Below are 57,671 nucleotides of genomic sequence, written 5' to 3'. Positions count from 1 at the left end.
GCTTCACATTGCTGGAGGTGTTCTGGGCATTGTGAACATTGTGGTAGTACTCGTAGCCATTTTTGCCCACGCATTTGGCGGCATACATGGCTTTGTCCGCACACCGGAGAAGTTCGGGTAACTCCAAGGCATCCTGACGATAAATCGACACGCCCACGCTTAGGGTGACGTAATTCACTTGATTGTTCACCTGATAACCGTCATTAAACAGAGACATAATCCGGTGAAGAATACTGTCTAGCGCTCTTGAGTCGGGCACGTCATAGAGGAGGATGACAAACTCATCGCCAGCGTAGCGTGCGATAGAAAATTCGTCCTTCTGATCTTTACGATTCTTAGTGCGAAGATTGTTTGCCAGCCTCTGCCCAAAACTTTGCAAAACCTTATCGCCAATGGCATGCCCGTAGTTGTCGTTAATCTCTTTAAAGTTGTCGATGTCGACAAACACCAGTGCAGTGAGCTTGTTACTGTTTCTGAGTTCTTTCAACTTGGGTTCAGCCCATTTTTCAAAGCTCCAGCGGTTAGCAAGACCGGTCAATGCATCGCGATAAGCCAGATCCTCAATGCCTTCCTGATAAAGCGACAGCACGTAATGATTGGTTCTGCAGTACTGGTAAGCGAAGTAATGACAAATAGCTAAAAAAGCCATCATGCTGGTAAGAAAACGCCCAACTGAGAACTCGGAGTAATCCGCAGACAGATACGGGAAGTTGGGAGAGGTAAACGCCACAATGCAGAATATATAGAAGCTTACGGTGGCAATCAGAGCGCTGCGTACCGAATTAACGAAAATGATGGTGGCAAGAATCGGGTAGATCCAGTAAACCGAAGATTTAGACAGCCCGCCCGTTAATATCAAAACAATGGCATGCGTAATAAGCACAATGGTGAGCACATGAGCTGCGTGGGTGTAGTGACCGCGGCTCAGGAACAGAGCCAGATTCGAGAAGATGACTAATGCGCTAATGTAATTCACAGAGCCTTGAAAGTGGTCTCCGTGACTGATGCTGAGAAATCCAAATACAGAAAGCAGGATAAAAACAATAACCGACAGTACCACAATGGTTCGTTTGCGTCGGAGCAAACGGACATCAGCCATTTCTTCCAGCTTTCGACCTGCCATGTTGTACATGAGTCGAGCCTAGCCTTTTTCTAGTTATGTGGCTAAAAGCATAGTACATACATTCATATTTGCTTATTCAATGTGTGGTTTTTTTGCATAAAAAAATGCCTCTTATCAGTAAGAGGCATTTCAGAATTCTAACTGCTTGAAAATTAAAGGTTATGCAACCAGCTCTTCATCCAGATCGAACGACGCGTCAATCAGTTTCTGCGTGTATTCGTTCTTCGGATTGTTGAAGATCTCTTCTGCCGTACCTTCTTCCATCACTACGCCTTTCTGCATCACCATTACACGGTCAGACAGGGCTTTCACCACACTCAAGTCGTGGCTGATGAATAGGAAGCCAATGTTGTGCTTCTTCTGAAGATCTTTCAGAAGGTCGATAACCGTTAGCTGAACAGAACGGTCCAGAGCCGATGTTGGTTCATCCAGAAGAATGAATGAAGGCTCAAGAATCAATGCACGTGCAATCGCGATACGCTGACGCTGACCACCAGAGAACTCGTGTGGGTAACGGTTGATTGAGTGTGGATCCAGACGCACTTCTTCCAGCGCTTTACGAGCACGCTCCATACGCTCAGCGCGAGAAAGCTGAGGCTGGTGAACGGTCAGTGCTTCGGTGATGATATCGCCAACGGTCATACGTGGAGACAGAGAACCGTATGGGTCCTGGAACACCATTTGAACGTCTTTCTTCAGTTCAAATTTCTCTTTCTCAGTCAACGTGCTCAGGTCACGACCACGGTAGGCAATCTTACCTTCAGATGGAAGAAGACCAATCAGAGCACGACCTAATGTCGATTTACCTGAACCAGACTCACCTACGATACCCAGCGTTTCACCTTGTTTCAGTTCAAGGGAAATGCCTTTTACTGCTTCAAAGTACTGGTTTCGGCTCTGGATGAAGTGAGACTTGATCAGGAACTTCACGCGAATATCATCCGCTTTCAGCAGGTTAACTGCGTCATCAGCAACAGGGTCTTTGCTGCCGTGCGGAATCGAGTTGATCAGCATTTTTGTGTAGTCTTCCGTCGGGTTCTTGAACAGCTCTGCTGTTTGACCTTCCTCAACTACGTCACCTTTACACATTACGATTACACGGTCGGCAAAGTGTTTTACCACACCCAAATCGTGGGTGATGAACAGGATAGCCATGCCCATCTTTTCCTGAATTTCTTTAATCAGGTTCAGTACTTCAGCCTGAACGGTTACGTCCAGTGCTGTTGTTGGTTCATCTGCAATCAGAATGTCTGGTTCGTTCATCAGCGCCATTGCAATCATGATACGTTGCAGCTGACCGCCCGAGAATTCATGCGGGTACTTGGTGTACGCCGTTTCTGGGTTTGGCAGATGAACTAGGTTGAACAGTTCCAGTACCCTTTCTTTTGCCTGAGAACGCGTCACTTTGCGGTGACACATCAAGGCTTCCGCTACCTGAATACCAACGCGCATGTACGGGTTCAGAGAAGTCATCGGCTCTTGGAAAATCATGCCGATACGGTCGCCACGAATGGCTTGCATCTCTTTTTCAGACAATTCCAGAATGGATTTGCCTTCAAACTGAATATTGGCGCTAGGTGGAATGATGGAGTTATCTGGCAGCAAACGCATCACGGCGTTAGTCGAAACCGATTTGCCTGAACCTGACTCACCAACAATGGCGAGTGTTTCACCTTTTTTCAGGTCAAAGTTTACGTTTTTTACTGCATGAACCGGACCGTCATTAGTGGTAAAGGTTACCGACAGGTCGCGAACTGTAAGAATTGGGGACTGTGACATTGAACTTCCTTATTATTAATTCAGAGTGTAAACGGCGCTGGTTCGCTCTGAATACAGCTTTAATTGGTTGAAGTGATGGTGTGCTTTCTGCAGCGCATCCAATTCCAGTTGCCACTCTGAGTTGCGCTGAGCGGCGCAGAAAGCGGCAATATGTCGGAAAATGGTTTCGCTGTGCTGGATTAGGTTTGGCTCAACGGCGCGAACGATGTCTTGCTGTTCCAACGCAAGAAACTGCATGTGCGCGTAGGCTTGATTCAGTAAATCAAACGCTTCCTGTTGTTGACCCATACGGTTGAGGATTTCAGATTGACTGATCGCCGCGTCTTTGAAGCCCGCTAGCAGGCATGACATTTGGCATGGTTTGATGTCATCACTCTCGACCGCTTCAGAGATATGAGAGGGAAGATGGTCCAGTACATCTTCAAAGAGGTATCGTGCTTCAGGCCAGTGTCCTTGCTCTAGCAATTCTTCTGCTTTCATGAAGCGCGCCCAACACTGCTCTAAATCCATATCTCGATCCTGTTTGCACAAAGTGGGGGATAATTTAAATGAAAACCATTATCAAATGCAAATAATTCTACTTCTTGCGTGATTATTAGCCTTTTGTTCCAGCCCAGGTTGCTGGTATTAGAGATAAGGTGGTTTTTTCACGAATTTCCCACTTCTAAAACCATATTTTCTACATAGCTCACCTGATATTGAATGCAGGTCTCTTTTCTTAAAAATAAGAATGTTATTGATAGTTTAAATAATTGTTTAATTTGTGTGATCGTAATAACGTGGTATCTCTGGAAAAGCCGATAGTATGGGGCTTAACAGCAGTGTTTATGGAGGCTGGATACTCATGACTTATCACGCACAAGGATCTCAGTTAGAGAAATTAAACCAGTTTCAGGATGAGCTACTGGGTTTGTTTTCTGGTATGTTTAGTTTCGCCAAAATGGCAAGTTATTTGGTGGACGATCAAGCTAAACCTATGTGCTACAAGTCTGTCAAGATTCAACCTACCATGCATCGGGAGTATCTCGAACATTTCTACAAAACCGATCCACTTCATCCTACTAACTTTCGTTTCTCAGAAGCAAAGGTCGTGAAGATGAGCGATTTGGTTCCCGCGCATAACCGGGAGTCACACACCTACTTCAAAGATTTTATCCGCCCCTGGAAAATCAACGACATCATTGAGCTGTTCTTCCATGTAGACGGTAAGCTGGTGGCTGGTGCCGCCATGTTTGTTGGCAATAACCAGAACACCATGGGGGCAGACGATGTAATGAAGCTGCATCATATGCATCGCTACATCGAGTTTTCTCTCAATCAGAGTATGTCCACGCCGGAATCCATGAGTTACCAAGCCTTCTGCGACCAGTATTCTCTAACGGAAAAAGAGCGCTTGGTGGCACAATTCGCTTTGCAGGGCATGCCGAATAAAGCCATTGCCAACGAGCTTTGTTGTAGCCTGCCAACGGTAAAAACCCACTTACAACACATTTTCGCCAAGATGGAAATCAACAGTAAAGTTGAGCTGACCAGCTTGGTATACCGTAACAATTGCGAAGTTTAGTACCTCCCCGTTTCTGACGAAAATCCCGCAACCATTGGGTTGCGGGATTTTTTTGTTTAGGAAGCCTTTTTCTTCAGCGACAGAGCGTAAACGACGATCGACAATACGGTCAGTCCCAGTAACGTAGCGCTGATAGGGCGAGTGACCAGAATACTTAAATCGCCATCTGCTACCCCTAACGCCTGACGCATCCGCACCAGAAAGACAGGGCCCAACACCAATCCCAGTACAACAGGTACGGCGGGGATGTTTTTCTTACGTAAAACGTAACCCAATCCTGCAAACCCGAGCGCGATCATGGCATCAGAAAATTGGTAGTTTTGGCTGTAACTGCCAATAAAACCCAGCACCAAGATAAAAGCACCAATAAAGCGACCGCGAATTCGGGTTAAGTTGACGATCCATTTTGTGGCAAAGGTGAGGTAAACAAATACCACGATATTGATCAGCAATAGAGACAAGTACAGACCAGAGATAAACTCTGGGCGTTCCACAAACAGCGTAGGACCGGGAATGTAGTTGTGCACCATAAATACCGCCAGCAACATCGCCATCAGGGCATCGGCTGGAATGCCAAACGCGAGTAGGGGAATCATTACCGACGCAGTCACCGCATTGTTGGACGTTTCCGAGGCAATCAGCCCTTCTTCTGCGCCGTCTCCGAATTTTTCAGGTGTTTTTGAAAACTTTTGCGCAAGGGTATAAGAGAAAAACTGAGAACCAAATTCCCCAACACCAGGTAACAAGCCCATGACGACCCCAAGAATGGCGGAGCGCGCAACGGTTACCTTGTGTTTAGCCAGCGTAATCAGCCCCGAAAAGTAGCCTTCGCCCTCAAGTTTGGTGGCTTTAGAATCTCCGCCTTTTTGGGAGAGCAGCACAAACGCTTGCGACATAGCAAACAAGCCGATCACCGCTGGTACAAGAGGAATACCACCGAGCAACCATTCCTGACCAAAGGTATAGGTGAGAGTGTTGTAGGAGCGATCCACACCAATAGAGCCAAAGAAGATCCCAAGCCCCAGCATCATGGCGGCATCCAATACTTGGTTACGGTGCGCCAGCACCACAAACACCATGCCCAGTAATGCCAGCATGGCAAACTCAGCCGAACCAAAATTGGCGGCGATCTGAGACAGGACAGGCGCTAAAAACACCAGAGACATGATGCTGACCAAACCGCCCACAAAAGATGCGGAATAAGCGATAGACAAAGCTTTCTTGCCTTCGCCCCGCTTGGTCATGGGGTAGCCATCGTATGTGGTGAGCACCGCCACTGGAGTACCCGGGGTATTCATCAAAATAGCCGGAATAGCACCGCCATACCATGCGCCGCCGTATACCCCGACCAGAAGGCTGACGCCCGCTAAAGGCTCCATAGAAAAACTGATGGGCAGTAAAATCGCCATAACGCCAGCGGGCTCTAACCCCGGAATCGATCCAATGGTTACGCCGATCAGCGCACCCAGCAATATGGCAGTAATGACGCTAACCGTGCCGACTTCCGCAAGCCCTAACATTAATGCTTCCATGTCGTCTCCTTACAGATACTGGTTAGCAAACAGTGACCATTCTTCTGCCAGTAACCCGTACAGCCAGACATCCGGTAACCAAAGGTTGAGCATGACTCTGAAAATCAGCACCACAGCAGCCACGCTAACTAAACTGGTGAGTATCCAGAACCCATTCAAAAGTCGGCTCACCCACAAAAGAGTCAGTACAAACAGCCAGGTAGCAGGGGCAAAGCCCATGATCGACAAAGAATGGATATAGAGCGCGAATAATGCGCTGGCGATGATGGCAACTCGATAGCTGGCGACAGCGTCAGCACCGGAATCAAGGGCTTTGAGTGGATGAAGGTGAAATTGCCGAAGGTGCTGAAAGACTTTCAATACAGCAAACAGAACAAACACACCCAAACCCAACGCAGGTCCCATCATAGGTTGGGTATACCAGCCTCGCTTGGTTTTCACCCAAGCGGCTTCGTTTGGAAGCTGCCAAAGCAATAGCACGCCAGCGATGGCGAACAAAACAAAAATACCACCGGTCGCCCGAGTCCATGTAGGGCTGGACTCAGGCGAGGTGGAAGGTTGTTCTATAGATTGGGGTTCAGAGATCATACGGCACTCCTTACAAAGGGGGCAGTACCCCCTCTGGTCTTACTGGTTCATGAAGTTGAGCAGCGATTTCGCTTGTTCAAAATCTTTTGCCAGCAAGGCTTCGGCATCTTTGCCACCCAACCAGTACACGCCGGCACCGGTGTTCATGCTGATCTCTTTAACACGGTCTGCCTGCAACGCTTTTTCAGCGATACCTGCGATCTTGTCTTTGATGTTTTGAGGGGTGCCTTTCTTCACAAACAAGCCGTTCCACGTAGTCTGGGTGATGCCCGTTTGTTCCGCTAACGTCGCCACATCCGGTGTTATGGACAAGCGGTCGCGGCTGATAGACGTCAGAAGCTTTACATCACCCGAGTTCAGACACGCCAAAATCAGCTGTGTGGTGGTGTTGATGACGTCGGCATCGCCATTTGCCAAGGTTGAACAATCCAACACATCGAACGGAGCATCAGAGGAGAACTTAATCCCAATCTGATCAGCCGCTTTAAAGGTAATTGCCGTTGGCAGAGCTTGATAACCGAAGTGACCTAACGTGACTTTGTTACTTTTAGAGTATGCGGCCAGTTCTTCGAGGTTGTTGTAGGGTGCATCGGACTTAACCGCAATAGCGAATGGGTAATCGAGGAAAATCCCTACAGGTTCAAAGCTGTTTTGGTCAAAAGGTGCCGTGCCAAACAGTACCTGTGTTGTCAGTATGTCTGCCACAAAAGAGCCGATCACTAAGCCGTCTGGGCGAGAGCGAGATACGTCGGTTGCCCCGACTACACCCCCACCTCCGGGTTTGTTGACGACAGATGCGGGTTTGCCCGTTTCTTTCGACATCTCTTCTGCGATAACGCGAGTCAGGATATCTTCCAGATCCCCAGGTGGCCAGGGCACCACGAATTTCACCGGACGGTTAGGGTAATTGGCGGATGTGGCTGCAAAGGTGGTCATCAGACCGGCAGCGATAAGAGCAGCCTTCATGGCTTTAGTTACACGTTTCATAAACTTCCCTTTATTGTGTTTGACTGAGAGGGACGATAAGGACAGGGATGTCACTCTGACTGATGACTTTGAGGGCAGTTGAGCCCAGAAACAGACGCGAAATGGCGTTTGCTTCCCTGTCTCCCATCACAATAAGTTGCGCATTGTGTTGCTTTGCTGCAGAGAGGATCACCTCGTGAGGTTCACCTATTTGCGATTCAATGTCTGGTGGCTGTTTTAAGGCGCTGAGGCTATCCAGTTCGCTGTCCAGAAAGTTTTGGATGCGTGCCTGAATATGGTTGTGCGCTTCCGCCAGAATTTGTTCGGTATGCTTTTGGTTCGCTTTCTTTGGCAGATAACTCACCATGACTTGCTGAGTGAGTTCACCAATGGGAGGAATGGCATGCAGAAACACGATTTTGGCATCGTGCTTGATGGCTTGCTGAACCGCGTTACGAAACGCAGGGCGACTGCCTTTTTGCATGTCCGACGCATAAATAATGGTGTTCACTTCCGTAAGCATGTCCATTGCCTCCACATTCTTTGTGTATTGAACCATTCAAATTCATCCCAAGGACCTCAGGTATCAACCATTGGGATGAGGCTGTGCTAACCCTTTCTAGCGGTTGATATTAATCAGCTGAGGTTGGGTATTTTCTAACAGCCCTTCCTCGCCAAACTCCACGCCAAAACCCGACATCTTGTTGCCGCCAAATGGCGCGTGAGGCAGAACTTCGGCGTGACCGTTTACCCACACAGTGCCGCATTCCAGTTGCGCAGCGACCATTTGAGCCTGATCGACATCACTGCCCCAAACTGAGCCGCCCAGTCCCAAGTCGCTGTCGTTGGCCAACTGGATGGCTTGTTCAACGGTTTGATAAGGAATGACGGGAAGAACCGGACCGAATTGCTCTTCATCCACAATGCGAACTCCGTTGGAGACATTGGTGACGATCGTGGGTGGGAAAAGATAGCCAGATTCATCCAGTGGTTTGCCTCCGGAAAGCACTTTTGCACCTTGTGCGACGGCATCTTCAATCAGCTCTTGCACTTTCTGGAATTGGTTACGGTTCTGGACAGGTCCAAAGGTGACGCCTTCATCCAGCCCGTTACCGACGGTTTGTGCAGAAGCAATGTCTGCCAGCGCCTGGCATACTTGGTCGTATTGGCTTTCGTGGACATACAGGCGCTTCAGAGCAGCGCAGGTCTGCCCCATATTGATGAAAGAGGTCTGGAACAGTGGCTGAGCAATGTCGTTGATGCTGCTGCCCGGAAGGACAATAGCTGCGTCATTGCCACCCAGCTCCAAGGTTAAGCGTTTCAGGTTGGTCGACGCGGCACTCATGATGCGCTGCCCCGTCGCTGTGGAGCCTGTGAACACAATCTTGTTAATGTCTTTATGTTCGCTGATCGCCTGACCCAGCTCGCCACCACCAGACAGCACATTGATAACGCCGTCGGGCAACACGTCCGCCATTATCTCAATCATTTTTAAGGTGCTGAATGGTGTTAATTCAGATGGTTTGATGATGACGCAGTTGCCTGTACGCAACGCTGGCATAACATGCCAGACGGCAATCATCATTGGCCAGTTCCAAGGTGTTATGGAAGCGACAACGCCGATGGGCTTGTGGTGAAGTTCAATGCGTTTGTTGGCGTCATCCTGAATGACTTTAACAGGCACGTCGGCATCGGCGGCGTAGCGAGTCCACGCTACGGCTCCACCCACTTCCATCATCGCCAGATCAAGCGGCTTTCCCTGCTCTTCCACAATCAGTGTTGCCAGTTCTTCTGTAGCGCCTTCGATTTTGTCGGCAATCTCGGTCAGCATGGCTTTGCGAGTGATATGGCTGACATTTTTCCAGCTTTTGAACGCGACTTGTGCCGATTCCACTGCGAGGTTAAGCAGTTTGACTGATGCTTCTGGGGCGTTACGCAGCACCTCTCCGGTGGCAGGATTTATTACGGGTCGGGGCGGCAGGTCGCCGTCGCGTTTTTGCCCGTTTATGATCAATCCAAAGCGGTTATCCATAACAAATTCTCCTGATGATAATGCGAAGGGGCGGGTCAACTGACCGCTTGCCTTTGCTGACTTTCTCGATAGTTGCTGGCTGTGACCCCCGACATGCGGCGGAAAAAGCGAGCGAAGTAGGCGGGGTCTTGAAACCCGAGTTCGTAACCAATCTGCGTAATGGGTTTTTGAGTTAGCCCAATCAGACGTTTGGACTCTTGCAGCACGCGCTCATTAACTAGGCGCTTAGCGGATTTACTGCTCACACGCTGGCATATGCTGTTGAGCCGAGATTCGGTCACGCACAGCTCGGTGGCATAGCGGGATAAGGTCCAGTGTTTAACAAAATTGGCTTCGATAAGCTGGTGGAACTGATGAAATATCTGGGCATCTATATCGCGTATAGAAGAATGCGAATCCGACTCGCCAGACATTCGAATGATCTCAATCAGAATCAAGCGCACCAAGGCATACATGGCTTTGGCTTTTTCTGTGCGTTCCTGTTCGTGTTCGTCTTCAAGCAGAGTGAGGTACGCCAGAGTACGCTTTAATGCGTTACTGTGTTTTTTAAATGGAATGCATATGCCTTTGGTGGCGAACAGCCCTTTATCGTTTAGCGCCATGCACTGGCTGAGTATTTGCCAGACGAATTGCTGACGAATGGTCAGCACATACCCTTCTGTTTCGGTGGAAATAGTGAAGCCGTGAGGCACGGTTGGCGGAGTGAAAAACAGAACCGGGCCTTCACACTGGTAGGTGCGGTTGTCCAGTTGCAACCGAATCTCTCCCGACATCACCACATGAATTTGGTAAAAACGGTCGTGATAATGCACAGGCATGTCGTGACCGAAAAATTGTGCGAGGTTTTGAATCTGTTCGAAGTGAACTTCGCTGTCGATGTAACGACGATCGTAAGCCTGACCAATATCGATATTGGGAATGTGCTTGCTGGCAGCGTTTTTCATGTTCATGCTCCTCCCTAAAAATGCTTCTTCGCTTACGGTTAAGGGGTCATCAGCGAAGAAGCGTCAAACCGTGATTACTGTGCGACCGCCAGATAATGCTTCACGAATTTAGGAGACACGATGTTCCAGCGAACTTTGGTGCCTTGTTCTACAAACCAAGAGTCGCCCTTCACGTAGGTGTGAGAGATTCCTGTTTCTTCATTAGTCAGCTCTACTTCTCCTTCCAGCACGGTTGCGTGCTCAGTAAACGGGTATTGCATGCGGAACTCGCCTTTTGAACAGCCGAACAAGCCGCAGCTCACGGCGTCTTCAGGAGCGCCTGAAATCATCGCCACTTCGGCTTGAGGATCGCCAGAGATAACTTCAGAGCCTAAGTTTTCAATGCTGCCTACAGACATCATTTCCGGAAGAGGTTGGTTTAGTAGGATCGGTTTCATGAGATTTCCTTTTGTTGATTTCTTTACTTCGAATAGTGATTGTCTTGCGGGGATAGCTATCGTCTGCCCAACCAGTATCCCGAGATTTGGTGGAACAGCTTGCCACTGGTTACCAGCAACGGGCGTGCGACGTCTTTGCCAATCACGCGAGTCAGAGGAACAGAGCTGACAAGGTTGTAGCGATCGGTTTTCTCACTCATACCTTCCGCTAATACCTTGCAGACGATGTGGCTCGGGGTGACGCCAAAACCGGAATAGCCCTGCACATAAAACACATTGTCGTGATCAGGAAGTGTGCCTACCTGAGGAAACAGGTTGGCGCTGCAGCACAAAGGACCGCCCCAAGCCATGTCGATTTTTACGTCTTTGAGGTATGGGAAAATGGTGAGCATGTGTTTACGGTTCCATGCTTTTAGATCTTGTGGCATGTATTCCACCCAACGAGTGGCACTGCCAAACAGCAAGCGGTTTTCTTTGGTGACACGGTAGTAGTCGATCACCGGACGAATGTCGCTATAAGCACCGCGAATCGGGCTGATGCGTTCGATCATCTCATCAGAAAGTGGCTCAGTTGCCATTTGAAACGCATAAGTATTGATGGTGTGCTTGTGAAGGTGCGACTCCATCCCCTGTAAGAAGCCATTACACGCCCAAAGCAACTTATTTGCCGTTACGGTTCCTCGGGCTGTGCGCACTTTGATACGTTCACCATATTGAACGTCAAGGGCTTGAGTGTTCTCGTAGATGGATACGCCCAGCTCTGACGCAGCTTTGGCTTCACCGAGCAGCAAGTTCAGAGAGTGAATATGACCCGCATCCATGTGTTTGAGCGCGCAGGAATAGGCAGGAGAGCCAATGACTTCTTGCACTTCCGATCCGGTGTGCAGGGTGATCTCTTCATCCGGTGTGGCTTTTTTAAACTCTTCTTGCCAGGCTCGAAGGGTTTTTTCCTGGCGACGGTTAAAACCCAGGTAAGCGTAACCCTGACAGAAATCGGCGTCGATGTTGTACTTCTCAACACGTTCGCGAATGATGCTTGCGCCGATATTGCCAAGCTTGAAGAGCTCTTCCAGCCCGTCTTTACCCACGTGTTTTTTCACCGTGTCGATGTCGTGCCCAAGCCCAGCCATGATTTGGCCACCATTACGACCAGTACCGCCGTAACCCAGGTGCTTGGCTTCCAGTACCGCAATGTCTGTGATGCCTTTTTCTGCGAGTTCAAGCGCGGTGTTAATGCCTGTGAAACCACCGCCAATGATCACCACATCGACATCAATATCCTGTTCCAAAGAAGGGAACGATAAATCGTATTTCTTCGTTGCTGCGTAGTAGGTAAGAGAATTTAAGTGTTCCATAATCTTATTCTTCTGATTTCCATTTGAGGTATGGCTCCCATTTAGCCAAGTTTTGTTTTGGGGCTATATCAACCATCGGGATGAGGTTGGTTAACTCATTAACTTAAAAGGAAAATTTTATAATCCGCCCATTAACATGTACTTGGTTTCCAGATAATCCTCGATGCCCTGACGAGCGCCTTCGCGCCCTAATCCCGACGATTTGATGCCGCCAAATGGTGCGACTTCAGTCGAAATCAGACCTTCATTGATGCCAACCATACCTGCTTCGAGTGCTTCTCCGACTCGCCATGCTCGGGCAAGGGATTGGGTATAGAAATACGCTGCCAAGCCAGAATCGGAATCGTTGGCGCGTTCAATTACTTCCTGCTCTGAATCGAAGGGGAAAATCGCCGCGAGTGGACCAAAGGTTTCTTCATTCGCCGCGTGCATGTCGTCGTTCATGTCGGTGACGATTAACGGATTAAGGAAAAGGTCTTTGGGGGGATTAGGATCACCAGAAATCAGCGTTGCGCCTTGCTCTAGGGCATTTTGGACGTGTTCGCATACTTTGGTGACAGCCGCTTGGTTGATCATCGCCCCTATCTGAACATCGGCACGAAATCCGTCCCCGACTTGTAAGGCTTCCACCGCCGTTTTGAACTTAGCAATGAAGGCCTCGTGAACCTTGCGGTGCACAAAAATGCGATTGGCACACACGCAGGTTTGCCCAGCATTACGGTATTTGGCGACCATTAAGCCCTGAACCGCTGAGTCCAGATCGGCGTCATCGAACACAATGAACGGCGCGTTCCCGCCCAGTTCCAAAGACAACTTTTTCACCGTATCCGATGATTGATTCATCAGAATCTTGCCCACGTGAGTCGAGCCCGTGAAACTGATTTTTCGGACGATAGGGCTTTGCGTGAGTGCTCCTCCGATTTGAACGGCGTCTCCGGTGATGATGTTTAATACGCCAGCAGGTATGCCTGCCCGAATCGCAAGCTCACCCAGTGCGAGCGCAGTAAAAGGGGTTTCGGGAGCGGGTTTTAATACGACCGCACAGCCCGCTGCCAGAGCAGGACCGCATTTTCGCGTGATCATGGCGGCTGGGAAATTCCAAGGGGTGATCGCGCCTACGACACCAATGGGTTCTTTGGTGACCACAATCCGCGCATCGGCTTTGTGGCTTGGAATGGTTTCTCCGTAAGTGCGCTTTGCTTCTTCCGAAAACCATTCGATAAAGCTGGCGGCATAGGCTATTTCACCTTTTGCTTCGGCAAACGGCTTGCCCTGTTCCGTCGTCAGGATGGAGGCGAGATCGTCCTGATGTTCGAGCATCAATTCATACCAGCGACGCAGGATTTGCGAACGCGTTTTGGCGGTTTGAGCTTTCCAGCCTTTTTGTGCCCGCTCTGCTGCGTTTATGCTTGCCTGTGTTTCTTCGCTGCCTAAACGGGGAACAAACCCCACTACGCTGTTATCAGCGGGGTTGTAAATTTGATCAAACTGGGCACCGTCGCCCACCCATTCACCGTTGATCAGGCATCGTTGTCGAAACAAAGTTGGATCGTTTAATTTCATCGTGCGCTCCTTTGCAAAAAAGCGCCCTCAGGAAGGGGGAAGGGCGCAATGATTAAGGTTGGTAGTTAGACCGTAAACAGAACGTTGGCTTGACCCGTTCCAGAGCTGGGGAAATATTCGCCAATTAAGGTGCCTTTCCCTTGGTAGCTGTCCCAGCCAAGTGCGCCGAACAGCATGGCGGTATCGTGCATGCCACCTTCGCCAGAACACAGCTCGGCATAGTCAGGTAACATTTCCAGGAAGGTTTTTATTTCCCCTTTCTCCCAAAGCTCCAACACACGCAAATCCATTTGGCGGTTAAACTCACGAGAAATAGTGAAGGTGCCGTTGTTGGCTTCGTAGTCGTCGTTATCCCAGATTCGGTGAGACAGAGACCCTGAAGCCAGAAGCATGACTCGGCTGTCGCTCTCCTCAATGGCTTCTCGGATCGCTTCACCGACCTGGCGAGACGATTCGATGCTGTGTACTGCACACCATCCACCAATGGACACGACTTTGAAGTGGGCGTCGTCGTTCATGTAACGCATTGGCACTAAGGTGCCGTATTCCAGGTCGAGTGTTTCAACCTGGTGAGAAAGGGTATGCACGCCTTTGGCCATCGCTTTCTCTGCAATGGCATCGCCCAAATCCGGGTTGCCGTCGTAGTGGTAAGCGAGGTTTTGAATAAAGTGCGGAAACTCGTGGCTGGTGTAGATGCCGTCGAAGCTTTTATTGGCGTTGACGTGATAACCCGCGTTCACCAGCCAGTGCGTGTCGAGCACCACAATGGTATCAACGTTGTTCTTTTTCGCCAGTGCCGCGAGATGCTTGTGACCGTCGATGGCCTGCTGGCGACAACCGAACAGTCGACCGGGTTGTTCCGACATTAGCATGGTTGGAACGTGTGTGATTTTGGCTGCAATGACCAGTTCACCCATAATCATTCTCCTTGTGTTTCACGTTGGATTCTTTCCATTCATTGGATCATTTGATTCGCGCTGAACGGATCAGCACGATGCTCACTTCGCCAGCTTTTGATGAATGTTGTTCTTCTTGTAATTCAGGGTTGGGTGGAGCTCCGTAATCTCCAGCCCAAAACTCAGGTAGTGGCGTTCAAAAACAGAGGCGAGATAATCCGTCATAAAGGCGTGTATGGTGTCACCCACGTCTTTGAGTGTGTCTTCGGTTCGCCCACTGCCTACCTTGATGGAAAGCTGCAAAAAGCGGTTTTCCGGATCGCCCTCAGCGACCCGAAACTGTTCACAGCGATGCGCTCGAATTCGGATTCCACCGAGAGGAAAAACGCCGGTTGTTTGAGCGACGTTTGCCAATTTTTCGAATAAATCTGGGAAGTTGATATCCGAATCGAGATTGGCGGAGTACTCCATCACGAAATGAGGCATTTAGCTCTCCTTACCCAGTTTCGGTACGGTGTGCAGGTCGTGAGCAATACAGATGTTTTTGGTTTCCATGTAGAAATCGAAACTCCAGTCACCTCCGTCTCGTCCTACCCCTGACATCTTCATGCCACCAAACGGGGAGGGAAGGTTGCGGTTGTTTTCGGAGTTGACCCAGACCATGCCTGCTTCGATTTTGTGGGCACAGCGCAAAGAGCGGCCGGTGTCGCCTGTCCAGATATACGCAGCCAACCCATAAGGGGTATCGTTGGCGATCTGGATTGCCTGTTCTTCGTTATCGAAGGTGATGACAGAAAGCACAGGGCCAAAGATCTCCTCACACGCGACTTTCATTTTGTTGTCGACATCAATGATGAGCGCGGGTGCAAAGTAATAACCATCTTCAGGGGCATCTGATGAAATACTGCCACGTAAGACGTTGGCACCTTCTTGCTCGGCAGAGTCCAGGTAGCTCAGCACTTTATCGAGGTGAGTTGGGTGAATCAGTGGACCGACTTCGGTGTTCACATCCAGCGGGTGACCGACTTTCAGAAGACTGACCCGCTCTTTCAACTTGGCAATGAAGGTGTCTTTGATGGACGAGTGAAGCAGCAGTCGGCTAGAACTGGTACAGCGTTGACCGTTAAGGCTGTAAATCATAAAGACCACGGCATCCAATGCGCGTTCTATGTCGGCATCGTCAAATACTAAGACGGGGTTTTTGCCGCCTAATTCGAAATGGACACGTTTTAACGTTGGAGCGCCTTGCGCCTGAATCATAGAACCTGTGGTGGTTTCGCCCACAAACGCGACGGCTTTGATCGCGGGGTGTTCAGTCAGCGCTTTGCCTGCGACTTCACCAAACCCGTTCACCATGTTCCACACACCATTTGGCAATCCGGCTGCTTGCGCACATTCCGCGAGAATAGCCGCGCTGAGAGGGCTGAATTCCGCAGGCTTGTGAACAACGGTACAACCGGCGGCAAGTGCTGGCGCAATTTTCCACGTGGAGAGCATGAACGGTGTATTCCAGGGTGTGATGACACCCACAGGGCCTATTGGCGTTCTCACCGTGAAGTTGGTGTGGGATTCCTGAAACAGTGAGTCGCCGTTCTTTGCTTCTGGTGCTTTATCTGCAAAAAAACGGAAGTTTGCTGCGCCGCGAACGGCTGCCTGTTTCATGAAGCGAAATGCTTGTCCGCAGTCTACCGATTCTACCAGCGCGATTTCTTCTGCGCGGCGTTCAATTTCATCTGCCAGCTTATGCAAGATTTGACGTCGTTTGGCTCCGGAGAAGTTTGCCCATTCCTCGAAAGCGTTCTGAGCAGCAAGGCAGGCTTGATTCACATCTTCTGCACTGCCTTTGACGACGGTTCCCAAGCGTTTGTTGTTAATCGGGCTTTGGTTTTCAAAGGTGTCTTCGCCGCTACCCAGCGTCCACTCGCCATTGATGAAGTGACCTAGGGTGTCGGTTTTGAATCTCGCCAGATATTCTCGGGCTTTGGTGATTTGAGAGTCTAAAGTTGTCATTTTGCTTAATCCTTGCGTTCAAAATATTCCGTTTCACTGACCATGTAGGTGGTGAGCGTCCCCAGCCCTTCAATGGAGCAGTCCACAACATCACCGGGTTGGGTGTCTTTCAGACCTTTTGGCGTCCCCGTTGCAATCATGTCACCCGGCTGTAATGTCAGGGTTTGGCTGAGGTAGGCAATCAACTCTGGCACGCTGAAAATCATGTCATTGGTGTTGCCCGTCTGGACGACTTCACCATTCACTCGCGTTTCCAGTGCGAGGTTATCGATATCGGGTAATTGGTCTTTACTGATTAGCCATGGACCAATCGGGCAGAGTGAATCGCGGCTTTTTACTTTCAGGTTCGGGCGATAATAATTTTCCAGGTAATCGCGTATCGCGAAGTCGTTGCAGATGGTGTATCCGGCGACATAATCCATCGCGTCTTCTTTGGCGATGTTCTTGCCTTTTTTCCCGATGACTGCGACCAGCTCACACTCGTGATGCATAAAGTCCACATTGTCAGGCCGGTAGGTGTTGCAACGGTGCCCGGTCAAGGTATTCGCCCCTTTGATGAATACCAATGGGACTTCAGGTGCTGAAAAAGCCAGTTCTGATGCGTGATCTGCGTAGTTGAGCCCGAGAGCGAAAATAGTGCCCGGGTTTTCAATCGGGCAAAGCCATGTGATGTCGTTTTGGGGAACAACATGACCATCGGGACCAATCAAATGACCTTCGGCATCAATGGTGACGTTGAGCGTTTTGCCGTTTTTCAAAATGCGTGCGGTTTTCATGCGTGTGACTCCCCTAAACGGCTGGTTAGATGGTGATGCCCATTGATGCTGGATTCGATTTTGTCTCCGGCGCGAACCGGAATACGTTCGCCGTGGAAACAAGGGGCGATGATGTCCCCGGGCTCTAGCGTCATGATGCGAGAAATACGTTCGATCAATTCGGGAATGCTCATCTCAAATTGATCTGTAGAGATATCGCCTCGCCATTTGCCATTGATTTTGGTCGAGACCACGGCTTTCGTTGGCGAGTCGAGCAAGCTGACAGGCTGCCAGTTGCCATTCATGGCTGCTGATTTGTCGATGCCTTTACCCAAAATATCTGGTCGGTAGTAGCTTTCTTCTGGAGACGAAATGTCATGCACCACACTGATGCCACTGATGTATTGCAATGCGTCCTCTCGGCTGACACGTTGGCAACTCTTTCCAACCAGTAACGCAAGGCTTGCGCCGACCACAAGCGGTGCGTTGGGAGCATCCATTGGGATCAGTGAGTTGTCTTTGTTCCAGGTGTTTCGAGGCTTAAAATATAAAACGGGTTCAGTCGGCAGCGCTTTGTATGGGGGCTGTTGAAACTTATCGCTCCAGATTTCGCGGTGACGTACGTCATTGAGTGCGACACAAACGAGTTTTGAGCTGCTGTCAGGTAGAATCGTCATGAGAATCCTTATTTAGTATCCGCTGCTTGTTGGCGCGGTATCTTGTTGTCCTTTAAAGCGAGAAACGAGGGCTTTCGCACCGTTGGAAAGCAGCAATGTGTCGACTCCAATGCCTATAAAGCTGGCGCCACAATCTGCGTAGTGCTGCGCTTTTTCCGGGTTCAGGCATAAGATCCCTGCGGCTTTTCCTGCTTCTCGGATGGTGCGAATCGCCTTTTCAATCGCTGCCTCTACATCAGGGTGGTCTGGATTGCCCACATGCCCCATGGAGGCTGACAAATCCGTCGGACCGATAAACACGCCATCCACACCGTCGACCGAAACAATGGCTTCGAGATTGTCGAGAGCCGTTTGCGTTTCTGCCTGAACCAGCAAGCACACGTTGTCGTTGGCCTGATGAACATAGTTCGGAATTTGATTCCAACGTGCAGCGCGAGCCAGTGAACTACCCATGCCGCGGCGACCTGCTGGTGGGTAGCGACAGTCCAACACTAGCGATTGCGCTTGTTCAGCTGTATCAACCATTGGTATTAGAAGCGTTTGTGCGCCGATATCGAGTAACCGTTTGATGACCGTGGTGTTGCCCTCAGCAGGGCGAACAATCGGGGCAGCGGAGTAGGGGGCAATCGCACGTAGGCTGGCAAGAAGATCGCCTAGCTCAAAAGGGGCGTGCTCTCCGTCCAGAAGCAGCCAGTCGAAGCCTGCACCGGCACAAATTTCTGCGCAGGTAGGATCTGGCAACCCTTGCCACAAACCCCATTGCAATTCGTGATGAATCAATTTGTTCTTAAATGTGTTCTTCATGACGGTTCCTTACACGAAAGACACAGAAATTCCGCCTAACGGACCGTAATCGGCATGCACCGTGTCGCCTGCTTTCACGGCAACAGGGCGGGTGAAAGAGCCAGACAAAATCACTTGCCCCGCTTCTAAGCCAATCCCATGCGGCGCAAAGCGTTTGCACACCCAGCATATGCCGTTGGCAGGGTGCCCAAGCACGCCAGACGCCAATCCGGTTTCTTCGATTTGGCCATTGAGGTACAGAGCGGCACCTGCCCAGCGAATGTCCATTTCGTCGGGGCGAATCGGGCGTCCGCCAATGATGATTCCACCATTGGCTGCGTTGTCTGCGATGGTGTCGTACACCTTGCGGGTGTACCCAGTTTCTGGGTCGGTTCGGTGGCATCGTGCGGCAATCAGCTCAATGGCCGGTACCACGTAATCGGTAGCATTGAGAACATCAAAGATGGTGACGTTTTCGCCTTTGAGCGGGGCTTTCAACACAAAGGCAAGTTCGACTTCAATGCGGGGGTCGAGGAAATCTCCCGCCGGAATTTGTGCGCCATCTGGAAAGAACATGTCATCCAGAAGCACGCCGAAATCCGGCTGGTCAATGTTGACAGCCATCTGCATTGCACGAGAGGTTAGCCCTATCTTGTAGCCTTTCACCTGAGCGCCGTTTTCGATCTTTTGATCCACCCAGTTTTTCTGTATGGCATAGGCGTCATCCATGGTCATTTCTGGGTGAGACAAGGTTAATGCTGGGATTTGTTGTCGACTGAGTTCCGCTTGATACAGTTTTTGAGCTGCGCTCTGTATTTCTTCCTTAGTGAGCATACGACTTCCTTATTTTAATTATTCAATTGGGTGATTCTAATTTTGGCTAAGTTGTATTTATCTATATCAAATAGATTCATTAAGTAAAAACTCTTGGATAATTCGCTTGGTATTATTGATTGTTAATATTTATATCTATTTCAGATATTTAAATTTATTTTGAGTTTTAATGAGGTTGAAAAGTGCAATCCATTAATAGGAAAAGCCATATCTAAATATCCCCCTTTATCTAATATGGAATTGTGATCCTACACTCGAAGGGAATATGAAAATGGAACAGGATAAACAAAAAATATTTAGAGATGCCATGTCAAATCTTGCAGCTGCGGTAAACATCGTGACCACTGGAGGAAAGGCAGGCTTGGGCGGTATTACTGCAACGGCAGTATGTTCAGTGAGTGATAGTCCAGCAACCATGCTGGTGTGCGTAAACCAACAAAGTGGCAGTCACGATAAGTTCCGAGAAAATGAGAACGTTTGTATTAACATTTGCAGTCAGGAACAAGAGCCTATGTCATATCATTTTGCGGGAATGACAAAGCTGACCATGGATGAACGTTTCCAGTTACCAGATTGGACGCTCTCTGAAATTGGTGTGCCAAAACTGGATGGTGCGATTGCAAACCTCGAAGGAAGAATAAAGTCTGTTAATGAAGTGGGTACGCATTCTGTATTTTATGTAGAAATTGAAGACATCAATATTAATTCAAGTAAAGACGCCCTTATTTATTTTAATCGTGAATTTAGAACGGTTAAAAATGCACAAGCAACGGCGGCTTAATTAAAAAGTACCAACGTTTATTTTAAAAATACAATAATGTGAGACGAATTATGAATACTCAAAATCCTTTACTTGAAGAACTAAATAAGATTCTCCCAACCATTGCCGAAAATGCTGCCATGGCAGAGCGAGACAGAACCCCTCCGGAAGTGAACATTCGGCTTCTAAAAAGCATCAATTTCCACCGTGCCTTGCAGCCAAAAGCTTACGGTGGTTTAGAAGTCTCACTTCCGGAGTTTACCAATTGTGTAGCAGCGTTAGCTGGCGCGTGTGGCGGAACTGCATGGGCAGCGAGTTTGCTTGCCACACACAGTCACCAGATGGCGATGTTCTCTCAGCAAGCGCAAGAAGAGTTCTGGGGAGAAAACCCTGACGCCACGGCAAGTAGCAGCATTGCACCGTTTGGCAAAATTGTGGAAGTAGAAGGTGGGGTACTGTTTAACGGGCATATGCGTTGGAGCAGTGGTTGTGACCATGCCGAATGGGCGATTTTAGGTTTCTGGCGCGAAGGCATTCAGGGGGAACGCATCTACTCATTTGGCGTTGTGCCAAGAAGTGAATATGCCATTCAAGATGATTGGTTTGCGGCAGGCATGAAATCCAGCGGAACCAAAACCTTAATTTTAGAAGACGTGTTTATTCCTGAACATCGTATCGAAGCCGCAAAAGATATGATGGAAGGCAAATCCGCTGGGTTCGACTTGTATCCTGACAGCAAGATTTTCTATGCCCCTTACCGTCCATATTTTGCCTGTGGTTTCTCAGCGGTGAGTTTAGGTATTGCCGAGCGCATGCTGACCGTATTCAAAGAAAAGACCCAGAACCGTGTTCGTGCATACACAGGAGCGAATGTGGGTGCCGCAACCCCTGCATTAATGAGGCTGGCGGAATCGACTCATCAGGTGAACGCCGCGCGCGCATTTTTGGAAAAGACGTGGGAGGAACATAAAGAGTACGGCGAACAGAAACGTTACCCAGACCGCGAGAAGCTTGCACATTGGCGCACCAATCAGGCGTATGCCGTTAAAATGTGTATAGAAGCGGTTGATCGCTTATTTGAAGCCATGGGCGGGAATTCTTGGTTTGAAGACAACGAAGCACAGCGGCTGTTCCGCGATTCTCACATGACAGGTGCTCACGCATACACCGATTATGACGTGTGTAAGCAGATCTTTGGGCGTGAATTGATGGGGTTAGACCCTGATCCAACTATGGTTTAATGGTTCTTTTTATTGCTTAGAGCAAAATTATCCAATTAATTTTGATGCGCGGTTCGCTTTTTTTTCAAGAGCGAACCGCGTTTTCGTTGTCGCTAACCCAATGAATAGAAAAGAACATTTTTTAAGTTCGAAGTAGAGCACTTATGCATCAAATGTAACAGATGAGAATAATTCTCAATATTTTGTTGACAATGAAAATGAGAATGACTATTGTTTACCTGTCGGCGGGGAGAAGAAAACAGTTTGTTCCTAACAAGCCAATTCTTAATTCCGTTTGACACGACATTGCTCACATTGCTTCCAGTGTAATTTATAGCTTTTGGCAAGGTTGAAAATTTTCAGTCTGCCTCATTTTTGCTAAGCGACTCATGTTTATGAGTCGCTTTTTTCTTTTCTGCGTTCCAGATCCTAATCTAGAAAATTTAGTGCTTGGTATCGAGCCGCATATTCTATGCGTTACACCCCTTATTCTTCCTGAACTCTTACTGTGAATTTTATTTAATTGATTGATTTGTTAGGTTTTTCGTGAATTGTTGTCGCTATTTTAGTGTGTTATACAACAGCTTTTCACCATTAGCTATCTAGGAAACACAATGAAAACTTCGATTACGTTATTGGCTGTGCTCGGTATGGCCTCTTTTAGTGTCAATGCGGGTGAGCAAACAGGGAAAGTGGCCACACTATATGCTAGAGCTGCGGACAACCTACACCTTGTCACGTTGACAGGAGGATCGGCTAAAACAAATTCCCCAGCTTGCGCTACCCGAGATTATTGGTTGATTCGCGATGAGCAATCAACGGCTGGAAAGTCGCAATTCAGCCAGCTTCTGGCGGCTAAAATGTCAGGAAAAACGGTACGGATCTCAGGACTAAATACATGTAGACGATGGGGTGATGGAGAAGATATCAATACCATTGTGATACTGGATTAATTCAATCAGAAAAATGGCGTCGGTGCCCAACTCCTTTGGAAGTTACCTCTTACTTACGGCGCCATGTTTCATCACCTCACCTATAAAAACGTTCACCTTTCACCTAGCTATTCACGCACCTAGCGATCTGAAGAAACTTATACCTTTATCCGTAACCGATCTGACTTTATCTGCCATATAACCTAGATTGGTTATAAAATGTGCAATTAAACCTAAAATTCCCTCTAATGATAGTTGAGCCACATCTCAGACCCATTCTCTATGCTAACTTGTTGAATATGGGCGGCTTAATTTTGTCGCCTTTGTGTCGCCACATAGCCTAATCAGGCTCTGTCAATGGATAGAGAAAACAAGAACTAAAATCTAGTGTAAGGAGGCGTTATGGGGATCAAAGAACTGGTATCAGACGACTTATACGTTCAAGCTTTAACGGAAGATTTTGAATATTCGTCAACCAAGACTATAGAGCCGATCGACGAGATTGTAGGACAAGAGCGCGCGCAAAAAGCCGTAGAGTTCGCTATGTCCATTAAAGAGAAAGGCTACAACATTTACGCGATTGGCCGTAACGGCTTAGGTAAGCGCACCATGGTGTTGCGTTATCTGAATCGTCACCCTGTTGATAACGAGTCAACATTCGACTGGTGTTATGTCGCCAATTTTGAAGATATCCGCACCCCTAAAGTGCTTAAGTTGCCTGCTGGAGTCGGTAGCCGCCTGAGCAAAGACATTGAAAAGCTGATGACTAAACTGGTCAAAGCCATGCCGTTGGCTTTTGACAATGAAATCTACTATTCACGCGCTGATAAGCTGAAAAACCAGCTTGCTGCCAAACAGCAAACCGAGCTGGAAGGCATTAGCAAAGAAGCGAAAGAGCGTGGTATCAGCTTAACTATCACCAATCAGGGTGATTACCAGTTTGTGGCCATGAATGGAGAAGACCTGCATACCGAAGAGTCTTTTGATGAACTCACATTAAAAGAGCAGGACTATTTCGATAAAACCATCGATTCGCTGGAAATCTCCTTACGTTCCATGGTTCGTCAGTTGACGGAGTGGGAAGAAGCGTACACCGAGAAAATCCACAAGCTGAACAGTGAAGTAACGCTGGATGTAATCAGCCATTTCATCAAGCAACTGAAAAAAGACTATTCCGATTTCTCGGAGGTGAAAAAGTACCTGAGCGAGTTGCAAAAGGACATCATCGAGAACGTTGATATCTTCCTTGAAGAAGCGAATGAACACGGTGAAGTCTCTACCGCGGCACTGGATAAAAAGCTACCGCGTCGCTACAAAATCAACGTGCTTGTCAGCCAGAAAGATGAAAACTTCCCAATCATCGTGGAAGACAACCCGAACTATCACAGTTTGTTCGGTTATACAGAAACCGCGACCTTTAAAGGAACGGTGTTCACCGACTTCTCCCTAATTCGTCCTGGTAGTCTGCATAAAGCCAATGGTGGCGTGCTGCTTATGGATGCGGTGAAGGTTCTGGAACAACCTTATGTTTGGGATGGTCTGAAACGAGCCCTACGCGCGCGCCAACTCAGCCTGACCTCACTGGAGAAAGAGTTAACGCTAACTGGTGCGGTTTCACTCGATCCAGAACCGATTCCGCTGGATGTGAAAATTATCCTGTTTGGTGATTACCGAACCTATCAATTGTTGCAGCACTATGATGCGGAGTTTGGTGAACTGTTCCGTGTGACCGCTGATTTTGAAGATGAGATGACGCGAACACCGGAAGCGGAGCTTCATTACGCGCGCTTTATTTCCAGTATCGTGCACGATAATGGCATGCTGCACTGCGACAAAAAAGCCATCGCCAGAATCATCGAGCACAGCTCCCGCCGAGCAGGTGATTGCACTAAGCTTTCACTGCACTCAGCGCATATCGCCAACCTGTTGCGTGAATCAAACTACGTAGCTCGTGCGGCGAAATCGAACTTGATTCGTTCCAGCCACGTTGAACAGGCGCTGGCTAGCCAGGAGATGCGAGTAGGCAGGTTGAAAGACAGTGTAATGGAAAGCTTTACCAACGGAACAACCTTAATCAAGACGGAAGGGGAAGCCGTGGGGCAAGTGAATGCGTTGTCGGTACTGAGCACCAGCGATCATATGTTTGGCGCACCAAACCGAATCTCAGCCACTACAGCCTATGGTGACGGTGAGGTGATCGATATCGAGCGTAACGTTGATCTCGGCGGTAACATTCACTCTAAAGGTGTTATGATTCTGTCGGCTTACTTAGCCTCCGTATTTGGCAAAACCGCTAGAGTGCCGTTAACCACTCACATCACGTTTGAACAGTCGTACGGTGGGGTGGATGGCGATAGTGCCAGCATGGCAGAACTATGTGCCATTGTTTCGGCGTTCTCTAAATTGCCAAACCGCCAGGACATCGCGATTACGGGTTCAATGAACCAATTCGGTGAGTCTCAGCCAATTGGTGGGGTTAACGAGAAAATCGAAGGTTTCTTCGACGTATGTGTGATTAAAGGACGTAACTCATCGCAAGGTGTCATTATCCCTCAAGCCAATGTTCATAACCTGATGCTGCGTGCAGATATTGTTGAGGCGGTAGAAAAAGGCGAGTTCCACATCTGGGCGATTGAACATGTAACCGAAGCCATCGAAATCTTTACCGGGAAGAAACCTGGCGATTTGGGTGATGAAGGTGCTTACCCAATCGATTCGGTGTTTGGCATTGCTCAAGCGAAGCTGAATGCGCTGCGTAAGTAATAACTGATGATCAGATTAAAGGGGCGAAAGCCCCTTTTCTTTTAGCTCGTATTTACCATGTAAATTCTAAAATTGGTCAACTAAGAATTTGTCGTGACTCCCCTCTAGCATTCAACTAGCACAAGTAGTCACTACTCAGGTTCTCTATTACTGTATTAAATATTCACTTTTCCAAACTTTCTTTGAGTGTTCAGAACAATGTCGGGAAAAGACGATAACGCTCAATGAAAAGGTGACTTTATCTATCCGAAATGCGCGAATCTCCAGTACTCACCAATTATAAAAATCCCCAAACTGGTTTCGCATTTCGTTTTTGCAAGGATCTAACATGTACAAACTTGAAATATTTTGTCAGCCAGACCAAAAAGACAAGGTGCTCAGTACACTGCACGAAGCTGGCGTCGATAAAATTGGCAACTACGATCACTGCTGGGCGATTGGCTCTGTAACGGGATCGCATCGAGCGTTGCTCGGTTCCAGCCCCGTATTTGGTGCTATTGGTGGGGTAGAAAATTACCCACTGCTAAAAGTTGAAATAAACGTGGAACGTCAATTCGTACAGGGTATCGTTGCGCAGTTAAAAGAGTGTTTGGGTTGGGAAGAACCATTGGTTAACGTATTGAAATTGCACAACAACGAATTCGATTTTAGTTAGCGCTTTAACTCTGAATCATGGAAGGTTTTATCAGGAGGAATCATTGAAAGTCGCGATATTGGTCGATTATCAGAATGCCGTCACTCAGCTCAGTTGTTTTGATTTACTGAAAGATCATGAAGTCACCGTTTTCAATGACACCATAAAAGATCCAGAACGTCTCGCAGAGAGGTTACAGCCTTTTGATGCATTGGTTTTGATTCGTGAAAGAACAGAAATTACAGATGCACTGCTTGCTCGTCTACCGAACCTTAAGTTGATTAGCCAAACGGGAAAAATCAGTAACCATATCGATCCAGCTCTGTGCCATCAATATGGCGTCGAAATTGCGGAAGGAAAAGGTTCGCCTGTCGCGCCATCGGAATTGTGCTGGGCTCTGATTATGGCAGCGTCGCGCCATATCCCTTCGTATTCGTCTCAATTAGCCCGAGGGCAATGGCAGCAATCGTCTATGGGGTTGGGGCGAACATTACACGGTCAGACTCTAGGTATTTGGGGATACGGAAAAATAGGTCAGCGCATTGCGCAGTTTGCCAAGTTATTTGGTATGCAAGTAATGGTGTGGGGCAGTGACAATTCACGCCAAAAAGCGCAGGAAGATGGTTTTCTTTCAGCAAATTCTAAGCAAGAGTTTTTCCAGTCGGTAGACATTCTTACTCTTCATTTGCGTTTGAATGAAGTGACCAGAGGCATTGTGCGACAAGAAGACCTGGCGGAGATGAAAACTGACTCTTTGTTCGTGAATATTAGTCGCGCAGAGCTGGTTGAGCAAAATGCACTTTATGAAGAACTGGTCCGTGTACCCACCAAACAAGCCGCCTTGGATGTGTTTGAAAATGAACCTGCAACGCCCGAGAATGAACCTCTTCTAACCTTACCAAATGTTGTTGCTACTCCCCATTTAGGCTATGTGGAACAAAACAGCTACGAGCTCTACTTCCAGATTGCGTTCGAAAACGTCGTTGCGTTTGCTAGCGGTCAACCCAAGAATTTGGTGTCTAAAGATAGTGAGTTAACAGAATAAGAAAGTTATGAATACCTTATTTCCTCCTAAATTAAATAAAGGAGAGAAGATAGCATTCTTTTCTCCTTCGTCGCCTGCTACTGTTTTCGCACCTAAAAGATTTGAACGCGCTAAGAAATTCCTTGAGAACAAAGGTTTTGAATTGATAAGTGGTTCATTGACTGGTCAGTCAGATAAGTATCGTTCAGGGTCCATTCAAGCACGAGCGGAGGAGTTAAATTCGTTAATCCGCGACCCGAGCGTGCGTTGCATAATGTCTACCATTGGCGGTAACAATAGCAATGCACTTCTCCCATATATTGATTACGACGCGCTGAAAAAAGACCCAAAAATCATCATTGGTTATTCGGATGTTACGGCACTTCTACTAGGTATTTATGCAAAAACTGGGTTAGTCACCTTTTATGGTCCTGCTTTAGTGGCGTCTTTTGGTGAGCTTTCTCCGTTGGTTGATGAAACATGTGCATCTTTTGAGCAATTTCTGGTACGAAGACCTTCTGTTCCGTGCTCCTATCTAATGCCAGAAAACTGGACTGATGCTCGTATTGACTGGGAAACTCAAAATGCGCCAAAACCCGTTTCAAAGAATCAGTGGGATTTCCTGGGAGAGGGGAAAGTATCTGGTCGATTGATCGGAGGAAACCTCAATACCATGACTGGGATTTGGGGTAGCCCGTTTATGCCAGAAGTCCGTTCGGGAGACATACTTTTAATCGAAGACAGTTTGAAAGGGATTGAAACCGTGGAGCGATCATTTGCTCACTTAAAAATATGCGGTGTGTTCGATAAAGTATCAGCAATTGTATTGGGCAAACATGAGCTGTTTGACGATAAAGGTACAGGTAGAACACCACTGGACGTCCTAGTTGAGGTATTAAACGGTCAACGAGTGCCTATCTTGTACGGTTTTGACAGTTGTCATACACACCCTATGTTAGTGACACCTCTGGGTGTGGAAATGTCGATAAATTTTGATGAGAGAACAATCAGTATTGAGTCACCATGGATCTTAGACCAATGAACTTATCAACATTGCCTATTCAAGCTCAGTTAATTGAAGATGCGGTTTGCGCGTTCGAGCCCAATCAAGATGCTTTAGCTGCAATTCTTGTTGGCTCATTGGCAAAAGGAACTGGTGACAGAGTTTCGGATGCCGACATTTTGGTGTTTACTCGTCATGGGTTCCATCGGACATGTCAGGCTGCTTTCGATGCGTTTGAGACGGGAAAAGATATCTTCTATCGATTGGAAGGTAACCACAGCGATAAGGCTTGCTTTCGAAAGTACCTGTTTGGTGACATGACCAGTGCCGAGATTCATGTACTGGATGAATCGGAAGCGTTTCCAGTTTGTAACCCTTACCAGATTCTATTTGATAAAGCGGATATTGTTCCGCCAAGAGTTGTTGAAACCCCTCCACCAGAGCATAAAGACTTTCCGGTTTATACCAATGGCGATGAGGGGCTGATTTGGGAGCTGTTTGATTGCATCAAATGGCTAAGCCGCGGAGACAGTCAGCTGGCGAAAGGATACCTCAAGCGATTAGCCGAAAAACTATGACCGATTGAACTGGCTGCGAAAGTCGGAAGGGGTCATGTTTTTGCTGCTTTTGAATTGTCGATTGAAGTTGGACATATTATTGAAGCCAGAGCGCTCTGCAACCAAAGAGACAGGGATTTCAGTGTTGACCAGCAATTCACAAGCTTTACCAATGCGAAATTTCTTCAGGTGTTCTGAGAAACTCTCTTTAAAGTGCTTTTCAAACAGGCGATAGGCAGAACTTTCACTCATATGAAGGCTCTGGCAAAAATCGTGGATCTTTATCGGCTTATCATAGTGACTTTCAATGTACCGTCTGGCAGCCTCAACCCGATTGAAGCTCTCGTCCGGCTCTTTCATTCTCTCTATCGCGTAGCTTGAACTGGCTAATGTTTTGGCTTGTTCATCTTCCGCCAGAACCGTCAATGCTTCTAATACGGAGAACAGTTGCTGATGAGCGGACTGAGTTTTGTATCCTTTGAGAATGTTATGAACCGCTGCCCCAGTTTGTGAGGAAAACTCCAGTCCTTTATATGACCTTCTAAGCATGGGTTTGAGGTGTGTCAGTTCAGGAGCGGCTTCGATCAATTTGTCTATCCAGCTTTGAGTAAACCAGAGAATTAAGGTGGTGTGGGCACGAGTGGCGTCTGCTTTGGAGCGCCCAGAAATCATATGAGGCAAACCCGGTCCATATAGTAACAATGTATTGTGGTCCACGTTGCCTATATGGTCGCCTGCAAAGTAATTTCCATTGAAGGATTGCCCCGGATCGATATAAAGCACCAGTTCGTATTCAACGTGATAATGCCAGGCGCACGTAAACCCACTTTTAGGTACATCGCACACATAATCCTGGATTTTCCAGTTGAACTGAGTTTTATCGCTTATCGCTTCTACAAAAGGGCGCATGAACTTTCCAAGTATTCAAAATCGGCTGAGCTCATCATATTGTGTACTGTATTTTTCTGTCAAAGTGAAAAGGAAATTTGAAGGAAAAGTATCGACAGACGACAGATTTATACCAATCTATCAACATATATTGAGTAGACTTATTTTTAGCCACTGACTTCCCCTCGAGTCGGTGGTTGTTTATGTCGGAGTGGCCACTCTGCGTTTTTAAAATGCAATCTGAAAAAAACAATAAAACGAAAAGGATAAGGTCTATGTGGAAAGATCGAACTGTCTTACTCTTTATGTTTACGACGTTCGCTACAGGTTTGTGCGGGTCATTTTTCTTCCCGTTATCAAGCCTGTTTATGGTTGAAGCGTTGGAAGCCACTCCTGCAATGTTAAGTGCCTATTTGGTACTCACCGTTTTTAGTACGGTTGTGGTATCTCAGTTTATCGCTTACTACTCCGATCGTGGATGGAGCAGAAAGGTCATTTTGCTGGTTGCGTTCACCTGCTATCTCATAACGGTTCTGGGTTTCGCATTTATCCGCGATTATTACCTGGCAGTTGCTATCGCTTTTGTCTTTGGCAGCGTTGGTGGTGCTATCTATGGTCAGGCATTTGCTCTTGCTAGGGAATACGCCGATGAATTCTTGGCTGACAAAGCCACAACGTTTTTATCTTCTATGCGTGCTGCGATGGCGCTTGCCTGGGTTTTCGGACCGCCAGCGGCATTTATTGTGAAAGCAGAATTTGGTTTTGCGGCAACCTTTATGGTTTCAGCGGTGGTGATCGTGGCGACGATTGCGGTTATCTTCTTTTTTCTCCCTGACGGGGTCATGAAAGAAGAACAAACAGAAGATTCTCCAGTATTAATCCCTTGGTACAAAAAAGCCCCCATCGTTTTGTTTTGCTTCGCGATGTTGATGACATTTTTTGCCAATGGCCTGTACGTAACGGCGATGCCTTTATATGTGACCAAAGAACTGGGCTTGGGTGACAGCTGGCCTGGGACTTTTTACGGCGCCGCGGCACTTTTCGAGATCCCGATTATGCTGGCAGCAGGTTGGCTAGCCACAAAGTATGGCAGTAATAGAGTGCTGGCGGTGGGGTTAGTCTGCGGAATGTTGTTCTTTGCAGGCATGCTCTACGTGATTTCTCCTTGGCAGATTATTGCAATGCAAGTTTGCAATGGAGTATTTGTAGGGGTAACCGCAACTCTTGGAATGGTGGCGCTTCAGGATATGATGAGGGATCAACTGGGTGTTGCATCGACTCTGTTTTCCAATGTTTTGCAAGGCAGTACGCTACTGTCTAGCGTCGCTATCGGTGTAGTTGCGGGTGTGTACAATTTTTACAGCACTCTTTACCTGAGTCTGGCAGGCACGATTCTGGGTCTGATGTTCTTGGTACTTGCTGCTCTGAGTGCCAACAAAACCCAAGAAAGCGTTCAATTGGCGACGGAGTAAACTTAACAAACCTTACGCAATTCGCGATATATGTGCAGGTTCTTCGTTTTTGAGCTGGGGTTCGTATTTGGGCAGATTTTCTGACTGATCGACAGGAGGAGACTCTTTCTCCTCCATCAAATGAATGAAGTAAGCAGAAAGCAGGAATGCCAGCGACACAAGAACCAGAACCTTATTCATAGACTCCCCCTTCAATTCGCATTGGAATTCAAAATAGGGTTTACGAAAGTGCTCAAACCCTAATGATAATTATTATTAGAAAATAATGAATTTTTTGTTAGGATCAATTCGGCGTAACGTATTGTAAATTATAGGCTTTTATAATTACCTAGATAAAAGTCGATGTAACATTTTGATAATAATGATAAAAGAATCACTAATTGTTCATGAAATAATTCGGCTTACGTTCGATAAATGTGAGTAATTTCAAAAAATTCGGGCGGCTTCATGTATTTATATGCCGTAAATTGCACTTACTGAATGGTTTACACAAGATACCGGATTGTTTTAGGGACAGTTGGAGTTTTATATGGATATGACTACTACCCTGGCTATCACCATTCCGCTGGTGCTAATTTTCTCGATACCTGTGATTGTTATTGCCATCATTGCCAGAAATCGACGCAAAGAAAAAGCTCGTCAGGAATTTATCGATCACTTTCCATTCGAAAATCATCTTCCAGACAGGATCAGAAAAACCTATCCACACCTAACAGATTCCGGGATTAAGTTTGTTATTCAAGGGTTGAGAGATTACTTTCACATCTGCAACGCTGCCGGTGGGAAAACGGTCGCGATGCCTTCACAGGTTGTTGATGTGGCGTGGCATGAATTCATTCTTTCTACCAAGGCTTATCAGCGTTTTTGCCAAAATGCACTTGGTCAGTTTTTACATCACACACCAACTGAAGCCATGGCGTCACCTACGGTGGCTCAAGAAGGGATAAAGCGCGCCTGGAGGTTAGCTTGTCGGCGAGAGGGGATAGATATCCGGTATCCAGCCAAACTTCCTTTGATATTTGCCATTGATGCCATGCTGAATATCGAAGACGGATTTCATTACACCCTGAATTGCGATGGTAAGAAAAGCGACCAATATTGTGCCTCGCATATTGGTTGTTCGGGCTCCGCGGGCTGTTCGTCTGATACTGGAAGTAGCTGTGGAGGAAGCAGTTGCGGAGGAGGAGATTAGTGGGCAGAAGAAAAGTACTCGTATCGGGTTCAAACGGGTATGTCGGGCGACACATTGTCCGGCAATTTGAATCCTGCGGATGGGAGGTCTTCAAAGTGCAAAGGGGAGAGTTACAGAGCGCACAAGATGTTCGTCTTGAAGATACGAGTATGCACAGCTGCTTTGATGCCGTTGTCAACTGCGCAAGACCCCATTGGTCTGAACATTCGCCAGATGAAATTGCTTCTATCGAGCGAACTCTTTTAACCGCTTTGAATGCCTTTGCTAAAATGGGAGCAACCAAGATTCATACGTCTGGTGTCTGGTTGTTTGGAAAAGCCAACCCTTCAGAGCTGAATGCGTTTCAAATTAAACCGTTTGATATTGTTGCGCCAGATGAGAAGACCATTTATCAAGCGAGGCAAGGTCTTTGGAAAATTGTCTATTGCCCCAGTCTTATCTATGGAGGGGAAAGCTGCCAGCTCTTCAGAATCTTGAGTGAAAATCCCGGGAAAGAACTGAAATATGCATCGCCATCTCATGGTGTTAACCGCTATGTGCATGTCGAAGATGTTGCCGCTTTTTACCAAACACTGGTTGAGTCTCAGCCAGATGAGGCTGAGTACTTCATTGCTGAAGAGCGAGGATACACACCAGAAGACTATGCAAAGCTTTTACTTAATTCAGGGTATATTGAAGCCGCTATTCCGGTAAGCTGGGAGAAGTTCGAACAACAACATGGCAAAGATGCGGCTGATATAGAAAAGCTGAATATCCAGCCGGTTGTCACCACACATTTTAGAGCCCGCCATTCTCTGGCAAATTACTTGGAAGATCAGAGCTTACAATATGCAACGAAACCAACCATCTGAAAATGATGAACTCTGGCGTGCTTTCTATCAGAAAACATTAAATAGAAAGCCTTCTCCCTGGACAAAGCGCGCCATAGACCTCAACCGATCGGGACACAAAGTCGCTGTAGATTGTGGTTGTGGTACAGGAGCGGACATTCATTATCTATCTAACTCGGGCTATCAGGTACATGGGTTTGACATACAACCCGAAGCGATTCGAATCTGTCATGAACGCTTTTTTGAAAATGCGTTGGTAGAGGTCGAAAACAACAGCTTTGAGGAGTACGACTACCCTTCTTGCGGCGTGATGATAGCCATGTCCAGCTTGTATTTTGCCGATCCAAACCAGTTTGAATCCACCTGGCAAAAAATATCTGACAGTCTGGTATCCGGAGGTGTTTTTGCTGGTGGCTTTTTAGGACCGGAGGACTCTTGGGTGAGTGAACCGGGCAGAGTTGTCACACCACTTCGTCGAGAACAAGTCGAATTGTTATTTGAAGGCTATGAGATCATAGAGTTTCATGAAAGAAATGAACCGGGTAAAACCAAAATTGGTAATCTAAAGCACTGGCATACATTTTTTGTCTTAGCAGTAAAAAGATAGAGGCAGCAGACTCTGGTATTTCGACCTCATTAACAAGCCAGAGCGTAGCCTGAATGAAAAAGCCAGATCTAAAAAACACGAATAAAAAACTTCATCAAAAATGGTAGAAGTCTAAGGCTAGGTATATGAAACAAAAATTTGATCTTCTCAGAGGACAAGGTGGCGTTTTCTTTGCTGTGAACGGAATGACTGCCTTGTCGTTTGCGTTTGTCCTTCCAATCATGAGCCTTTTTATGGTCAGCGGTTTGAACGCCGATCCCGTCTACCTTGGTTTGTACACCACCACCTATTCGATTATTACCATCTTCGTTAGCCAAAAGCTGTTGGGGCTGATAGACAAAGGTGTGTCGAGTAAATGGATATTTGTATTAACTCTTTTTGGGCTGCTGTTATCCGCTTTGTCTTTTTCTCTTGCTACTGAATTTTGGCACGCCCTACTGGTAGGGGTGTTCTTTATGCCATTTGCCTCGTCTTCAATTCCCGTCATCCTTTCTATGATTCGCCGTTATGCTGATGCCACTGGAAAAGACAGCACTAAATTGAACTCGCAAATGCGATCTTCCGTTTCTCTGCTGTGGATTGTTGGACCTCCGCTGGCGTTTTTCTCCGTTGATAATCTTGGTTTTCAGTCTAACTTTTACGTTTCTGCGGGCATTGCTTTTGCGGTGATATTGTTGGTCTCGCTTTATCTTAAACCGCATCAATCATCTAGCCCCAAAAAGAAAGCGGATGAAGCTGAACCGAGCACCAAAATGCCCGTTACCATCTGGTGGCTAGGTGCGGTAATGGTTATTGCTAACATCGCGAACAGCAGCTACCTCAATACCATGCCTTTGTATCTTACGAAAGATCTGGGGTTCCCCGATTCTTATCCGGGAATTTTACTTGGACTAACGGCTGCGGTTGAGATCCCGGTTATGTTAATGGTTGCAACATGGTCAGCGAGAATAGGCAAGTTAAAAGTGATGGGGATTGGTTTCGCCGTTGCTATTGTGTTTTATTCGGGCATGTTTTTGTTTTCCTCAATGCCAGTATTGTTAGCACTGCAACTTCTTAACGGTTTGTTTTTTGGTATTTTTGTTGGGCTTGGCGTCACCATCATGCAGGATCAGGCGCCTCACAGCATCGGAAAAGCCTCGGCAATCTATACCAACTCAATGCTGATAGGCACTATGATTGGCTCCAGTTTGATGGGGCTGATTTCACAGTACTTTGGGTTTAAAGCACCGCTTATGTTGTGTGCTGGCAGTATTATCGTGGCGGCGATACTGCTTATCGTGAGTGAAAAGAAAATTCAGTCTTTCACTACCCGTGAGCAAGCGTTACAGGCAGAAAATAGCTAAGGAGGCACAGTGGACATATTGATTGAGCAGGAAAAAGCATTACATCAACCTGGCGTGCGAAAGAATGGAGAAGAAATTCATCGGCTTTTGCACCCCGAGTTTGTAGAAGTTGGTAAGTCCGGCGTCACATACAACTTTGAAGATATGCTCAAAAATATGGAGCAGGAACCAGATACCCAACCTCCCGTTCACTCTCAAGATTTTGTTTGCATGACTCTTAAGCCATCGGTTCAGATGCTCTTGTACAAAACCGCTTTAATCAATGAGCAGGGCGAGTATTTCGATCATGCCAAGCGTTCTTCTATATGGATGTTTACTGGTGAGGGCTGGCAATTGGTCTATCATCAGGGAACCTTATGTGAAGCATTTGAAGTGACTCAATAAAAGGGAAGGATTATGGGACAACAATCCGCAGAGCTATCGGACAAGCATATCGAGTTTATTCAGAAGCAGAAAATCTACTTTGTGGGTACTGCTGGTGAAACGGGATCCGTTAACTTATCGCCAAAAGGGGGCGACTCGCTTCGTGTTATCGACAACAAAACCATCGCCTGGCAGAATTTAACAGGGAGCGGTAATGAATCCGCTGCCCATGTGCTGCAAAACCCCAGAATGACCATCATGTTCTGTGCATTCGAAGGCTCGCCGCTGATCCTCAGAGCGTACGGAAATGCGCGAGCTATCCATTCAAGCGATGAAGACTGGTCAAACTACGTTGATCTGTTTCCTCATAGTGTCGCAACCCGTCAAATCTTCTTACTCGATATTAATTTGGTTCAGGCATCTTGTGGTATGTCAGTACCGTTTTATGACTACGTCGGTGACAGAGAAGAGTTGGCGAAGTGGTCAGAAAGACAAGGGGAAGAAGGAGTCAGAAAATACTGGCTCAAGAAAAATCAGCACAGCATCGACGGCTTTGAAACCGAAATCGTCAAACGCGCGGGTTTGGAGACGGAATAATGAAATTGCCCCGAGAATACGGGGCAATTTTTTCACTTTGTCGTAGAGCGATCGAAGCAACTTAATCGCTTTTTGTCAGATCCTGGGCAATGTTTCTCCAGTCATTCACCTCTTCTTTGAAGTGTGCTTTCTGTTTATCGTTCATCAGGTTAATGACTTTGGCAATGCGTTCGCTGGCAAGTTGCCTGTTAAATTCAAGTTTCTGTTTCAGTTCTTCAGTGTAGAAGCTTTCAGGGTCATCAAATATTCTGAAGAAAGTAGATTGGAAGTAACTGGCTTCGTCACGGCGTTTGAATAAAGTGTTGAGTTGTTCGAACATGACTTCGTCGTGTTTTGCCCAGTCAAAATACGTAATTTTGATGTCCTGTGACCAGTCTTTGATGATGGTTTTCTGTTCCTTGGTGAGCTTGCCGATCCAGTCTTCAAGGTTTTCTTCCATACGCTCCTGATAGGTTTCTCGCCTCTCTTCTTCCGTTTTGTCGTTGTTTTCTTCGCGAAACTCTTTGTTTTCTTTGGCGGTATTTTCCATCAATTCATCGATCTGCTCTTGGTCGAGTTGGCTGACAAGCGCATAAATATTGGGTGATGCCTTAGTTATAATGCGTTCTGCGTGTTGACGAAATTTCTCAATCTGAGCATGGATATAATCAGTATCCACCGTTTCGGGATTCATTTTTTCCAGTTCATTCAAGTGCTCGATGTAACGGGGGAGTTCTTCTGTGCGATGCCAGTCACTGAGTTTTTGAACGCTCAGTTCAATAATGTCTTCCTGATCTGAGGTAAGGGAAACGTAGTCCTCGATATGATCAATCACGATCCAGTCGAGGTTGCTATAAATTAGTTTGGTGGTACATCCAAAAAGCCCAAAAGCGAAGACAAGTAGGAAAAGACGTTTCCAGAGCATAGCGATTCCTTGCTGATTTAATTCTCAGGGATGTTACTCAAGCAAAGGAAAGAACCTAGACCCGAGCATCAAAGGGTATATCTAAAATATACTTTCTTTATGACATCCGAGATCAATGTGCGTTCCATCGGTTATGAACCAGATTCTTCCGTTTTCAGCTCAGAAATCCACCATCATTGATTTACGCATGGCGTTTTATAACTGAGACAATTTTTATTGCGTCATAAGTGAAACAGGTTTTATATTGCTATGATTTGCAAAGTGCATTTGCAATTTGCGAATGTCATTGTATTTTGTGGCGATTTTTTGAGAGATATGATGGGATTTCGAACAAAAATGTGATCTAAAAAGTTGGCACGGTTGCTGCATTAATAAGAGTGACCCTTTTTAAAGCCGAGGGTCACCTAGCCAACTGACGTTGTTAGTGAACCGATATTTGTTCACAATTGATTTAGCCACCCGCGTTTTGCGTGTGGCTTTTTTTCGTCTGAAGGTTATGCCAGGAATGTTGAGGGGCGTTACGGGGTGATTGGGATAGCGTAATGGATACAGGACGCCTCTGAGTTTTCTTTGTACTCTGGTCCGTAGATTTCCAGATCCGGACCCAGCGTGTGAACACAGTTCTGATTAAGTAGCCAGTTGGAATAGATGTAATTGACACTCTCGTCTAGTGCCTGTGGGTAGCCTCGATGAGCAAATTTGGCATAACGCGCACTTGGTATCCTCACCAGTGAAAATCCATCAGGCAGTGGGGTATCTGGTTCTACCTGAACTGCAGCATAGTATTCCAGCAGGTCCGTGTTGTCGTGGACGGGCTGAACAACACCGTAGGCGGTTGAACTGTCTGTCAGATTGCCGAGTTCTTGAATTCTGGGAAGAAAGTCATTCCAAAGTGCCGGGAGCTTATCTGCGATATTGTTCTTATCTGAATCTGAACTGTGAAAGCGAGTGTGCAGACCAGCAAGCCACAACTCAGGCTGATGATAAAACTCTGGCAAGGTATCGGAATTGCGTGCCAGTTGTTTTAGATAATCGGCGGTGATTTCATTTTTCTTCAACCACTGCTTTTTGTGTTCAACGTGACGGTATTGGTTAGGATTGATTCCAAACAGCGACTTGAACGCACGGGTATACGCTTCCTGAGATTCATAACCCGCATCGAGAGCAATATCAATGATTCGGTGATGGTCAGATTCGAGCGCAGCAAGAGATTGCGAAAGCCGGCGATTGCGAATGTAAGTTTTCAAGGTTTCACCAGTCAGCGCTTTAAATATTCGTTGAAAATGCCACTGGCTCATTCCTGCGGCTTTTGCCACTTCATGCAATTCGAAACGGCTGCTTAGATGTGCTTCTACAAAGGCAATTCCTGCCTCTATGCGCTCGATGTATCTCAAAATCAGTTTCCTTGTTCTGGGACTTCAAAAAATCCGGTTTCTGCAATCAGCTTTCCCTGTTCGTTGTATTCACCGAAGCTGATGCCTTCTCCCAATATTTCACCTTGGCGATTGCACATGTTCCACTTGGCAACGCTTTTGTTATGGTGGCTTAAAAAATAGGTGGTGACAAAGTGTCCGCCATCAATTTGTTGGTGAAAATCCAGCATATACTGCACAAGATCGTCTTTTGTTCGAGCCTGCGTCAGGGGGTCTGTGTATACCGACTTTTCAGCCAGGCACTGGTCAAACAACGCCAGCTTCTCTTCTGCTGTTTCCACTTTCCAGCTTTGTACGTACGTTTCCCAAATATCACGATGTTCCATGGTGTATCTCCGTTTTTGTTTAACCCTTGTATTTTGAACAGAGCGAGGTAGCGAGTTTTGATATTTTGTGCGGAATCGAAAAGAAGAAAGGATCCTCTATTTGACAAGATTAAGATCCGGAACTATTGTACACCTTATGGTAAACATTAAAGATGAACAGCTCAGCCATGTATTTATGGCATTGGCAGATGGGACAAGACGCGAAATGGTTCGCCAGTTAGCGAATGGATCCCTGCCAGTGAAAGAGCTCTCGAACCCCAATAACATTTCCAAATCTGCGGTGACCAAACACCTAAAGGTTTTGGAACGTGCTGGACTGCTTACTCGGCAGGTAGTCGGGCGAGAACATATTTGCTCGCTGAATCCCGATCCGCTGGTGGAAGTGAATGAGTGGCTGGCCTTCTATCAGACTTTCTGGGAAGACAAGTTTGATGCACTAGAATTCTACATAGACAAGCAGTTAACGGAGAGCGAGTAACGATGTCGGCTCAACGGGGTTACGCAGCACTAAAGTTGCAACGAGAATTCCGGGCAGATGATAAAACTCTGTTCGAAGCATGGACACAAGCGGGTGTGTTAAGTCAGTGGTTTGGTCCGACTGATCACAATGTGATTTCAGCAAACGTGGATGCAGTGCAGGGCGGAAAGTACGAAATTGTCATTCAATCACCGGAAGGAAATGAAATCAGCCATTTCGGGGAATTTGTGATTGTAGATCCACACGTGCAGTTAGTGTTCACATGGGTTCTGGCAGATCAGGCTTGTGGTGGATGTGAAGATCAGAATGTATCCACGTTGGTGACATTAAGGTTTGAGCAGGTAGAGAATAAGCGGACACGTCTAACATTACTTCATGAGAAGCTGCCTGATGAATCTGCTTATGAAGGGCATAAGCTGGGTTGGCTCAGCAGTCTGGACAGTTTGGAAGGGTTGATAAGCGACTAGGGTAAACAGACCCTACGCGCGTCAATCGTTCTTAAGTGAAACGAAGCACTGATGCAGTGCTTTTTTTAAAACTAAATAGTACACCTTTTGGTGTACATAAATGGCAAGGAGCACGTTATGACGAGCATACATCATCATGTAGTCATGGAAACCACACCGGAAAAGCTGTATCAGGCGATCACCAGCAGTGAAGGGCTGTCCAACTGGTGGACCAAAGCAGACGCCACCAGTATATTAGGGGAAAACCTTTCCTTTTACTTTGGTCCTCAGTGTGATCATAAAGTCGAAATGCAGTTGGTGAGTTTGGAGAAAAACCGAAAAGTTGTGTGGCAATGTGTAGAAGGACCCTGGCAAGAAATGGGGCATTTTACGTTTATCATTTCTGAAAACGACCGAGGGGCAGCATTGAGCTTTACTCACGAAGGCTGGCCAGAAATGGGTCCCTTTTTTGGGCACTGTAACTGTAAGTGGGGGCTGTTTATTGGGCTTAGCCTGAAGAGTTATCTGGAGACTGGAAAAGGGGTTCCACACCCTAATGAACAGAATATTTAAACTAATCCCTCACTCGGTTCTGCGAGTGAGGGCTTTCTTATATTTCTACATCACTCTTTCACAAAAAATGGGTTGATTTGTTCCGGAATTTAGAACAAGTATTAGGCAGTTAACCACTTTTCCTAATGGAGTGCTCTGTGAAACTGCAAAATATGGATTTGTTCAAACAGCTTTGTTATGTCGATGGAAACTGGGTTGGAGAGGCGGCTGAACAACAACCCGTGTACAACCCGGCAACGGGTCAAAAGATTGGTCAGGTTCCTGTTTTTGGCAGAGAAGAAGCAGAGCAGTGCATTGCTAAAGCTAACCTGGCACAGAAAGAGTGGCGCTCTCTTACTGCCAAAGCGCGCAGCAACCTGCTTAAGAAGTGGTTTGAACTGATTCAGGAAAACAGTGACGATCTCGCCACCATCATCACCACAGAACAAGGTAAATCCATTCACGAAGCAAAAGGTGAAGTCGCATACGCGGCGAGCTTTATTGAATGGTTTGCTGAAGAAGCCAAACGTGCTTACGGAGAAACTATCCCTTCTCATAAGCCCGACGCCCGAATTGTGGTGACTAAAGAGCCAGTGGGAGTAGTCGGGGCGATAACCCCATGGAATTTCCCTGCTGCGATGATCACAAGAAAATGCGGTCCCGCTTTAGCGGCAGGCTGCACAGTTGTACTCAAGCCCGCTCCCGATACGCCATTTACAGCTTTGGCGCTAGGCGCTTTGGCTGAAGAGGCTGGCATTCCACCCGGCGTTTTCAACATACTCACTGGTGATGCGGCAGGCATTGGTGGAGCATTCACCGATAGCAAAATCGTTCGCAAAGTCTCGTTTACCGGATCAACTCAAGTAGGCAAACTGCTGATGTCTCAATCGTCCGGTTCTGTGAAAAAACTCTCCTTAGAATTGGGTGGCAACGCGCCATTCATTGTGTTTGAAGATGCAGATTTAGATGCTGCGGTTCAGGGAACATTGATTGCTAAGCTTCGAAATGCGGGGCAAACCTGTGTCTGTGCGAATCGCATATTTGTCCATCGATCGGTTCAGGAAAACTTCGTCTCCAAACTTAAGGCGGCGTTTGAAACGCTTAAAGTAGGTGATGGTCTCAACCCTGATAACCAGATTGGTTCGATGATCAATCAAGCGGGTCTGGATAAGGTTTATGACCATTTAAACGATGCTTTGGACAAAGGGGCAAGCCTGGTGCTGGGCTCTAAAGAAAAGCCGACCAATCTGTTTTGTTCTCCTATGATAGTGACGGGAATGACTGACGACATGCGGGTCGCCCACGAAGAAACCTTTGGACCGCTTGCAGCAATCTTTACCTTCGATACGGAAGAGGAAGTTATAGAGCGCGCCAACCAGACAGATGCGGGGTTGGTGGCTTACTTCTATTCTCAATCCCTAAGACGAAGCTGGCAGGTTTCAGAGCAGCTAGAGGCAGGCATGATAGGGATCAACGAGGGTCTGATCTCAACAGAAGTTGCCCCATTTGGTGGTGTAAAAGAGTCGGGGCTTGGGCGCGAAGGCGCGCGTCAGGGTATCGAAGATTATCTGGAAACCAAGTACATGTTAATGGGCGGGTTGTAGTTCAATTTCAGCGAAAGCACAGACAGATTAAGGCAGCATGACGCTGCCTTTTCCATATTAGTTTTTTGTCTGAATTTGTGACTATGTTGCAAAAATGTTAACAAAATTTCGAAAGTGTGAGCTGATAATCTAGTAATTGATTGGTCAACTTCTATTCTTTCTCTTGTTTCTATAACACATAAGAGAAATTATAAAATGAAAGTATTGATCTGCTCTCTCACATGCTTAACGGCATGGATCTCCACGGCGGCTTTCGCTGCCATATCACAACACCCTGTCATTTTGATTCATGGCTTTCAAGCCAGCCAGCTAGAGCAAAAGCCGAATGCTCAGCAGGTTGCTAAAACTGGTGAAGAATACTGGCAATCTTACTGGTTAAGCCGGGCTGACGAACGGATTGACTGGCCATCTCACGAGCGTGTGCAGGGTAAAATCGCGTCTGATTATGTGTGGCCAAAGCTCCAGTCACTATCGCGAAACAATACCTGTTCACGAGGCTGCATCATCGTGACACATTCAACGGGCGACTTGATTGCCCGGCATATTCTAGACAACCAGAAACGCTGGCTGGAAAACGCAGGGATGGCACCGCTAAACATCATCGCGACACTGGACTTTGCGGGTGCTGGCGGAGGTTCAGAGCTTGCAGATATGGCGATCAATGCTGCGGAAGGAGGCGGCGTGGGTAACTGGACATTGCGACAAGCGCTGTCGCTTTGGCTTGGTATGACCCCAACAACAGATAACGTTGGGGTATTGAACGATTTGAAAGTCGGCAACGCAAGGCAACTGTCACCTTTGCCTGACAGCCGGGTACCAAGGATCCGTGTCGTTGGTGACAGTTCTGACTTCTGGGGACTGACAGCAGGTTTTCTTCCCGGTCATGACGATGGTGTTGTTGCCGCGCATTCAAGCTGTGGAGCCCAGTCTTCTGGCAGCTACAACAGTTGTTCGTCCTTTGTGGCATTCGATGGGAAGCTGGCTGCCCAGTCCAGAGGCGTAACAAGTTTTATGGCGCATCACTACCCATTATTGATGGGCGAAGATTATTCCCACAGCACGCTTATCGACAATGCTCACGAAGGTAGAGTGGCTCCGGTCAGAGTCAATCTCACTTTGCCTGATGGCAGCAAGGTACGCGTTTTGACGGAAGATCAAAGTTCATGGTGGTCAGGCAATACTTACCGTTACGTAAAAGATTCAGATTCCAAATCAATGTCTCAATTGACTTATGACCTGCTGGAAGGTGCACGTTAAAGGTGATTAGAATTTGTCCACCTAGCCCGACAGTGCATATCAAAGTGCATCTGTCGGGTCGTCTTTCGCCAATTGAGGTGTCTTATGAAAATGCCCGGTTCGGTTTATTTTTCTGGGAATGTATATGTAAGAAGGTTCGTGATTTTGCTCGCCATTGTATTGGTTGGTATGGTCACCTGGATGGAGCTTTGCGACGATGACATACTTCATCAGAATCCGACGCAGGAAATTAAGCCAGACAAGCCTCCAGCAGCGACCGGGCATTCAGAGCCCCATGCCAACGTTGAGCTCACTAGTGAGTCTCCAGAGACTGATAAACCGGACACAAATGAAAAAGAGCTGGAAACATCTCTGAAGGAGCAGTTCAGCATCATTGCCAGCGCATACGCAAAAGAGCTGCAACATCCAGGCTACTCACCACCGCTTGATGATGAAGACCCCAGAGCCCTTAATCCGAACCGATTTCATAAGGTGGAACTCCCTATTCTGGGAGGAAAACAGAAAGCGGCGATTCGGTTGGAAAAGTACCGGTACTTTTATCCCGAGCCGATTCGGGTATTCATTGAAACGCCACTTGAAATTCAGCAGGTTCACGTAGATTTGAGAGATGTAAAAGGCGGAAACAGCCTCGCTCGTCAAACCGTTGAAGGAAGTGAGGTGATCTTCAAATCAAAATCAGACTGGCCAGAAGAATTACGGGTGAAAGCCAAAGTAACGTTTGCTCAGGGAGACGATGTACTAACGGCTGACTTCCGGTATTACCTGCCCGTTGGCAAAGTAACGGGTGTCGAACCTCCGGTTAGTGAGAACGCGGATATGATCATCCCCGTTAGTCTGGAATTGAATGAACAAGGGACATACCGCCTCCGTGCCAGCTTGTTCTCCTCTAACGGCAAGCCCGTTGCGTCACTGACCGCGACAAAAAAGCTGCCATCTGGTGGCCAGGTGCTTAACCTGAAAGCCCACAAAAGTGTACTTAACGGGCATCAATCGGAGTTCGAACTTCGTTATATTCAGTTGGAGAAGTTGTCGGATTTCCCCGGTCAGAAAAACGGGTATGGCATCAGTGAACAAGCCACTTATTCACTAGGTCAATTCGACCTTGCTCAGTTGAGCGATGAACCTTATCAGCCATCAGAAGAAGAGAAATCTCGTTTGGAATTTTTGAAAAACGCCAGTCAGTAAGACATTTTGCTCAGCAGAAATCCCTAAAAAGCGGTGCATTTCTCACTTTGTGGATTACATCGAATTTGCCATGCATGCTTATGTAATAGGTTGATTAATATGTGATAAAGTTTTCGAGTATTGCATAACGGCTTAGGGCGACAGCATGAAATTGATACGGAAATCGCGGCTTCGATATCAAAAGGACAATTCCGATAAAGTGTACGAAGTGGATCTGGTGGAACAAGCATCCTCAGACCCTAATCGATACTTAGTGAACTTTCGCTATGGTCGACGGGGCAGCACACTTCGAGAAGGCACAAAGACCCGCGAACCAGTGGCGCTTGAGCAGGCTGAACGTCTGTTCGATAGCGTGGTGGTGTCCAAAATCAATAAAGGCTATGAAGATCTGAAAGCGCTTTCTGCTTACACGTCATCCAACGAAGAAAGCGAAGCGAACCTGTTTGATCATGCGTCGTTGGTTAAGCGCATTGAAAATGAGAAAGACAGTTACGCTCTTGGTCGCCAAATCTGGCGTTTACGCCCTGTCGCGAACCCCGATCTCGCGGCACTGATTTCGTCCAAACTGGGCAGTAAAGTCTGGCAACTGGATTACGCCATATTGTGGAGCCTTGGCCGGATAGGAAGCCAATCCGACATCAACACCATCAAGCCGTATCTGAGCCATGCTGACGCCAAATTCTCTGCTCTGGCAATGGAAGCCATTCTCTCTCTGACACCCAAATCAGAACGAGCGCAAACCTATCGCGATTTATCTGGTCACGCTTTGCTGGAAGCGGAAGAGTTCACTCGTAAAGTTGATCAGTTTGTGGCGCAAACCACGCCGGATACCAACATCAATTCGCTGTTGAAACAGGCGTATTTGCAATCCTGGTTTGACGAGAACATTCAAAACGCCCTGCAACAGTCATTGCCTCGCATACCTTTTGTGCCTAACGCCTTTCAGGGGATTCGATACATCCTGAAAATGAGCGAATTTCGTCTTGATGCCACTACGTTCGCTATCGCTCAATTCCAGCTTGAGCAAAGAAACCCATTTTTCCAAAAGAGCTGGCGATACTACTATTCGCATCAGCATGGTCGGTTAGAGGTAGAAAAAGAGCTGAAGTCGCCAGAGGCGCGGTTGGCACATTCGCAAAATACACACAATTATCTGGTGCGCCGCCAGTGGCGAGTGTTAAAGCAGCTGGGTGTGAACGAAAGCCCGGACTACGTGCGAATGGCTACTCAGATTCTGCTGCAATTTAAAGACAGCGACGGCAAAAAGCCCAAAACGTCGGAGATCTACGAGTACGATTCAAACTGGCGTCGGCAGTTGAAATCGGTCAATCATTACGATGCGTTTGCTCGCTATGCCACCTTTAACGCCGTTTTGAGAAAAGAGCATTCAGCCTACGCCCGAAGCGAAGCGGGGTACGTTTGGAAGTTCAACCCAGATGTCACCTTTGAAGGGCGAGGGGAAGCGTTTTCCCAGCTCTGGGATCAAGTGCCTCACAATTTGCTGGAACTTGCTTTGGCGAGTCAATGCCAGCCTGTTTGTGAGTTTGCCATTCGAGCCTTGCAAGACAACACCAGCTACATAGAAGCACTCGGCCTCGATATTCTGGTGAATTTGATGGTCAGACCCTACAGTGTTTGCCAGCAATTCGCTAAACCACTTATAGATACGCGGCTAGAGCGTAATAGTTTGTCGGGTGAGCAGTTGGTGCTTCTGCTAGAAAGTGGTATTGAAGCTGCCCAGTCATTGGCGTTAGAACAGCTCGATAAGATTGCCGACTTATCCAAAACTACCGATGTACTGGTCGCGCTGCTCACCATGGAGTCTGCCATTGTCAAAGACTGGCTGGATGAAAAAATGCAGCGCAATGGGCTGTTCAGAAGCGGTCAGGCAGAAGTGCTGAACCTTCTGACGCAACGTCTGACTTCCCATCCTTTGCGTTCAATTGAGCAGGCGCTATGGTTAGCCGAATGGTTGAAATCGCACTGCAAGGATGCGTTGTCTGGCTTATCCCTAGTCCAGATTGAAGCGCTTGTTCTCAGCGAATATGCTCCGAATACGTTGTTGGGGTGTGAGCTATTGATGTCGCTTGATGTCGCATGGTCAGATATTCCTACTGGCATTTTTGATGCCATTCAAGCCAGTGATTCTTATCATATTCAGTCTTTCAGTGTCGCATTACTCTCCAAGCAATCTCCTGATGAACTGATGGAGAACCTGCCGTATTTAATGACGTTGCTGCTAAAGAACAACGAAGCCCAACGAAAAGCGGTGTTGACCGCACTGCCTGCCGCTTACCAAAGAAGCAATGACAACCGAGGTTTGGTGTTTGGCAAGTTGGTGGCACTGCTGAATCAGAGAGAACTCGATCAAGATTTGCAACGTTTGGTCACAGACTTTATTCAGCAAGAATTTGAACGCGAGCTGTCGATAAAGTCACTCAATGAAGTGCTTTTACTGGCGACGGCAAAATCTGAAATGGCACACAACGTCGTGCTCCCTATTCTGTCTGATAGCTTTAACGCTCGCACACTGGACCGAGAACTCGATAACGAAAGCTGGTTGTTACTGGCAAACAGCAACACTTTTGCGTTGAGAGAAATCGCCAGAGCGCATTTTGAGCGTGAACCTAAATCACTGCTTGATGACAGCGAAGGGTTTCTTGCTCTATTAGCGAGTGCGTGGCTGGATACCAAAGAGTTTGCGTTTGAGTTCAGCCGCAAACATATGACAGCCGAGCACTGGACCCCAGAAGCCATTGTTTCAGTGTGTGACAACCCAGATGGTCAGGTGCAGGCGTTTGGGCGAGAGTTGCTGCAACGTTTCTTTGATGAAACGGATGGGAAACAGTACCTACTCAAGTTGAGCCAGCACCCTGCTGCCAATGTTGAGCTGTTTGTGACCCAGTTCCTTTCTCAATATGCATCGGGGGACGAGTCCATTCTGCTGGCGTTAAAACCTTACTTCATCTCAGTGCTCAGCCGCGTAAACAGCGGGCGGGCAGCAAAAGATCGAGTGCTGGCTTTCATGACAGAGCAAGCCACTGCTTCCCCGAAGGTGATGGAAATGGTGTCAGAAATCCTGACTCGTCAGTCCCTGACTTCTGTTCACAAAGACAAAGCACAAATTCTAAAAGCCATGCTGGCACTTAAACAGCAAGAGAGCAGTCTGGCGATGCCCATTGAAATTAAATCGCCGCGCCACGTGGCTTCTTCAGTTGCCGCGACCATGGAGAACGAATCATGAAAGTGAGTTATCAATACGCATCCAAAAGTCAGGTTCGTTCTGGTAGCCAATCGACCGATGTCGCGTTCTCTCCAGATACATCTCGCGCCCCGACATTCTTTGTGGGTGAGGTAAAAGAAAAACACATCTTTCGGGAAGCCATTTCTGCGCTCCATGATGTGGTCATTTCGGACATGCGTTTTGTGCCCAAAAACCGGGATGAATATCAGAACTGGCTGGCGCAGGAAGAAGAACGATTGCTGGCGGAATTTGTCAGTCGCTCTGGTGAAGTCAAGCAAGAGCTAGAAGAGGTCAAAGCCGAACTGACTGAAATGAGTAAAGCCTCGGCAGAAATCATGTCGCCATTTTACAAAGCGCAGGACAAGTACTTTAAGTACCTGTACAAGCACGACATGGATGCCTGGTATGTGCTTGACCCCGTCATCACGGTTCACCCAGATCAGGTCTTTTTTGAATGTTTCTCAGAGGACGAATCCAGTTACGGCAAACTGAGCTGCAACTACGACACCTTTGAAAACGTCAGCGATAAAGAATGCGGCACCACCAATATTGACTACTCCCAAGGGCTGTACGACGAATTTCAGAAGATTCGGGACTATCGCAAAACGCTGCTGAAAGTGGATCCCGACGGGTTCAACGTCCAGACTTCCGGCAGTGCAGCATTCGATGAGAAGAAAATTGATCTTCCCGATTCGTGGGTACGGGGCTTCCTGCAAGTCAGCTCTGCCATGACATTGCCAATGGTGAAGTTCCGGCTTCATCCAATGGACATCCATAACATCTGCCTGTTGCTGAAACGCAAAAAAGAGCGCGTTGGACCGCGTTCCATGCGTTTTGAATTAACACCCGATCAACCGATTAAGATTGTGATGGAGCCATGGGGCGATGTGATTACCTGTCCTCGTTCCGTCTACCGTGGTGATGAAGCCCGAACCATTCGCACCTGGGGACGCAGGCGCATCCTGATTCTAGAGCGTTTATTGCCTGTCGCAGACAGCTTTGATGTCTGCTTGTTGGGGGATGGCATGCCATCCTTTTATGTCGCGAACATGGGTGATATGACATTCACGCTTGGTTTGTCTGGGTGGAGCGCTAATGACTGGTCTGCTGCTGGTCAGTTTGACCTGCTTGCACCGCGAGAAACGGTGAATGAACTGACCAGTCAGCGAGTCTATTTAGCACTCAAGGAAACCCAACAAGAGAGCGCTTCCAGCCTGGCATCCCGGTTAGCGCTGGACGTGAGTGTGGTGAAATCGGCGCTCGCGCAATACAGCCAGTTGGGACAGGTTTTGTATGACCTGAGTCTGGATGTGTACCGACTTCGACATCTCTACAATCAACCTATCGCACTGGATCAAATTCGCTTTACCAATGAAAGAGAAGAAAAAGCCAGCCGTCTGGTCGCCGCCAATTTAGTTTCCGTGATTCAGGTTACGGAGCAGTCTGGTATCAAAGAGATAGTGGGCGTCACTCTGGACAACGGAAAAGAGTATCGCTCTGTTCTGAGAATCGACCGAGATCAGCGTCTGATAGGAGGCGAGTGCGATTGTCATTTCTGGCATACCAACAAACTGAGACAGGGACCTTGTGAGCACATGCTGGCGCTTCGGATGCAAGCTGCCCGAGAACTGGGCGAGGAGGTAACCGCATGATGAACGCTGTCTTATCAAACCCGGACTGCCTCTCAAAACAGAGCCAAGTCTCACAATTTTTACTTGCTGAACAAGCCATTAGACATACAATGGGAAACCATAGCAGCGCGGCAGAAGAACCTTGCATCTCGAATGGTGGATCGCCATTCAGGTTTAAAGACTGCCCACGCATCACTGATGCTATCTTTACTGAGCCGTACAGTCACCTATACCGCTATTGCGGTGTGACTTCACAGAAGTCAATGAGCGGTATAGGTAACGTACGGCATCGAGTTGATACCCTCAGTACTAAGAACTCTTCGAAGGAATATCGCGTCGCGCTGCTTTCTCCTTCTTCCCTAGTTTCCAGACTTTTTCATCACGGCACTACGCCACTGCATACCCGTTTGATTAAAGGGGAGGCGGTCTATGTCTGATACTTCTCATCACTCATCCCAATCCGATAGCCAGGAGGCAACGTTGTCTGACTCAGCCCCAAAACTGACCCGTCAGGAAATCTATGATCGCATTCGGGAAACCAGTAAAGACGAGTACATTCTGCAAGAAATGATTCGCCTTGGTTTTTGGGATAAGGACGAAGAGCAACCCAACTTAACGCAGGAATTCATTGAGCGACGCGCTGAACTGATGCGCAAAATGCGTGAACTGAGCCAGCTCGACAGCCTGTATTCTGACCCTGAAAAGGCATTGGAAGCGCTTCATAAAGAGCGAAAGAAAGCGGCGCTGGAAAAGCGGGAGCAGACACGTCAAGCTCGTAATCAAGAGCGATACGAACGCGCGCTGGCGTGGTATCACAAACAAAAAGAGAGCTTCACCTGGCTGGGTGACGACGTTTCGCTGGGGTTAGTGAACAAAGAAAGCGATGCCAGCAAGCTGGAAAGCCAAGATCTCCCCCATTTTGAAAATATTGCTTCACTTGCTCAGGCGATGGGTATTTCGGTCTCTGAACTGCGGTTTCTTGCCTATCAGAAAGACGTATCGAATGTCTCTCATTACCAGCGTTTTACGATTGCCAAAAAGTCCGGCGGTGAGCGCCATATTTCTGCGCCTATGCCAAGGCTTAAACGCGCTCAGTACTGGCTGCTCGATAATGTTCTGGAGAAGTTAACGATACATCAGGCAGCGCACGGGTTTGTCTCAGGGAAAAGTATTGTTACTAATGCCCAGCCTCATGTCGGCAAGGCGGCGGTGATCAATATGGATCTGAAAGACTTCTTCCCAAGCATCAGCTACAAGCGGGTGAAAGGGCTGTTTCGCGCGCAGGGTTACAGTGAGGAACTCGCTACGGTATTTGGGCTTTTGACCACAGAGCCGGAAGTTCAGGAACTCGAGATGGACGGTAAAACCTGGTTTGTCGCTCAGGGTGAGCGCCGGTTACCGCAAGGTTCTCCATGCAGCCCAGCCATCACCAATGCTCTGTGTCGTCGGCTGGATGCAAGGCTACAAGGAATGGCGGATAAACTCGGGTTTACCTATAGCCGATACGCCGATGATCTGACCTTTTCCACCGATGATCCCGACAAAGTGCAATCGCTGCTTTGGCGAGCCAAGCAAATTGTTATCGACGAAGGGTTCACGCTCCACCCCGAGAAGACCCGTGTGATGCGCAGCCATCAAAAGCAGGAAGTCACGGGTGTGGTGGTGAACGACAAGCTGTCGGTGGATCGTAAAACCCTTAAACGTTTTCGAGCGGTATTAAAGCAGATTGAGTTAGATGGTCCGGAAGGCAAAACGTGGGGAACGGACGATTTGTTCCGATCTCTTGAAGGCTATGCCAATTTTGTCGCGATGGTCGATCCGGAAAAAGGCATTCCTCTGCAAAAGACCTTGGTTCACCTAAAACGCCAATACGGCATCCAGACCAAGCATGGCAAAGTAACGGCACTGAACAAGCGCTTGCTTAGAGCGAAAGCCGCGAAAGGGGAAGCTCCGCGTGAAGACTGGTGGCAACCAGAGGAAAAACCGGAACCCGAACTGGAGCTCACGCCAAACCAAAAAACGGAACAGAAACGAGCAGAACAAAGCGCAAGAAGAGCCGAGCAGCGAGCAAATACGGAAAGTCAGAATGTTGAATCTGAGCAAGGTGACGGCTGGGATGAACTAGATTCTGATGCCAACAAGGTATGGACAGCCCGAGAGTACGTATTGGTCACACTTATGTTGCCTCTGGTTTTGATTCATTTGTTCTTCCGCGCACCCTGGAACGTCAAGTGTATTGTTGTCGGTGTACTGTGGCTTCTGTATCTCTATCTCACTTGAGCAAACCCGAATTCAGGTTAAACTACGCGCCATTGAACGCAAAAACAGGATACGCAGTTGGAACTGTTTAATATCGATTTTTTAGGGAAGCCATTACGACTGGAAGGGTCCATGGCAGGCTGGCAGCAGCTATTCTGGGATAACACCCTTGTTTCGCAGCTGGATGCAAACGCTGACAGACAGGAACACCTGCACAGCTTTCAGTTGACCAATGGCGAGCAAGCCATTGATTGCCAGGTCAATGTGGATTTGAACTGGCAGCCGTTCTATGTGCACTTCGCTGCCAAAGCCAATGAGCTGGTAGTGGCGGAAGGTCGACGCGACGCCAAAGACATCGAAAGACAAACCCCGGTAACACCCGCAAAACAAGAGCGTAAGTTCAGCGTGGTCGGGCTGTTTGCTCTGGGTATGAAGGCACTGAAAAGTGCCAAAGTCATCAAAGGGGTGCTAGCCGCGTTGAGCTTGGCGGCGTACTCGTGGTTTTTCTCGTTTGAATTTGCGATTGCGTTGCTGGCGTGTTTGATGTTCCACGAATACGGGCACATTCGCGCAATGAAATACTTTGGTATGAAAACCAAAGGTATCTATCTGATTCCATTCTTGGGGGGTCTTGCGCTCTCGGATGAAAAAATCAACACGCGCTGGCAAGACGTAGTGATATCGATAATGGGACCAACCTTTGGTTTGGTGTTGTCTTTGGTTTTACTGGTGGTCTACTGGGTAACGGGCAACATCTTCTTTGCTGGTCTCGCCGCCTTCAATGCGTTTCTAAACCTTATCAACCTGCTGCCTGTATTGCCGCTAGATGGCGGGCACGTACTAAAGAGCATCAGCTTTTCATTTAACAGCGTTGCTGGGTTGGTGATGTGCATTCTTGCAGCTCTCGCGGGTGTGGTTGCCAGTTATACCTTGGGGTTAGCGTTGTTTGGCTTCCTGTTGATCATGGGTAGCATCGAAATTTTGATTGAATGGCGGACTCGGCACAATAGCCATCTTCTTCCGCTAGACCGTTACGGTCAGGTCGTTTCTTTTGTTTGGTATCTGGGATTGGTCGCCTCTCTGGTGGGGATCATGGTGTACATGGCATCATCCGGTGACGAGATCCTTCGCCTACCTATGCTGATTATGGCGAGCTAGCTTTTTTTCAACATCCCATTCGAGCGCAAAGGCTAAGGTTTCTCCCTTAGCCTTTTTTCGTTTTCTCAAGCCTGAATCATAATCAATGCTGATTTTTTTATTCAGCTCATAAAGTGACGTAACCAAAGTTGTTATTTTATACCCAAGTACCTTAAGGTCACTTGGGTATATTTACCTTAATAAAAGTCTTGAAAATTAAAACGTTGGCGAATTGGAGTGCAGAATGGATTCTGAGCAAGTGGTTGAAAGGTCAGAAAAAGCCGTAATTGACAGAGTAACAACACTGATGGAAGAAGGGCTGTATCTGGATGCGCTTCATATGGCAGAAAGTCAGTGGGGCAACCATGCTGACTGGGAAGAGACTCAGCAACTTGAGCTACTTGCTAAATTACTCCGCCAGCTTGGCCGTGCTCGCGCAGCGGAATATCTGACACTGAAAATCTGGCGTCGAAACAAGTCAGATAGCAACGCCGCATTTCGGGCATTCTTTTATTTCTTCTACCAGAAAGGTGCCGTGCACTGTCACGACATACTCGCAAAATGGCGAGAACTGGCATCCAAGCCATCAGAAGTATCGGACTGGATAGCTGCCGAAGCCATTTTTTATTCCCGTTTACGTGATTTTGCCACAACTCACAGGCTACTCGATGAAGCCAGCGAGCATTCGGATTCGCAAGACTGGCTCACCCGAATTCGGGTTCGGGTACTTGAAGAAGAAGGAAAGCGCGAAGAAGCGTATCAGCTTGCGTTAACCAGCTATGAAGACAAAAAAACACCTGCCGCGCTCGAATCTCTAGCTTCACTGACAAAATTGTACAAAGGTAAGCAAGCCGCGATGGCGTTGATGGAACCTTTGATTACCGAGTTTCAGTCGGTTCCTTTGTGGCTGGATTACGCCATCCTCTGTTTTGATAATCTCGAGATGGAGAAGTGCGAGCAGGCGTTGGAAAAAGTGGCTAAATACAGTGTGCATGGCACGAAGCGTTCTGATGATTATCTCCAGTATCTCAAAGCGGAAATCGCGCTGCACAACCAAGATCTTGCTCGGGCGGTGGAGCACCTGCAAAGCGCCAGAACACCATTCAACAAAATACTTAAAGAGAATCTGGAGAGAAGCTCAGACTTTAAGCCTGTTTTGAAAGTCGCCGTTCCGGACATCGCTCAGAAACACATGACCTGCGCACCCTCATCTTTGGCTGCGATTGCCCAGTTTTGGGGTAAGGAAGTCAACGAAGACGAGATTGCTAGTCTTATATGCTATGGCGGTACACCAGAAGAGAGCCAGCGAGAATGGCTATCAGACAATGGTTTTGCCTATCTGGAGTTTGATCTGGAAGAACAAGCCGTTATGGATGTTCTGGGTGCAGGCATTCCGCTTACATTGGTCACCACTCAGGGGCTTTCTTCTCACCTTCAGGTAGTACGGGGCTACGATCCCAATTCTGGACTGCTGATGCTGATGGACCCGTCCAATACGGGTAACCGCAAAGCGCTTCTGAAAGAAACCATAGAATGTGATGCCGTTAATGGCCCCAAATGCGTGGCGATTGTGCCTGAGGAGCAGGAATCAAAACTCGCCTTGCTCTCGCTGCCTGCCGCGAATTTGTACCCCACCTGGAGAAAACTGGAAGCCGCTTATGCCAAAGAGGATGTCGCCGCATTAAATCGACATTTGCGAGCCATGGCATCTATCGATGACCAACATCGACTTATCTTACTGGGTCAGCGCCTTGCCGCCATTCTGACTAGAGATAACCAGACCATTTATGACCTGAACAAAGAATTACTGCAGCGATTCCCCGATGTGGTTTACCTGATTCGGTCACAATACCAATGCATTTATGCCTTAGAAGGAGAGAAACCAGCGATAGACTGGCTGGCAGAACAGTACAAAGCGTACGGTCATGGCGATATTTTCAATAACCTGCTGGCGGCGACAGACAGTAAACCTGAATACCAAGAACTAAGAAACTCTCTGATTCAGCAAGGAAAAGCGAGCATTTGGGGAAGCGCAGAATTTTTCTGGAATCTTGGGCATGCGTCGTGGGAACAACTCGACAAAGAACAAGCTTGTCAGTACTACTTCTGGGCGGTTTGTTTAGACCACATCAACTCGTCTTACATCCGCAGCTACTATCTGGCGTATCGCCAGTTGGGGCGTTCAGAAGAAGTGCTTGAAGCGTTGAAGGCTGATTTTGAGCGTTCGATCACCGCATCCGTAAGCCCTGCGTATTCGCTGTTTTACGCCTATGAGATGGAAGACAGAATGGAGCAGGCGTTCGATACTCTAAAGGTTGCCGCTGAAAAACACCCAGATGATCCGTCCCTGCACCACATGTATCTGGAGAAACTGCTGAGTTACGGGGTTTGGGATACATTCAATCCGCTCTTTGAACTCAAAAGTCATGTGCTTGATGAAATTGACCGTCAACGATTACTGGCGGCGAAAGAGTCCCGTTTGGGCAATAACCTAAAAGCCATTAAGTTGTATGCAAAGGTCTCGGAAAACCCAGTCAGCTCTGTGGAAGACCTCGAAAATTACCTGAACATCCTTAAGCGTACTGGCATGGTTCAAGAAGCCGATCAAGTGCTAGGTAGAAGGTTGAAAGAAAGCCCGGATAGTGCCGCTTTGCTTTGGAGCTATTCTCACCTGCACTCTCTTGAAGAGAAGCGAATTGATGCTTTGAAACAACTGCTGGAGAAATTTCCAAACGACTACGATGCGATGTGCAAACTGGCAGAGCATTATCTGGATCAAGAGGATTACAGCAATGCGAAGCCGTTACTAGACAAACTGGAAGAGGCTCAGCCTAATTCGGCCAATGTCTGGGTTCAGATCGCTCGTTATCACTCCATTCATTCTGAGTGGGCCGAAGCGCAGCGAGCGGCATGCAATGCTTATCAGCTCAACCCTAATCACGATCTGGTAACCACATCCATGGTCAGAAGCCACATCGGACCCAAAGATCGATTACGCGCTTTTGCATTTATGATTGATGTACTCAAAAAGTCCGGTGATATTTCTGATGCGATCTGGAATTTCTGGTCGTACGCCGATGGCTGGCTGCCACTGGATCAAATGCGCAGCTTCTGTGAAGAGATGCTGGAATTACACAGCGACACCTGGTCGGTGTGGGTGTTAAGAGTCTTGCAGCACAAATCGGAAAATGAATTGGATGAGGCGCTTGCCCTTGCTCAGCAATGCTGTGACAAATTCTCTTTGATTCCCCGCGTATTTTACGAAAAGGCCGAATTGCATTTACTCAAGCAAGATAAAGCGGCGGCGGCAGAAGCGTTTGAAACTGCTCTGACTCTTGCACCCGGCTGGTCGACGGTTGCCAAGGCGTATTATGATCTACTCGAAGAACAAGGAGAGGCGAAGCGCGGGCTGGCGATTCTTGAAAAATGTAAATCCCACAACCCCAATGACGAATCTCTGTATGGCTATATTGGTTACTGCTACAAAGAGTTTGGGCGTGACGAAAGGGCTATCGAACTGATCGAGCAGGCACTCCACATTGATGTGGATTATTTATGGGCTTGGCGAGCGTTGCGAAACTGGACGCAAAATGGCGAGCGTTTCCATAACCTGCTTAATGCTAAAAAAGTGGAGATGAGCGACAGACCAGAGATCTTTTTGGTCGAGTCTCAACTGGTTGATAGCTATGAAGAGAAAAAAGCCTGTTTAGAAAAAGCGCTGGCGCTGTCCCCAACCTACATCCACTGCCACATTCACTATATTGACTTACTTATCGAGCATCGTGAGGACTCCCTAGCGTTAGAGCAGATAGATGCACCAATCTGGCAGGGGACACCGCCGATCACCATTGCCATTAAACGCGCAGAGATTTTTGCTCGCTGGGGTGACATGGGGCAGGCAATGAAATCTCTGTCGGATCTGTTGTCTGATAACCCAAGATTTGTCGAGGCGTGGAAGTTAAAGCTCGACTGGGCAAAAGCGCTCAACAGCCGATCAGAGATGTTGGAAAGCGTAGAGGCACTGGTGAAGCTGTGTCCTCATGATCCTGAAATTCTAATCCAGTGCGCGCGTGGTTATGAGGAGCTGGACAGTGGAAAATACGAAGGAGACATCCTTCAGTTGTTTGAAAATGCGTACAGTATTGCGCCTTCTAACGCCGATGCCGCATTTTCACTGCTCGATTTTTACCTACAGTTAAGCTGGTTAGAGAAAGCCCAACATCAGCTAACGGAAATGGAGCGCTTTCACGAGTCGCCCTGGCTGGACGTTCGCCGGATTGAAATCGATCTGCGCTACGACTTGCACGAATCCGTCTTAGCTCGCTATGAGCGCTTATTAATGTGTGGCGAAGATACGGAATGGTTATACGCCTATTCACTCCATATTGCTGAACAGAAAGATAACCATCTGTACCGCAAGCTAATGATCATGACCAAAGTGAATCTAGGTGATGATCGCTTAGATCCTGCGGCGGCGTCATCTTGGGCAGAAAAAGAAGTTCAGGAGAAATTTGGTTTCGATACAGTGAAAGAAGTGCTTCGAGAAAGCGAAGTGTCTGATGCCGTATGGAAAGCCATTTCACGGGAATATCTAAGCGGTGTCACTAAACGGAATCAGTATCCAGATGACGCTTTTTGGCAGAAATATGACCAGCTAACAGAACAGTTCCCAGACATGGTAGATGCGAGGTGTTTAGCTCTGTTCCTGTTAGAGCGCCGCTATGAGCTCGTAACCTATATGAGCAAAGCCGATAAATTCGATAACCCCAATGTATCGGCAGCCTCATATTATTACCTGGCGACAACCAGTGCAGAAATCAAAAACTATGATGTTGCAAAGCGAGCCGTTGAAACTGGGTTACAACGTTCCCCAGACAACAGTTTTGATCGCCTGTGTTTATGGCGGCTGAACTTTGCGATGCGAGACCATCAGCCTGTCTATCTCGCCGATTTAGAACGAGTTAACCCGGACAGGTTGTCGGAAGAGGAGAAAACCATACTCCGCTTGCTTAAGATAGCAGCGCATTGCTACGAAAAAACAGAGCAAGGTCAGCCGCTAAGTGGTAGCGATACAAAGCACGCGAACTACCTGAATATTCAGACCGGATCTGAACAAGACGCTAAAAAAGCGTTAATCAAATACGTTATCCAACTTAAACAGCTGACAGGTATCGCGGCGTTATATGAAAAAT

52 protein-coding genes (2 of these 52 cut by a window edge) are annotated in these 57,671 nt (G+C 47.6%); 28 read left to right on the top strand and 24 right to left on the bottom strand.

Annotated features, from left to right (window positions below; genetic code table 11):
* The 3 genes from QMG91_RS27370 to QMG91_RS27360 form a co-directional block, all read right to left on the bottom strand.
* Positions 1–1,132: the 5' portion of a GGDEF domain-containing protein gene (locus QMG91_RS27370; protein ID WP_281831175.1), read on the bottom strand. The gene continues 32 nt to the left of window position 1, outside the view; the window shows 1,132 of its 1,164 coding nt (coding positions 1–1,132); its start codon is at positions 1,130–1,132; its stop codon lies off the left edge, out of view.
* A 150-nt stretch (positions 1,133–1,282) separates the two neighbouring features.
* Positions 1,283–2,902 (bottom strand): ABC transporter ATP-binding protein, encoded by a 1,620-nt coding sequence (locus QMG91_RS27365; protein ID WP_004405581.1) that lies wholly within the window; start codon positions 2,900–2,902, stop codon positions 1,283–1,285.
* A gap of 15 nt (positions 2,903–2,917) precedes the next feature.
* Entirely contained in the window at positions 2,918–3,412 is a 495-nt protein-coding gene (locus tag QMG91_RS27360; RefSeq protein ID WP_004405580.1) for a hypothetical protein, read from the bottom strand.
* A gap of 334 nt (positions 3,413–3,746) precedes the next feature.
* On the opposite strand from QMG91_RS27360, the gene QMG91_RS27355 reads away from it, so the two are divergent.
* Positions 3,747–4,466, top strand: a complete 720-nt coding sequence (locus QMG91_RS27355; protein ID WP_038123113.1) for a helix-turn-helix transcriptional regulator — start codon at positions 3,747–3,749, stop codon at positions 4,464–4,466.
* 56 nt (positions 4,467–4,522) lie between these two features.
* On the opposite strand, the gene QMG91_RS27350 is transcribed toward QMG91_RS27355, so the two are convergent.
* The 16 genes from QMG91_RS27350 to hpaH all read right to left on the bottom strand — a co-directional run bounded on the left by QMG91_RS27350 (position 4,523) and on the right by hpaH (position 19,838).
* Positions 4,523–5,998 carry a tripartite tricarboxylate transporter permease gene (locus QMG91_RS27350; protein ID WP_281831171.1) on the bottom strand — a complete coding sequence of 492 codons (1,476 nt, stop codon included), beginning with the start codon at positions 5,996–5,998 and terminating at the stop codon, positions 4,523–4,525.
* Positions 5,999–6,007: 9 nt separating this feature from the next.
* Complete coding sequence (locus QMG91_RS27345) at positions 6,008–6,586, bottom strand: tripartite tricarboxylate transporter TctB family protein (RefSeq protein ID WP_281831169.1); 579 nt, start codon at positions 6,584–6,586, stop codon at positions 6,008–6,010.
* A gap of 39 nt (positions 6,587–6,625) precedes the next feature.
* On the bottom strand, positions 6,626–7,573 hold the full coding sequence (locus tag QMG91_RS27340) for a tripartite tricarboxylate transporter substrate binding protein (RefSeq protein ID WP_004405575.1): 948 nt from the start codon (positions 7,571–7,573) through the stop codon (positions 6,626–6,628).
* 10 nt (positions 7,574–7,583) lie between these two features.
* Positions 7,584–8,111: a universal stress protein gene (locus tag QMG91_RS27335; RefSeq protein WP_281831167.1), complete on the bottom strand. Its 528-nt coding sequence runs from the start codon at positions 8,109–8,111 to the stop codon at positions 7,584–7,586.
* Positions 8,112–8,171: 60 nt separating this feature from the next.
* Positions 8,172–9,584 carry an aldehyde dehydrogenase family protein gene (locus QMG91_RS27330; RefSeq protein ID WP_281831165.1) on the bottom strand — a complete coding sequence of 471 codons (1,413 nt, stop codon included), beginning with the start codon at positions 9,582–9,584 and terminating at the stop codon, positions 8,172–8,174.
* A 35-nt stretch (positions 9,585–9,619) separates the two neighbouring features.
* Entirely contained in the window at positions 9,620–10,534 is a 915-nt protein-coding gene (gene hpaA, locus QMG91_RS27325; protein ID WP_281831163.1) for a 4-hydroxyphenylacetate catabolism regulatory protein HpaA, read from the bottom strand.
* Between the two features lie 68 nt (positions 10,535–10,602).
* Entirely contained in the window at positions 10,603–10,965 is a 363-nt protein-coding gene (locus tag QMG91_RS27320; RefSeq protein WP_022562073.1) for a cupin domain-containing protein, read from the bottom strand.
* Between the two features lie 56 nt (positions 10,966–11,021).
* Positions 11,022–12,320, bottom strand: coding sequence for an NAD(P)/FAD-dependent oxidoreductase (locus tag QMG91_RS27315; RefSeq protein ID WP_281831161.1), 1,299 nt, complete (start codon positions 12,318–12,320; stop codon positions 11,022–11,024).
* Positions 12,321–12,437: 117 nt separating this feature from the next.
* Positions 12,438–13,883, bottom strand: a complete 1,446-nt coding sequence (locus tag QMG91_RS27310; RefSeq protein WP_281831159.1) for an NAD-dependent succinate-semialdehyde dehydrogenase — start codon at positions 13,881–13,883, stop codon at positions 12,438–12,440.
* Positions 13,884–13,948: 65 nt separating this feature from the next.
* Positions 13,949–14,800, bottom strand: coding sequence for a 3,4-dihydroxyphenylacetate 2,3-dioxygenase (gene hpaD / locus QMG91_RS27305; protein WP_281831157.1), 852 nt, complete (start codon positions 14,798–14,800; stop codon positions 13,949–13,951).
* An 81-nt stretch (positions 14,801–14,881) separates the two neighbouring features.
* Complete coding sequence (locus QMG91_RS27300; RefSeq protein WP_281831156.1) at positions 14,882–15,265, bottom strand: 5-carboxymethyl-2-hydroxymuconate Delta-isomerase; 384 nt, start codon at positions 15,263–15,265, stop codon at positions 14,882–14,884.
* The gene (hpaE, locus tag QMG91_RS27295) at positions 15,266–16,789 is read right to left on the bottom strand and encodes a 5-carboxymethyl-2-hydroxymuconate semialdehyde dehydrogenase (RefSeq protein WP_281870287.1); all 1,524 of its coding nucleotides are present in this window, start codon (positions 16,787–16,789) and stop codon (positions 15,266–15,268) included.
* Between the two features lie 5 nt (positions 16,790–16,794).
* Positions 16,795–17,565 carry a fumarylacetoacetate hydrolase family protein gene (locus QMG91_RS27290; RefSeq protein WP_200768011.1) on the bottom strand — a complete coding sequence of 257 codons (771 nt, stop codon included), beginning with the start codon at positions 17,563–17,565 and terminating at the stop codon, positions 16,795–16,797.
* Complete coding sequence (locus QMG91_RS27285) at positions 17,562–18,221, bottom strand: fumarylacetoacetate hydrolase family protein (protein ID WP_281831152.1); 660 nt, start codon at positions 18,219–18,221, stop codon at positions 17,562–17,564. The genes QMG91_RS27290 and QMG91_RS27285 overlap by 4 nt, the downstream gene beginning before the upstream one ends.
* Positions 18,222–18,233: 12 nt before the next feature.
* A complete protein-coding gene (gene hpaI, locus QMG91_RS27280; protein ID WP_281831151.1) occupies positions 18,234–19,025 on the bottom strand; it encodes a 4-hydroxy-2-oxoheptanedioate aldolase in 792 nt (263 codons plus the stop codon).
* A gap of 9 nt (positions 19,026–19,034) precedes the next feature.
* A complete protein-coding gene (gene hpaH, locus QMG91_RS27275) occupies positions 19,035–19,838 on the bottom strand; it encodes a 2-oxo-hept-4-ene-1,7-dioate hydratase (RefSeq protein ID WP_281831149.1) in 804 nt (267 codons plus the stop codon).
* A 271-nt stretch (positions 19,839–20,109) separates the two neighbouring features.
* On the opposite strand from hpaH, the gene hpaC reads away from it, so the two are divergent.
* The 8 genes from hpaC to QMG91_RS27235 all read left to right on the top strand — a co-directional run bounded on the left by hpaC (position 20,110) and on the right by QMG91_RS27235 (position 28,752).
* The gene (hpaC, locus tag QMG91_RS27270) at positions 20,110–20,619 is read left to right on the top strand and encodes a 4-hydroxyphenylacetate 3-monooxygenase, reductase component (protein WP_022562062.1); all 510 of its coding nucleotides are present in this window, start codon (positions 20,110–20,112) and stop codon (positions 20,617–20,619) included.
* Positions 20,620–20,669: 50 nt separating this feature from the next.
* Positions 20,670–21,839, top strand: a complete 1,170-nt coding sequence (locus QMG91_RS27265; protein ID WP_022562061.1) for a p-hydroxyphenylacetate 3-hydroxylase oxygenase component — start codon at positions 20,670–20,672, stop codon at positions 21,837–21,839.
* Positions 21,840–22,432: 593 nt separating this feature from the next.
* Positions 22,433–22,771, top strand: coding sequence for a hypothetical protein (locus QMG91_RS27260; RefSeq protein ID WP_022562060.1), 339 nt, complete (start codon positions 22,433–22,435; stop codon positions 22,769–22,771).
* A 381-nt stretch (positions 22,772–23,152) separates the two neighbouring features.
* On the top strand, positions 23,153–25,513 hold the full coding sequence (locus tag QMG91_RS27255) for a Lon protease family protein (protein WP_022562059.1): 2,361 nt from the start codon (positions 23,153–23,155) through the stop codon (positions 25,511–25,513).
* A gap of 328 nt (positions 25,514–25,841) precedes the next feature.
* Entirely contained in the window at positions 25,842–26,168 is a 327-nt protein-coding gene (locus QMG91_RS27250) for a YqfO family protein (RefSeq protein ID WP_022595903.1), read from the top strand.
* Between the two features lie 43 nt (positions 26,169–26,211).
* On the top strand, positions 26,212–27,192 hold the full coding sequence (locus QMG91_RS27245; RefSeq protein ID WP_281831145.1) for a D-2-hydroxyacid dehydrogenase family protein: 981 nt from the start codon (positions 26,212–26,214) through the stop codon (positions 27,190–27,192).
* Positions 27,193–27,199: 7 nt separating this feature from the next.
* Positions 27,200–28,213 (top strand): S66 family peptidase, encoded by a 1,014-nt coding sequence (locus QMG91_RS27240; RefSeq protein WP_281831143.1) that lies wholly within the window; start codon positions 27,200–27,202, stop codon positions 28,211–28,213.
* Positions 28,210–28,752 carry a nucleotidyltransferase domain-containing protein gene (locus tag QMG91_RS27235; RefSeq protein WP_281831142.1) on the top strand — a complete coding sequence of 181 codons (543 nt, stop codon included), beginning with the start codon at positions 28,210–28,212 and terminating at the stop codon, positions 28,750–28,752. The genes QMG91_RS27240 and QMG91_RS27235 overlap by 4 nt, the downstream gene beginning before the upstream one ends.
* Here QMG91_RS27235 and QMG91_RS27230 read toward each other — a convergent pair.
* Entirely contained in the window at positions 28,747–29,640 is an 894-nt protein-coding gene (locus tag QMG91_RS27230) for a helix-turn-helix domain-containing protein (RefSeq protein WP_004406416.1), read from the bottom strand. The genes QMG91_RS27235 and QMG91_RS27230 overlap by 6 nt on opposite strands.
* A 254-nt stretch (positions 29,641–29,894) precedes the next feature.
* On the opposite strand from QMG91_RS27230, the gene QMG91_RS27225 reads away from it, so the two are divergent.
* Positions 29,895–31,091 (top strand): sugar efflux transporter, encoded by a 1,197-nt coding sequence (locus tag QMG91_RS27225; RefSeq protein WP_281831141.1) that lies wholly within the window; start codon positions 29,895–29,897, stop codon positions 31,089–31,091.
* A gap of 12 nt (positions 31,092–31,103) precedes the next feature.
* Here the strand turns inward: QMG91_RS27225 and QMG91_RS27220 are convergent, their stop codons facing one another.
* On the bottom strand, positions 31,104–31,271 hold the full coding sequence (locus tag QMG91_RS27220) for a hypothetical protein (RefSeq protein ID WP_004406411.1): 168 nt from the start codon (positions 31,269–31,271) through the stop codon (positions 31,104–31,106).
* A gap of 349 nt (positions 31,272–31,620) precedes the next feature.
* On the opposite strand from QMG91_RS27220, the gene QMG91_RS27215 reads away from it, so the two are divergent.
* From QMG91_RS27215 to QMG91_RS27190, 6 genes are all read left to right on the top strand, one after another.
* Positions 31,621–32,283, top strand: a complete 663-nt coding sequence (locus QMG91_RS27215) for a glycine-rich domain-containing protein (protein WP_022591407.1) — start codon at positions 31,621–31,623, stop codon at positions 32,281–32,283.
* Positions 32,283–33,134 (top strand): NAD-dependent epimerase/dehydratase family protein, encoded by an 852-nt coding sequence (locus QMG91_RS27210; RefSeq protein WP_281831140.1) that lies wholly within the window; start codon positions 32,283–32,285, stop codon positions 33,132–33,134. The genes QMG91_RS27215 and QMG91_RS27210 overlap by 1 nt, the downstream gene beginning before the upstream one ends.
* Positions 33,112–33,720 (top strand): class I SAM-dependent methyltransferase, encoded by a 609-nt coding sequence (locus tag QMG91_RS27205; protein WP_281831139.1) that lies wholly within the window; start codon positions 33,112–33,114, stop codon positions 33,718–33,720. The genes QMG91_RS27210 and QMG91_RS27205 overlap by 23 nt, the downstream gene beginning before the upstream one ends.
* A 125-nt stretch (positions 33,721–33,845) precedes the next feature.
* Entirely contained in the window at positions 33,846–35,063 is a 1,218-nt protein-coding gene (locus tag QMG91_RS27200; RefSeq protein WP_281831138.1) for a sugar efflux transporter, read from the top strand.
* 9 nt (positions 35,064–35,072) lie between these two features.
* Positions 35,073–35,447, top strand: a complete 375-nt coding sequence (locus QMG91_RS27195; protein WP_022562049.1) for a nuclear transport factor 2 family protein — start codon at positions 35,073–35,075, stop codon at positions 35,445–35,447.
* 12 nt (positions 35,448–35,459) lie between these two features.
* A complete protein-coding gene (locus QMG91_RS27190; protein WP_281831137.1) occupies positions 35,460–36,023 on the top strand; it encodes a pyridoxamine 5'-phosphate oxidase family protein in 564 nt (187 codons plus the stop codon).
* A 61-nt stretch (positions 36,024–36,084) separates the two neighbouring features.
* Here the strand turns inward: QMG91_RS27190 and QMG91_RS27185 are convergent, their stop codons facing one another.
* The 3 genes from QMG91_RS27185 to QMG91_RS27175 all read right to left on the bottom strand — a co-directional run bounded on the left by QMG91_RS27185 (position 36,085) and on the right by QMG91_RS27175 (position 38,686).
* On the bottom strand, positions 36,085–36,927 hold the full coding sequence (locus QMG91_RS27185; RefSeq protein WP_281831136.1) for a DUF6279 family lipoprotein: 843 nt from the start codon (positions 36,925–36,927) through the stop codon (positions 36,085–36,087).
* Positions 36,928–37,445: 518 nt separating this feature from the next.
* Positions 37,446–38,321, bottom strand: coding sequence for an AraC family transcriptional regulator (locus tag QMG91_RS27180; protein ID WP_281831135.1), 876 nt, complete (start codon positions 38,319–38,321; stop codon positions 37,446–37,448).
* 2 nt (positions 38,322–38,323) lie between these two features.
* Positions 38,324–38,686, bottom strand: a complete 363-nt coding sequence (locus tag QMG91_RS27175) for a nuclear transport factor 2 family protein (RefSeq protein WP_022595880.1) — start codon at positions 38,684–38,686, stop codon at positions 38,324–38,326.
* Positions 38,687–38,822: 136 nt separating this feature from the next.
* On the opposite strand from QMG91_RS27175, the gene QMG91_RS27170 reads away from it, so the two are divergent.
* The 12 genes from QMG91_RS27170 to QMG91_RS27115 form a co-directional block, all read left to right on the top strand.
* The gene (locus QMG91_RS27170; protein WP_038123225.1) at positions 38,823–39,164 is read left to right on the top strand and encodes an ArsR/SmtB family transcription factor; all 342 of its coding nucleotides are present in this window, start codon (positions 38,823–38,825) and stop codon (positions 39,162–39,164) included.
* A gap of 2 nt (positions 39,165–39,166) precedes the next feature.
* Positions 39,167–39,631 carry an SRPBCC family protein gene (locus QMG91_RS27165; RefSeq protein ID WP_281831134.1) on the top strand — a complete coding sequence of 155 codons (465 nt, stop codon included), beginning with the start codon at positions 39,167–39,169 and terminating at the stop codon, positions 39,629–39,631.
* A 117-nt stretch (positions 39,632–39,748) separates the two neighbouring features.
* The gene (locus QMG91_RS27160; protein ID WP_281831133.1) at positions 39,749–40,183 is read left to right on the top strand and encodes an SRPBCC family protein; all 435 of its coding nucleotides are present in this window, start codon (positions 39,749–39,751) and stop codon (positions 40,181–40,183) included.
* 137 nt (positions 40,184–40,320) lie between these two features.
* Positions 40,321–41,766 carry an NAD-dependent succinate-semialdehyde dehydrogenase gene (locus QMG91_RS27155; RefSeq protein ID WP_409351276.1) on the top strand — a complete coding sequence of 482 codons (1,446 nt, stop codon included), beginning with the start codon at positions 40,321–40,323 and terminating at the stop codon, positions 41,764–41,766.
* Positions 41,767–41,961: 195 nt separating this feature from the next.
* Positions 41,962–43,023 (top strand): hypothetical protein, encoded by a 1,062-nt coding sequence (locus tag QMG91_RS27150; protein WP_281831131.1) that lies wholly within the window; start codon positions 41,962–41,964, stop codon positions 43,021–43,023.
* A gap of 84 nt (positions 43,024–43,107) precedes the next feature.
* The gene (locus QMG91_RS27145) at positions 43,108–44,208 is read left to right on the top strand and encodes a hypothetical protein (RefSeq protein ID WP_281831130.1); all 1,101 of its coding nucleotides are present in this window, start codon (positions 43,108–43,110) and stop codon (positions 44,206–44,208) included.
* Between the two features lie 145 nt (positions 44,209–44,353).
* Entirely contained in the window at positions 44,354–47,452 is a 3,099-nt protein-coding gene (locus tag QMG91_RS27140) for a hypothetical protein (protein WP_281831129.1), read from the top strand.
* On the top strand, positions 47,449–49,104 hold the full coding sequence (locus QMG91_RS27135) for a hypothetical protein (RefSeq protein WP_281831128.1): 1,656 nt from the start codon (positions 47,449–47,451) through the stop codon (positions 49,102–49,104). Before QMG91_RS27140 ends, QMG91_RS27135 begins: the two co-directional genes overlap by 4 nt.
* Positions 49,101–49,520 carry a hypothetical protein gene (locus QMG91_RS27130; protein ID WP_281831127.1) on the top strand — a complete coding sequence of 140 codons (420 nt, stop codon included), beginning with the start codon at positions 49,101–49,103 and terminating at the stop codon, positions 49,518–49,520. The genes QMG91_RS27135 and QMG91_RS27130 overlap by 4 nt, the downstream gene beginning before the upstream one ends.
* The gene (locus tag QMG91_RS27125; protein WP_281831126.1) at positions 49,513–51,363 is read left to right on the top strand and encodes a reverse transcriptase family protein; all 1,851 of its coding nucleotides are present in this window, start codon (positions 49,513–49,515) and stop codon (positions 51,361–51,363) included. The genes QMG91_RS27130 and QMG91_RS27125 overlap by 8 nt, the downstream gene beginning before the upstream one ends.
* A 57-nt stretch (positions 51,364–51,420) precedes the next feature.
* Positions 51,421–52,500 carry a site-2 protease family protein gene (locus tag QMG91_RS27120; RefSeq protein WP_281831125.1) on the top strand — a complete coding sequence of 360 codons (1,080 nt, stop codon included), beginning with the start codon at positions 51,421–51,423 and terminating at the stop codon, positions 52,498–52,500.
* A 223-nt stretch (positions 52,501–52,723) separates the two neighbouring features.
* Positions 52,724–57,671 carry the 5' portion of a tetratricopeptide repeat protein gene (locus tag QMG91_RS27115; RefSeq protein WP_281831124.1) on the top strand. 26 nt of this gene lie beyond the right edge of the window, so only the first 4,948 of its 4,974 coding nucleotides appear in the window; the start codon lies at positions 52,724–52,726; its stop codon lies beyond the right edge, outside the window.

The organism is Vibrio nigripulchritudo (assembly GCF_027924785.1).
Taxonomy (GTDB): domain Bacteria; phylum Pseudomonadota; class Gammaproteobacteria; order Enterobacterales; family Vibrionaceae; genus Vibrio; species Vibrio nigripulchritudo.
The sequence above is the reverse complement of the archived record's forward strand: the minus strand, read 5'-3'. Positions and strand labels throughout refer to the sequence as shown.

Excerpts from the sequence above, each read along its gene's own strand:
- QMG91_RS27310 (WP_281831159.1), bottom strand. The coding sequence starts at position 13,883 with ATGAAATTAAACGATCCAACTTTGTTTCGACAACGATGCCTGATCAAC.
- QMG91_RS27330 (WP_281831165.1), bottom strand. The coding sequence starts at position 9,584 with ATGGATAACCGCTTTGGATTGATCATAAACGGGCAAAAACGCGACGGC.
- QMG91_RS27340 (WP_004405575.1), bottom strand. The coding sequence starts at position 7,573 with ATGAAACGTGTAACTAAAGCCATGAAGGCTGCTCTTATCGCTGCCGGT.
- QMG91_RS27230 (WP_004406416.1), bottom strand. The coding sequence starts at position 29,640 with ATGCGCCCTTTTGTAGAAGCGATAAGCGATAAAACTCAGTTCAACTGG.
- QMG91_RS27150 (WP_281831131.1), top strand. The coding sequence starts at position 41,962 with ATGAAAGTATTGATCTGCTCTCTCACATGCTTAACGGCATGGATCTCC.
- QMG91_RS27185 (WP_281831136.1), bottom strand. The coding sequence starts at position 36,927 with ATGCTCTGGAAACGTCTTTTCCTACTTGTCTTCGCTTTTGGGCTTTTT.
- QMG91_RS27320 (WP_022562073.1), bottom strand. The coding sequence starts at position 10,965 with ATGAAACCGATCCTACTAAACCAACCTCTTCCGGAAATGATGTCTGTA.
- QMG91_RS27290 (WP_200768011.1), bottom strand. The coding sequence starts at position 17,565 with ATGAAAACCGCACGCATTTTGAAAAACGGCAAAACGCTCAACGTCACC.
- QMG91_RS27235 (WP_281831142.1), top strand. The coding sequence starts at position 28,210 with ATGAACTTATCAACATTGCCTATTCAAGCTCAGTTAATTGAAGATGCG.
- QMG91_RS27360 (WP_004405580.1), bottom strand. The coding sequence starts at position 3,412 with ATGGATTTAGAGCAGTGTTGGGCGCGCTTCATGAAAGCAGAAGAATTG.
- QMG91_RS27240 (WP_281831143.1), top strand. The coding sequence starts at position 27,200 with ATGAATACCTTATTTCCTCCTAAATTAAATAAAGGAGAGAAGATAGCA.
- QMG91_RS27255 (WP_022562059.1), top strand. The coding sequence starts at position 23,153 with ATGGGGATCAAAGAACTGGTATCAGACGACTTATACGTTCAAGCTTTA.
- QMG91_RS27225 (WP_281831141.1), top strand. The coding sequence starts at position 29,895 with ATGTGGAAAGATCGAACTGTCTTACTCTTTATGTTTACGACGTTCGCT.
- QMG91_RS27205 (WP_281831139.1), top strand. The coding sequence starts at position 33,112 with ATGCAACGAAACCAACCATCTGAAAATGATGAACTCTGGCGTGCTTTC.
- QMG91_RS27125 (WP_281831126.1), top strand. The coding sequence starts at position 49,513 with ATGTCTGATACTTCTCATCACTCATCCCAATCCGATAGCCAGGAGGCA.
- QMG91_RS27350 (WP_281831171.1), bottom strand. The coding sequence starts at position 5,998 with ATGGAAGCATTAATGTTAGGGCTTGCGGAAGTCGGCACGGTTAGCGTC.
- QMG91_RS27175 (WP_022595880.1), bottom strand. The coding sequence starts at position 38,686 with ATGGAACATCGTGATATTTGGGAAACGTACGTACAAAGCTGGAAAGTG.
- QMG91_RS27260 (WP_022562060.1), top strand. The coding sequence starts at position 22,433 with ATGAAAACTTCGATTACGTTATTGGCTGTGCTCGGTATGGCCTCTTTT.
- hpaD (WP_281831157.1), bottom strand. The coding sequence starts at position 14,800 with ATGGGTGAACTGGTCATTGCAGCCAAAATCACACACGTTCCAACCATG.
- QMG91_RS27220 (WP_004406411.1), bottom strand. The coding sequence starts at position 31,271 with ATGAATAAGGTTCTGGTTCTTGTGTCGCTGGCATTCCTGCTTTCTGCT.
- QMG91_RS27165 (WP_281831134.1), top strand. The coding sequence starts at position 39,167 with ATGTCGGCTCAACGGGGTTACGCAGCACTAAAGTTGCAACGAGAATTC.
- QMG91_RS27365 (WP_004405581.1), bottom strand. The coding sequence starts at position 2,902 with ATGTCACAGTCCCCAATTCTTACAGTTCGCGACCTGTCGGTAACCTTT.
- QMG91_RS27130 (WP_281831127.1), top strand. The coding sequence starts at position 49,101 with ATGATGAACGCTGTCTTATCAAACCCGGACTGCCTCTCAAAACAGAGC.
- hpaI (WP_281831151.1), bottom strand. The coding sequence starts at position 19,025 with ATGAAGAACACATTTAAGAACAAATTGATTCATCACGAATTGCAATGG.
- QMG91_RS27190 (WP_281831137.1), top strand. The coding sequence starts at position 35,460 with ATGGGACAACAATCCGCAGAGCTATCGGACAAGCATATCGAGTTTATT.
- QMG91_RS27170 (WP_038123225.1), top strand. The coding sequence starts at position 38,823 with ATGGTAAACATTAAAGATGAACAGCTCAGCCATGTATTTATGGCATTG.
- QMG91_RS27265 (WP_022562061.1), top strand. The coding sequence starts at position 20,670 with ATGAATACTCAAAATCCTTTACTTGAAGAACTAAATAAGATTCTCCCA.
- QMG91_RS27135 (WP_281831128.1), top strand. The coding sequence starts at position 47,449 with ATGAAAGTGAGTTATCAATACGCATCCAAAAGTCAGGTTCGTTCTGGT.
- QMG91_RS27200 (WP_281831138.1), top strand. The coding sequence starts at position 33,846 with ATGAAACAAAAATTTGATCTTCTCAGAGGACAAGGTGGCGTTTTCTTT.
- QMG91_RS27215 (WP_022591407.1), top strand. The coding sequence starts at position 31,621 with ATGGATATGACTACTACCCTGGCTATCACCATTCCGCTGGTGCTAATT.
- hpaE (WP_281870287.1), bottom strand. The coding sequence starts at position 16,789 with ATGACAACTTTAGACTCTCAAATCACCAAAGCCCGAGAATATCTGGCG.
- QMG91_RS27300 (WP_281831156.1), bottom strand. The coding sequence starts at position 15,265 with ATGCCTCATTTCGTGATGGAGTACTCCGCCAATCTCGATTCGGATATC.
- QMG91_RS27335 (WP_281831167.1), bottom strand. The coding sequence starts at position 8,111 with ATGGTTCAATACACAAAGAATGTGGAGGCAATGGACATGCTTACGGAA.
- hpaC (WP_022562062.1), top strand. The coding sequence starts at position 20,110 with ATGGAACAGGATAAACAAAAAATATTTAGAGATGCCATGTCAAATCTT.
- QMG91_RS27140 (WP_281831129.1), top strand. The coding sequence starts at position 44,354 with ATGAAATTGATACGGAAATCGCGGCTTCGATATCAAAAGGACAATTCC.
- QMG91_RS27345 (WP_281831169.1), bottom strand. The coding sequence starts at position 6,586 with ATGATCTCTGAACCCCAATCTATAGAACAACCTTCCACCTCGCCTGAG.
- QMG91_RS27250 (WP_022595903.1), top strand. The coding sequence starts at position 25,842 with ATGTACAAACTTGAAATATTTTGTCAGCCAGACCAAAAAGACAAGGTG.
- QMG91_RS27355 (WP_038123113.1), top strand. The coding sequence starts at position 3,747 with ATGACTTATCACGCACAAGGATCTCAGTTAGAGAAATTAAACCAGTTT.
- QMG91_RS27145 (WP_281831130.1), top strand. The coding sequence starts at position 43,108 with ATGAAAATGCCCGGTTCGGTTTATTTTTCTGGGAATGTATATGTAAGA.
- hpaA (WP_281831163.1), bottom strand. The coding sequence starts at position 10,534 with ATGAACATGAAAAACGCTGCCAGCAAGCACATTCCCAATATCGATATT.
- hpaH (WP_281831149.1), bottom strand. The coding sequence starts at position 19,838 with ATGCTCACTAAGGAAGAAATACAGAGCGCAGCTCAAAAACTGTATCAA.
- QMG91_RS27315 (WP_281831161.1), bottom strand. The coding sequence starts at position 12,320 with ATGGAACACTTAAATTCTCTTACCTACTACGCAGCAACGAAGAAATAC.
- QMG91_RS27285 (WP_281831152.1), bottom strand. The coding sequence starts at position 18,221 with ATGACGATTCTACCTGACAGCAGCTCAAAACTCGTTTGTGTCGCACTC.
- QMG91_RS27160 (WP_281831133.1), top strand. The coding sequence starts at position 39,749 with ATGACGAGCATACATCATCATGTAGTCATGGAAACCACACCGGAAAAG.